This is a genomic window from Hymenobacter sp. BT559, assembly GCF_017571525.1.
Lineage (GTDB): Bacteria > Bacteroidota > Bacteroidia > Cytophagales > Hymenobacteraceae > Hymenobacter > Hymenobacter ginsengisoli.
This window is the reverse complement of record NZ_JAGETY010000015.1, coordinates 1-56,856: the sequence shown is the minus strand read 5'-3', so window position 1 is coordinate 56,856 and position 56,856 is coordinate 1. Positions and strand designations below refer to the sequence as shown.

Sequence of the window (56,856 nt, the reverse complement as noted above, 5' to 3'; positions counted from 1 at the left end):
GGCTTGGCTTGCGCCGACCTCTGGTTTTGCTCGGCGGGCGTTTTGGATACGCCGGGGCACTCGGTAATAAAGGAATTGACAGGCACACCGGCGTCGGTGCCGCTGGCGCAGGGCGAGCGAAACAGCGTGCCCGCGTAAGCTTCCTTGGCTGGCTGGCTAGCCTCACCAAAGGTGAAGAAGCGGTTTTTCACCGTGCCATCGGCGTAGTAGTCGAGCACGGCGTAGCCGTCTTTGTTTTTATTGTAGAGCGAGGAGCTGCTAGCCCCCACGTGCTGGCTCTGGGCAAAGCTGCCGGCTACCAGGTGGTAGCTACCCTGAAAGGGCGTGAGCTGCAGCGAGTAGTCGTGCGCGGCGGCGTACACCACGCCGGGGTTGGTACGCAAGGTATTGCTGAGCAGCTCCTTGCGCAGCTCCTGGTAGCCGGGGCTAGCCAGGTCGCGCGGCGAGCCTACGTTTTGGCGGTAGGCGGCGTAAATGGTGCCTAGCACGGGCGGGGCCAGGTGGCGGCTCAGCGGCTCGTGGCCGCCATACACGCCGTTGGTCACCACCGGGTGGTGGCCCACCAGCAGCAGGTTTTTGCCCTTGGTGTCGTCGATAATATCCTGCAGCTGCTCGCGAAACTCCTCTTTGGTCAGCGTTTTGCAGTCGGTATCGGGCGCTTCGGGGCGGTCGTAGGGGTGCGTAAACCAGGGCGTGTTCAGGGCCACGAGGCGTACCAGCGGGGCCACGTCAACCACCTCGGGGCCGGGGCAGCCGTTGGTAGGCACGAAGGCATTCTGGCCGGGCAGCTGCTTCTCAATATACTTCTCTAGCCGGCGCACAGCTTTCAGGCCCTGGCGGCCCGAGTTGGCCCAGTCCTTGTCGCCGGGCACGAAGAAGATTTTGCCTAGCGGCAGGCCTTTTACTAGGTTGATAAAGGCATCGGCGCGGTTTTTTTCCTGCTCCGACAGCGCCGAGTCTTTCTTCGGGGCTAGGCCCTCGTTGCCCACTATATCACCCAGGTGCACCACCGTGAAGGGCTTTTTTTGCTGTTCCAGCACTTGGCGTAGCTGTTGCAGGCGGGCGGTGGGCAAGTTGCCCTGGGCCGTGTTGCCGAGTAAAAAAACCGTGTGGGCTGGCGGAGCAGTTTGGGCGGCGGCCGTAGTGAGGGCCAGCCAGCAGAAAGACAGAACAGCGAGAACAGGTAAGCGCATACATGAAGGAATGATAAAGCGCTTACGCAAAAACGGCTCTCAGGTATACCTAAGAGCCGTTTGGGCTTATTGTCAAGAGGCTGGGCTAGCGGCTTGCGCGGGCTAATCTTGCTCCAGCACCAGCTTTAGGGTGTGCAGGCCGCTCAGCGCGTGGCGCGCGGTAGTCGTAAAGGCCGGCAGGGGCAACTGCTGATGCTTGCGAAGCGTGAGGCTGAGCTGGCAGCCGCGGAGCGTGGCGCCTATGCGCACCTGCGCCTGGCAGCCGCCGCGGCCAGGCACTACCAGCTCATACAGCAGCTCGTCGGGGCTCGTGACGGGGCAGAGGCGCAGCTTGAGCAGCTTGCGCGAGGTGCGCAGCAGCCACTGGCCGAATGGCAGCGGCTGCACCGACTCCAGCGTGGGCATAGTCCAGGGCAGCCACTGCTGGGTATCGGTCATAAAATCGCGCAGCTTGGCTATTGGGCAGGCTATATCCAGCACGTACTCGATGGTGGTTCGGGCCGGTACACCGCCCAGGGCGGTGGCAGAGCTGGCGGGTGGGAGGCAGTGAGAGAAGGGGTTCTGGCGCATAAGTCCTCAAATGTCCTTCGTCCCTTCTTTCGCTGGTTCAGTGCCTCGTTCAACCCAGGCCGCTACCCGATGAACACGGCTAAATTCACTGTCGCCATGGCTCGGGCTAGGCCCCCGGCGCCGCGATACCTAGCGCCTGCAACTGCTTGGCGTACTTATCATAAATGACACGTAGGTCGGCGTTGTGCTTGGCCGCGTCCACGCCCTGGCTCACGTTGGCCGAGTGGAAGCGGTGCAGGTGGCTGTAGTGCGGGCACACCACGGGCAGGTGCCCGGCCAGCAAAAAGCGCACGTACAGGTCCAGGTCTTCGGCCATGGCCAGCTCGGGGTCGTAGCCGCCTACCTGGTCGAGCAGGGCCTTGCTGTAGCACACGTTGCCCTGGATGAAATGCTCGGCCCGAAAAATAGCCGTGAGCATGGCCGTAGGCGAGTCAAACTTCCAGGCGTAGTAATCCTCATTGGGCAGGTAGCGGGCCTGCTCGTCGACGCGCAGGAAATCGGCCACGAACCAGGGCTGGCCGGGGTTGGCTTCAATCTGGGCGGCGTAGTGGTAGAGGGTGCGCTGCAGCAGCAGGTCGTCGTCGTCGAGGGGCACCACCCAGGCGTCGGCGGGCGTGTGCTGGCTCAGCTCGTTGCGCGCAAAGCCGGGGCGCTTGGGGCTAGGGTGGGCCCAGTGGCGCAGGGGCGGGTAGGGCTGGGCGGCAGCCTCGGTGAGCACGGCGGCGGTGCCGTCGTCGGGGCCATTCTGGTATAGCAGGTGCTCAAACGAGAAATCGAGCGGGGCCGAAATGCTGGCTCGCACGCTGGCAATGGTTTCGGGCAGCAGCGCACGCCGCTGGTGGGTGGGGGTAATGACGGTAAAATGCATGACCCCTTCATTCGGCTGAAGCACGCGAAAAGTTGCGGCTAACGCGAATAATCAGCTGTAATGCCTACCTGAAAACGGCGATAAAAGCTGAACGGAAAGGCGCCCCGTACCTTTAATGCAATGGGTAGCCCGAGTGATGCTTGGTTGCGGGCTCCCAGTTTTATTTCAAGCACTTCTGACCACAACAGCACGTCGCGCAGCGCGCAGCGAAGCCTCTCGCTCACTCCGCTAGGGGTACTAAACCCAGCGATGCGGACAAGATGCGTCCCTGTGGTCTGCCTGACGTTCTTTCTTCTGCGCAAATCTTTATTTCTCCCTGCCATGTTGCTCATTTTCTTAGGGTTTATTGTGCTCATCCTTGGCCTGAATGCCAACCGCTACTCCGAAAACCTAGGGCACTGGCGCGGCGGGCTCCTGGCCCTGGGAGGCGGCATGCTGCTGCTAGGGCTGGCTTTTAGCACCATCGTGCAGGTAGGGGTGGGGCAGGTGGGCGTGCAAACGCTGTTTGGCCAGGTGCAGCCCCGGGTGCTGGCGCCAGGCCTGAGCGTGGTAAACCCACTCGTCGACGTGACGCGCTTCGACACCCGCACCCAGAACTACACCATGTCGGCGGTGCGCACCGAGGGGCAGCAGGCCGGCGACGACGCCATTCGGGTGCTCTCGGCCGATGGGCTCGAGGTCGTGATTGACCTCACCGTGCTCTACCACGTGGTGCCCAGCCAGGCACCCAAAATTCTCTCCACTATCGGCGAAGACTACCAGGATAAAATAGTGCGCGCCATTGCCCGCACCCGCATCCGCGACAATGCCGTGTACTACGACGCGGTGGCGCTGTACTCGACGCGGCGCGAGGAGTTTCAGACCCGCATTCTGGCGGCCATCGAAAAGGATTTTCGCACCAACGGCCTGCAGCTCGACCAGCTCCTGATTCGCAACATCCAGCTGCCCGAGTCAGTGAAGCGCAGCATCGAAAGCAAGATTTCGGCCGAGCAGGACGCCCAGAAAATGCAGTTTGTGGTGCAGAAGGAAAAGCAGGAAGCCGAGCGCAAGCGCGTCGAGGCCCAGGGCATTGCCGACTACCAGCGCATTGTGAACACCGAGCTGAGCGACAAGCTCTTGCAGTACGAAAGCATCAAGGCCCAGCAGGCCATTGCCACCTCGCCCAACGCCAAGGTCATCATCATGGGCAAGGGCAACGGCGCGCAGATGCTGATTGGCGATAACTAGCGTGGGGTATTAATTACTAAGTTTAAAATGAACGACAAGCGCAGCATGACGTTCATTTTTAATTGACGGCTTCCTATCCCCGCCGCCTACTCCGCTAGCCCAGCAGCGCCACCTCCGCCGCCGTGAGGCCGTAGAGGGCGGTCACGGCGGCGGAGGTGGCGCTGCTCCAGGGCCTGGGTGTCGGCGGGGGCTTGTTCGAGTGGGCGGGGTCCGCCCACTCGAACGAAACGCTATTTACGCCACCGCCACTTCCTTGCGCTCGCCAATCTGCTGGCGCCACATGGCGTAGTACAGCCCTTTTTGCGCCAGCAGCTCCTCGTGGCGGCCGGCTTCGGCCACCTTGCCGCGCTCGAGCACGAAAATGCGGTCGGCGTGCAAAATCGTGCTCAGGCGGTGGGCAATGAGCACCGTAATGTGCTGGCGCGAGCCCGAGAGCTCGCGCACCGTGCGGCCGATTTCTTCCTCCGTAAGCGAGTCGAGGGCCGAGGTGGCTTCGTCGAACACCAGCAGGGTGGGGTGGCGCAGCAGGGCCCTGGCAATGCTGAGGCGCTGCTTTTCGCCGCCGCTCACCTTCACGCCGCCCTCGCCGAGCACCGTGTCGAGGCCCTTGGGGGCGCGGGCCAGCAGGGTGTCGGCGGCGGCTTGGTGCAAGGCGCGTAGGCACTCCTCGTCGGTGGCTTCGGGGGCCACAAAGCGCAGGTTTTCGCGGATGGTGCCGGCGAAAAGCTGCGTGTCCTGGGTTACGAAGCCAATTTGCTCGCGCAGCACGTCGAGGTCCACATCTTTGCTCGGGATGCCGTTGTATAATATCTCGCCTACCAGCGGGGGGTACAGGCCCACCAGCAGCTTCACGAGCGTGGTTTTGCCCGAGCCGCTAGGCCCCACGAAGGCGATGGTTTCGCCCACCTTCACCTCAAATGAGATATCCGATAGCGCCGGGGCCGGAGCGGTAAGGTGCTTAAACGTAACGTGCTCGAAGCCAAGGCGCTGGATGCGGCCCACGGCCTGCGGGTGAGCTGGCTTCACGTCGCGCGGCGTGTCGAGAATCGTCTGGAAATTGCCCAGCGAAATCTGCGTTTCGCGGTAAGTTCCGATGATGGTACCCAGCTCCTGCAGCGGCCCGAAAATGGAGAACGAGTAGATAAAGAACGAGAAGAACTCACCCAGGCTGATGTGGTTTTGCACCCGCAAGTACAAGAGCATCAAGATGATGATGTTGCGTAATAAATTCACGAACGTGCCCTGAATAAAGGACAGCGAGCGCAGGTAGCGCACCTTGCGCAGCTCCAGCTTCAGGATTTTGGCCGTGATGCCATTCAGTCGCTCGGTTTCCTGCTGAGCTAGCCCCAGGCTTTTGATGAGCTCGATGTTGCGCAGGCTCTCGGTGGTAGAGCCAGCCAGGGCCGTGGTTTCGCCCACAATGGTCTTCTGGATGACCTTGATGCGCTTGCTGAGCGCAAAGCTCAGAATACCCAGCAGCGGAATGGTAAGGAAATAGCCAATGGCAATAGGCCAGTACACCGTGATGGCGTACCACATCACGAAAATGATGCCCACCACGGCCGTAAACAGCACGTTGACAAAGCTTTGAATAAGCTTCTCGACGTCGATGCGCACCTTCTGGAGCTTGCCCAGGGTTTCGCCCGAGCGCTGGTCCTCAAACACTTGGTAGGGCAGGTCGAGCGAGTGGCGCAGGCCGTCGGAGTACATGCGTGCCCCTAGCCGCTGGGTGATGACGTTGACGTAATAATCCTGGAAGTTTTTGGCGATGCGACTCACCATCGCCACGCCCAGCATGGCGCCGATATAGGGAATGGCCTGCCAGAAAAAGGGCCAGAAAGGAACGTTTATCAGGCCGCTCACCGAGCCGGTGCGGGGCACAAAGTGGTCGACCAGCCGCCGAAACAGGTAGGGGTCAAGTAGCGAAAAGACCTGATTGACAGCGGCTAATACCAAGGCCAGCACCAGCAGCGGCCAATAGCGCCGGAGATAAGAATACAGTAGTTGCATAAAAAAAGCGCCGGGCTACCAACCCGGCGATACTAAATACCTAAAGCGCCAATGGCGCCAGATGTTGCGGTGCGCTAGGCCAACCGGGCCAGCACCGGCCGCCGAAGCAGCAGAATAATCACCAGGCCCAGCAAAAGACCCAGCGCCGGCAAGCCTTTGGGGAGCAGCCCGCCCGGTATTTTGGTCGCGTGAATGAATACGGCCCCTATCATGATGATAATAAGCCCTAGCGCCGCGGGCCGCACAAAGCGCGGCAGCAGCAGCCCAATACCGCCCAGTAGCTCGCCACCCGCCACCAGGTACGTAACAAATGCCGGCATTCCCAGCTTGGCAAACATATCGACCGTATCGGTCAGGTGCAGCAGTTTATTGCCGCCCGAGAAGATAAAGGCCAGCCCGATGAGGACTTGCAGAACCCAGGAAATGATGTTGCGCGCTGCCATAAAGTGGTGAATTGATGAGGCTAGCGCAAACATACAAGCCAGCAGTCATGTACCAACACTATTGCTGCCAGCCGCCGCCCAGCGCCCGCACCAGCGCCACAGCGGCGCGCAGTTGGGTGGTTTGGGTTTGCACCACGAGGCGCGCCGCATCGAGGGTTTGGCGGTCGGCATCGACCACGGCAAAGTAGTCGCTGAGGCCCCGGCGGTAGCGCTCCAGGGTGAGGCGGCCGGCCAGGCGGGCGGCCGTGAGGGCGCGTTGCTGGGCGGCTAGCTGGGCTTCGGCGGCGCGCACGTTGGCCAGGGCCGTTTCGACTTCCTGGTAAGCGGTGAGGGCGGCGCCTTGGTAGTTGGCTTCCTGCTCGCGGCCCTGGGCGCGGGCCAGCTGCTCGGCCCCGCGCAGGCGCCCACCGTCAAAAAGCGGAATATTAACACCGCCGCCCACGTAGTAGGTGAGGGCATTGCCGACCTTGGGCAGCTCGCCAAGGCTCTTGGCCTGCGGCCCGATGAAGCCGTTGAGCAGCAGCGTGGGCAGGCGGTTGAGGCGGGCCTGGTCGGCGCGCAGGTCGGCGGCCGACAGCAGGCGCTCCTGGCGGCGCAGGTCGGGGCGGCGCGCCAGCAGGCTAGCCGGCAGCGTGGCCGGAATGCTGGGCAGCGGTACCAGCAGCGGCGGCACCGCGCTAGCGGGCGCCGGGGCGTGGTCGGCCAGGGGCAGGGCGCTCTGGTAACTCACCGAATCGGGGGCTAGCGAGGGCAGCACAAAGCTGCTGGCCGGCTTGCCCGTAAGCGTGGCCAGCGAGGCCACCAGCCCGGCGCGCTGGCGGCGCAGCTCAATGGCGCTGGCCTCCACAGTAGCAAGCTCGGTCTGGGCACGGCGCACCCCGATTTCGTTATCGACGCCCGCCTGAAAGCGGGCGTTGGTGAGCTGCACGTTGTAGCGCCGGGCCTGGCGGGCGCTGTCGAGCACCAGCAGCTCGGCATCGAGGCCGCGCAGGCTGAAATAGGCATTGCCCACATCGCCCGACACCGAGAGGCGCACGGCTTGCTCGTCGGCCTCGCTGGCCTGCTCGGTGGCGCGGGCGGCTTGCGCCCCGCGCCGCAGCCGGCCCCACAGGTCTACTTCGTAATTGACATTCAGCGGCACATAAAACTGATTTTGCTGCACTGCCACTGCCGGAATCACCGACGACTGCACCGGCCGCAGGGCCGAGAGCTGGGTATTATACACCGAGGGGGCTAGCGCCACCACTGGCGCGCGCAGGGCCTCGGCCACGCGCAGCTGCGCCCGGGCCTGGTCGATGCGGACCACCGCCGCCCGGGTCGTAAAGTTGAGGCTAGCGGCCTGGGTTTCGAGGCGCGTGAGGGTCGTGTCGTTGAATATCGCCCACCAGGCAGGTAGGGCAGGAGCCTGGGCAAGCTGGCGGGGCCGGGCCGTATCAGCCGCTACCGGCGCGGGCACCTCGGCCCGGCCCCGGCCCAGTGAATCGACGGGCGCCGTGTTCTTATACGCCGTGGGCACCGGCACGGCGGGCGGGTTATAAGTATAGTGGCTCACGGCACAGCCGCCCAGTGCCAGGCCTAGCAACGCAACAGAAATACGCATTCTAACTTTCGCTATTAATAAAAGTCGCCTGTCATTGCGAGCCTGCGAAGCAATGACAAGTGATTCTGGACGAACTACCAAGCCGCTAATTACTTCGCTACCGGCGACGACACGCGCGGGGCATCGGGGTCGTTGGGGCGAGGCTTGGCGGGCGGCGGCCCGGCGGGCTTGCTGGGTTTGGGGGCGGCCTTGGTGTCCACGGCCAGGCCCTCGGTCAGCGTTTCGGCGGGGTTGATGACGAGCAGCTCACCGCCTCGCAGGCCCTTGGTTACTTCGATGGTCGAGCCAAAATCGCGGCCTAGCGTGAGGGGCTGAAAGTGGATTTTACCATCCTGCACCACCGCCACTTTGGGGTCGATGCCCGGCACCAGCGCATTGGCCGAGATGAGCACGCTGGGTGAGGTTTGGGGCAGCCGGAAACGCACCTGAGCATATACCCCGGCGCGCAGCTGGCGCTGACCACCCCGGTTGGGCAGTACTACTTCGGTGCGCAGCGTCCGGGTCTGGTCGTCGAGCGAAGCCGCGTCGCGGGCCACCCGGCCTTCGAAGGGCTGATTGGGAAACTCGGGCACCAGCACATCGGCCCGCAGGCCGCGCCGGATGCCGGGCACGAAGTTTTGGGGCACATCCACAAAAGCGCGCAGCGTGTCGGTCTGCTCAATCTTGAAGAGCTGCGTGCCGGTGGCATTGCCGCCCGTCACGAGGGTGCCGACTTCCACATTCCGCTGCGTCACAACGCCATTAAAGGGCGCCACTACCTGGCGAAAGCCACGCTGGGCCTGCAGCTGCCGCACCACCGCCTGCTGAGCCGCATACTGCGCCTTGCCCGCGTCAAGCTCCTGCTTGGAGATAGCGCCCGGCAAGCTGACGCTGGTGAGGCGGTTGTACGAGCTTTGGGCCAGGCTGAGGTTGGCCTGGGCCTGGGCAATCTGCTGGTCGATTTCGGGCGTGGCGATGGTGGCTAGCACCTGGCCCCGGTGCACGCGCTGGCCGATATCGGCCGTCCAGCTTTGCACAAAGCCATTGACACGGGCGAAGGCAAACGTTTCGTGGTTCGAGCGCAGGTCGGCGGGCAGCGTCACGGTGGTGGTGTCGGGCGCGGCCTTGGCGGGCAGCACGGTCACTACGGGCTTGGCGGTGTTTTGCTGTTGGGCTTCGTCGTCCAACTCTTTTTTATGGTGCAGGCGCGGCAGAAACCCCACCAGAAATAAGCCCCCAAATACCAGAAGCAAGATGAGAATAACCAGCCAGAAGCGGCCGGTGCCGCCAGTTTTTTCTTCGGTTGACATAAAGTATTGTAAACGGGAGCAAGTCGCTAACCCGGCGTTGTCATTGCTTCGCGGGGGCGCGCAATGCTAGGCGGTATTTTAGCTAATAGAGTTAGGCCGCCTGCGCTTGTGGCTCAGCTTCGGCTGGTGCTTCCTCTTTCTTTTTGAGGTAAGAGAACATGATGGGCACAAAAAACAGCGTGGTAACCGTGGCCAGCATCAGCCCGCCAATCACGGCGCGGCCGAGCGGGGCGTTTTGCTCGCCGCCTTCGCCCATGCCCAGCGACATCGGCAACAGGCCGATAATCATGGCTAAGGCAGTCATCAGTACCGGGCGCAGGCGGGTGAAGCCGGCGTCGAGGGCCGCGTCGCGCGGGCTCAGGTCGGGCTCTTCTTCGCGGCGCTCGTTGGCGAAGGTGACGAGCAGAATCGAGTTGGCCGTGGCCACGCCGATGCACATAATGGCGCCCATCAGGGCTGGCACGCTTAGCGTGGTTTGGGTCACAAACAGCATCCACAAGATGCCCGCTAGGGCCCCCGGCAGGGCCGTGATGATGATAAGCGGGTCGAGCCAGCTTTGGAAATTTACGGCCATCAGCAAGTACACCAGCAGGATAGCGCCGGCCACCCCGAGCCCGAGCCCGATAAACGAGGTGCGCATTGACTCGGCCTGGCCGCGCAGCACAATGGTCGTGCCCTTGGGCAGGTGTTTTTCGGCCTCGGCAATGATGCGGCGCACGTCCTTGCTCACGCCACCCAGGTCGCGCCCGCTCACGCTCGAGTAGAGGTCTACGGTGCGCTGAATATTATAATCGGAGGCCACGGCCGTGGTTTCGGTGCGGCGCAGCTGGGCAAAGTTGGTGAGCAGCTGCGGCACCGGCTGGCCGGGGCCCGTCACGGTGATATTGCCCAGCTCGTTGATGCTGCCGAGTTGGCTAGGGGGTGTTTGCACCGCTACCGTGTAGTTGACGCCCGTTTGGGTGTTCAGCCACTGGTTGGGGTTGGTTTGGGTGCTGCTGCTCAGGTTCACGAGCACGTTGTTGGCGATGTCGCGCTGGGCCAGGCCCGCCTGCTGGGCCCGCACGCGGTCGATGTCGAGGCGCAGCTGCGGCTGGTCAAAGGCCTGGTAGATAAAGGCATCGACCACGCCTTGCACCTTGCTTATTTTCTTCTTGAGCTCGCCGGCAATGCGCTGATTGGCTGCTTTGTCGCGGCCCGTCACCTGAATATCGATGGGCGCGGGCAGGCCGAAGTTCAAGGTCTGATTGACGATATCGGCCGGCTGGAAGAAGATGATGAGGTCGGGAAACTGCCGGTGAATTTCGTGGCGCAGGCGCTCGATGTACGCGGCCGTTGGCCCGTGGTCCTCCTTCATGCTTACCAGTATCTCGCCGTCGCCAGCCCCGATGGTGGGGTTGTCGCTCAGCAGCAGGTTGATGGGCACTACCGGCAGGCCAATGTTGGCGAGCACCAGGTCCAGCTCCCGGGCCGGAATAACCTGCCGGATAACGCCCTCTACCTGCCGGAAGCGAAGCTCGGTTTCCTCGACGCGCGTGCCGGTGGGCACCCGCACGTGCAGGCGCAGCTGCCCGGCATCTACGGTGGGGAAGAAGTTTTGGCCGATGAACGGGTAAAGGCCCAGCGAACCCACGAATAGCACCACAAAGGCCGTTATCACCATCGGGCGGTGGGCCAGGGCCCAGTCGAGCGCCGAGGTGTAGCTGGCCCTAAACTTCTCAAACCCATGCTCAAAGCCCTCGTGAATGCGCCACACCCAGCTTTGCTTGATGCCTTCGCTGGCCCGGCGCTCGGCGTCGGTGATGGGCGTTTCGGCTTCTTCCTCGGGCGTACCGCTGGGGTGCTCCTTCTCAAACTGCTGGTGGTGCAGGCGCGCCAGGTCGCGCTCTATCTGCGTCACGGCACGGCCGTTGCGGAAGTGCGCGCTCGGTACATCTTCTTCCTCCTGAGCGTGGTAGATGGGCAACTCCTTGCGCAGCAGATACATCACCAGCGTCGGCACCAGCGTCCGGCTGAGGATGTACGAGGCCAGCATGGCAAAAATCACAGCCGTGGCTAGGGGGGCAAAAATGGCCGAAGCCACGCCACCCAGGAAAAACACCGGCACAAACACAATGCAAATGGCCAGCGTGGCCACGAGCGCCGGCGTCGCAATCTGCTGCGCGCCGTCCAGGATGCTGCGCTTCAGGCCCTTCTTCTGGCCCATGTTGCGGTGAATGTTCTCGATTTCCACCGTGGCATCGTCTACCAGGATGCCCACGGCCAGCGAGAGGCCACCCAAGGTCATGATATTCAGGGTCTGGCCCAGAATATTCATCACGATAATGCTGACCAGGATAGAAAGCGGAATGCTGACGGCAATGATGAGCGTAGAGCGCCACGAGCCCAGAAACAGTAGTATCATGAGCGCCGTGAGGGCCGCCGCGATGCTGGCCTCGATAATAACGCCCTTGATGCTGGCCCGCACGAAAAACGACTGGTCAAACAACAGCTTGATATTCAGCGCCGGCGGCGCATTGGCCTGAATATTCGGCAGCGTTTTCTTGATGTTGTCGATGATGGCTAGGGTCGACGCGGCCCCGCTTTTTAGAATAGGAATGATGGCGGTGCGGCGGCCGTTCTGGCGCACAATATTGGTTTGCACCGCCGCGCCCTCGTGCACAAACGCCACATCGCGGATGTAAGTCGTGACGCCGTTCTTGGTTTGAATGGGCAGGTCGTTGAGCGTGGCGATGGCCTCGGGGCTGGAGTTCAGCTTTACGTCGTACTCGCGGTTGCCAATTTTGGCCGAGCCAGCGGGCACGGTCAGGTTCTGGGTCGTGAGGGCGTTTACTACATCATTGGCGCTGAGGCCCTTGCCGGCCAGCTTCTGCGGGTCGAGGTCTACCATCACCTGCTTGGGCTTGCCGCCGTTGGGCAGCAGCACGGAGGCGCCCGGCACCACCGCCAGGCCCGGCCGGATGAACGCATTGGCCGCGTCAAACAAATCGGACTCGCCGAGCGTCTCAGACGAGAGCGAGGTTTGCGCAATCGGCACATTAGAAGCCGAATAGCGAATAATGAGCGGGGGCGTAATGCCGGGCGGCAGCACCCGCAGCAGCGTTTGGGTAATAGCCGTGAGCTGCGCCACGCCCGCATCGGGGCTAGCCCCCGGCTGAAAGAATACCTTGATGAGACCGATGCCCTTCAGGCTCTGGCTTTCCTGGTGCTCCACGTCGCTCACCGTAGTGGTGATAGCCCGCTCCACGGGTATCACCACGCGCTGGTTCATCTCCTCGGGCGAGATGCCTGCGTAGGTCCAGACAATGCCCACCACCGGAATCGGAATGTTGGGGAAAATATCGACCGCCATGCGCTGAATTGTCAGCACGCCCCCAATTAGAATAAGCAGCGCCATCACCACGAAGGTGTAGGGCCGCGCCAAGGCCAACCGTACTATCCACATAAGCTCTTCTCAGGCAGTTGCCCAGCTACTTGTTCGACCAATAAATTCTGTAGCGCACGCCCGAATTATGCACTAAAAACTGCATTTCGCAGGAATAGTTGCACCATGAGGCATATTAACTATCTTGCCAACTGCTTCACTAATAATTCATTAGGAAGTGTGCGCTGGCTAGGGCCGGGTGGGAAGGGAGCGCAGGCTGCACACCAAAGGCTGGCGGCAAGTACTCCACAGACAGGCATTCTGCCCAGATGTTGCAAGGGATAGTGCAGATAGGTGGGCTAGCCACTGAGGAGCAGCCACAAAAAAGCCTCTCCCGGCTGGGAGAGGCTTTTTGAAAGCTAAAAGCAAGACTGCTTAGTAGCGGTAAACTTTATCAGCGTTGTTGTTGCGGAACTGCTCTTCAAAATACTTGGCATCCTCGGCGTTGCGGGGCTTCACGCCCATTACAATACCGCCGTTCTTAATGCCTTCTTCGTACTCAGCAGCGTGCTCCTCGGGGATACCCGAGCCTACAAGGGCGCCTACCAGGCCACCCGTGAGGCCACCGGCACCGGCACCAGCTAGGGCAGCGGCCAGCGGGCCAGCAATGATAAGGCCAAGGCCCGGCAGGGCTACCGACGTACCAATGGCGGCGATAGCACCAATGATAGCGCCAGCCGTGCCACCGATGGCCGAGCCCACGCCAGCACCTTCCATGGCTTTGTCGCCAAGGTCAGTGTGAGCAGTGTTGTCACCAAAGTGCGTCTTGCGGGTTTCATCCGACATCATTAGGTTCACGTCGTCTTTGCCGTAGCCGCGCTCGTGCAGCGACTGGTAAGCTTTCTCAGCGCTACTGCGGTCGCGGAAAATGCCGCTCGTGTGGGTGTAATCACCATCGTAGCTATCGCGGGTGCCGGTAGCGGCATCCTCTACAGCGTGGCCGGCACGCGAGGCCGTGTTCTGTACTGCATCAATGCCACGGCCTACAGCGGCACCAGCCGTGCCAGCTACTGCGGCACCTTTAGCGGTAGCCGAGTAGTCATCGCCGGGGCGCGAAGAGTCTGTACCCATCGAGTTGGTAGTGGTATTATTTTTTGAGTAGTCGCCATCGTAGCTGTCGCGGGTGCCGGTAGCGGCATCCTCTACAGCGTGGCCAGCGCGCGAAGCGGTGTTCTGTACTGCATCGATGCCACGGCCTACAGCGGCACCGGCATCACCGGCAATTTCGCCGCCCTTTTGGGTAGCCGAATAGTCATCGCCAGGACGCGAGGTAGAATCGGTCGAATTGGTCGGGGTGGTGGGCGAAGTCGTTGACATGGGGCTAGTAGAAGTAGAATCTAAAGTGTTAGCGTCCGAAGAAGTGCTGCCGCCAGTGGCGCTGCTGTAGTCGGTGCCAGCGTTGTAGCTGGTGCTTTCGTTGCTGGTAGTGCCGCTATTGCCGAGGCCAGTGCCGGTGTTGCTGGTACCATAGTTGGCGCCAGCGCCGGTACCAGAATTCATCGGGTTGTTTGCATCGTTGGTGTTCATCGGAAAAGGGGTGGGGTGAGTAATAAGCGCCAGGACTATCGTCCGGCTTCCGAGGTTCTAAACGGGGTGAACGAAGCGGGGGTTGCGAAGTGCCACCGACGGCCAGCCAGCCGGCCGCGGCCGGCAAGTAAAAAAGCCTTGGCGCTGGCCAAGGCTTTAAAATGATTTATAATGTTGATAAATATGCTGTTAGCTGGTGGCAGTATTGAGTGCGTACTGCTCGTAGTTAGCTTCCTGCTGCCAAAACTCCCGGCATTCTTTTATTAAACCCTTCAGAAAATTTTCATCCTGCTTCAGGCTGCGCCATTCGCCCATGCCCAGGCGCTCGCATAGCTTGTAGAAATTATCGCCTTGTCCCTTAGAGCCTTGCACCCGCACAAGGCTACTTAATAGGGGCCGGCCGGCCGCATATTCCTCGGTAGAGATTTCGGCCAGCATCTCATTGAGCCGCGATTTTTCGTGCGAGATATCCAAGTTCAGACCTAGTTCGGACTCGTGCACCAGCGTGAGGTAGCTGACCGTGCCGGCCTGCTGCCGGGCATAGCGGATGAGGTAGTGACGAAGACGGTTAATCATGGAAGAAGACGAATGGCCTTACGCTAGCACCAACCAGCCGGGCCAATGCGTTAGCTGGGGGTGAAAGAAAAAACGCGGCAATAATTGTCAGCTAGTAGGCAAGCACTTGTGGGCCGAGCCTGCAAATAAGCCGGAAGAAGATACCAAAAATCAGGCCTACGTTGCAAAAAGCAGCGGCTAGCCCGTAAAAATCCAGTATTTGCCTGGCTGGCTGCTACTAGGGGGCTAGCGGCCCTGACGGCGGCGCAATTCTTTCTGAATCAGCAGAAACTCGCGGCTGCTCTGGCCCGCGATGGCCGTGTTCTCGTTGGCACGCCGCAGCAGGTAAGGCATCACGGCCTCTACGGGGCCGTAGGGCACATACTTGGCGGTGTGGTAGCCGGCGTGGGCCAGGTTATAGCTCAGGTTGTCGCTCATGCCGTAGAGCTGGGCAAACCACACGCGCTCATCCTGGGGGGCTAGCCCCGCTTGCTGCATTAAGTGCGTGAGCAGCAGGGAGCTGGTCTCGTTGTGGGTGCCGGCGCACAGGCTGATGCGGTCAACGTGCTGCACGCAGTAGCGCAGGCTTTCATTATATAGGTCGTCGGTGGCCTGCTTGCTGGGGTTGATAGGATTCTGGTAGCCGCGCTGCTGGGCCACCCGGGCTTCCTTTTCCATGTAAGCGCCGCGTACCAGCTTCACCCCCAGATAGTAACCGCCCTGCACAGCGCGGTCGTGGGCCGCCTTTAGGGCATCGAGCCGGTCGTGGCGGTAGAGCTGGTAGGTGTTCCACACAATGGCGCGCTCCTGGTTGTAGCGGCGCATCATGTCTTCGGCCAGGTCGTCGATGGTTTGCTGAAACCAGCTTTCCTCGGCATCCACAAAGAGGCGCACGCCGTGCTGATGCGCGCTGGCGCACAGCGCATCAAGGCGCTGGCGGCCCCGCTCGAAGGTGGCTTGCTCATCGGGCGTGAGCGCAGCCCCGGCCTGTACTTTTTCGAGCAATACGGTGGGCATGAGGCCCGTTACTTTAAAAACGGAGAACGGAATGTTGGGCGTGGTGGCCGCCAAGGCAATAGTAGCCAGGATTTCGTCGCGGGTGCGGTCGAAGCTGCGGTCGTTGCCGGTGCCCTCCACCGAGTAGTCGAGAATAGTGCCGATGTGGTAGCGGCCCAGCTCGGCAATCACCGGCTTGCATTCCTCGATGGTTTCGCCGCCGCAAAACTGCCGGAAGATGCTGTGCTTGATGAGAAACTTGGTGCCCGGAAAATTAAATTTCAGGGCTGACTGCATCAGCCCACCGCCGGCTTTTACCAGGCTGCCGTTGTTCATGGCCGCAAACAGGGCGTACATCTTGCGCAGGTCAGCATCAGATTTCGATTCGAAGGCAATCCGGGTGTCTTCGAAGGAGATAGGGGCCACGGGCGGCGCGGGCACGGCAGGATTAGCGGGCATGGTAAAAAAGCAAGGCGGGTGAGAGGGAGTGGGGTAGGGTAGTGCAGGTATACGAAGGTACGCCCCCTAGCGAAAACCCTATTTGCCCCGGCCGGGTTACTTTTAGGCTTTCGTACGGGTGCTCGCCCAGCGGGGCGGGGCCTGCATGAGCTACCGCGCGCCGGCTAACAGAGCCGCTGCTATTTTTTGAATGGAAACTACTACCGCCGCCGACACCTACTTTACCCGTCGGCTAGCCCAGAAGGGCCAACCCCTCATCATCGCCGGCCCCTGCTCGGCCGAATCGGAAGAACAGGTGCTCACCGTGGCCCGCGCCCTCAAGGCGGCCGGCCAGGCTGATATGTACCGCGCTGGCATCTGGAAGCCCCGTACCAAGCCCGGCGGCTTTGAAGGCCGGGGCTCGGCCGCCCTGCCCTGGCTGCAAGCTGCCCGCCAGGAAACCGGCCTGCCCATGGCCATTGAGGTAGCCACGCCCAAGCACGTGGAAGATGCGCTGAAGCATGACATCGACGTGCTCTGGATTGGGGCGCGCACCACCGTCAACCCCTTTGCGGTGCAGGAATTGGCCGACGCCCTGGCCGGCACCGGCAAGCCCGTGATGGTGAAAAACCCCGTCAACCCCGACTTGGCGTTGTGGGTGGGCGCGCTGGAACGGCTGGAGCGGGCCGGCATCCGCGACCTGGCGGCTATTCACCGGGGATTCAGCACGTTTGCGCCCTCACGCTACCGCAACGCGCCCACCTGGGCCATTCCGATTGAGCTGAAAACGCGCTTTCCGGAGCTGCCGCTTATTAATGACCCTAGCCACATCGGGGGCTCGCGCGACTTGCTACTGCCCATTGCCCAAAAGGCACTCGACCTCGACTACGATGGCCTCATCATCGAGACGCACCCCGACCCCGACCACGCGCTCAGCGACGCCGCCCAGCAGGTGACGCCCGCCCGCTTGCAGGAAATATTGAGCGAGCTGAAATACCGCTACCGCTCCAGCGACAACGTCGACTACCGCAACAAGGCCGAGGAGCTGCGCCAGAAAATGGACACGGCCGACCACGAAATCCTGGAGATGCTGGCCCGGCGCATGGCCCTCATTCAGGAACTGGCCGAGTATAAGAAGGAGAACAACGTGAAGATTTTGCAGCTGGAGCGCTGGCAGGAAATCTTCAAAACCCGCCCCGAGTGGGGCAAAAAGCTGAATATCGACGAAAAATTTGTGGGTGAGCTCTACAAGCTTATTCACATCGAAAGCATTCGGCAGCAAACGCAGGTGCTCAACGGCCGGCCCATCGACGGGCCCGTAAACCTAGGGCCGGGTCTATAGGGCCCTGGCTACTGCACCCGGCGATAGGTCTTGACGGGCGCATCGCACGGCCCGCCGTGGTCGATGACGAGCGTGCCGTTGTTCAGTGAATAAGTGGCCGGACTGAGCAGCATGCTAGTGGCCGTGTTGGTAAACACCAGCAGCGGCAAACTACCCGTGCCGCCACAAGTGGCCCTGGTGCTAAAGGCGTACGTGCCGGCGGCATCGACCTTGCCGTCGCGCAGCACCGTGAAGTGCTGGTTGGCTTCCAGGGTCAGCGTTTCGCTGGGCAGCGGCGCGGCCGGGCAGTAGCACGTCAGGTCGGTAAGCCGCCAGGAGCCCGCCAGGGTGCCGGGGTCGGGGCTGGGCGAGTCGGCAGCGTGCTTGCAGCCGGCGAGGCTAGCGGCGAGCAGCAGGGAAAAAGCTTCTTCATAGCGGGGTAAGGCTACGTAAATAATCGGCTAATCGGCCACCCAGTGGTAGGTTTCGATGGCGCCGCCATCCACGCACGCATCCTCGCCGACGATGCGTAGCACCTGCTGGCTGTTGCGCTGCTCGATGGTGTAAGTCCTGCGCTCGTTGTTGGGCAGCTTCTCTTCTTGGGTCGAATAGGTGATGATAGGTAGGCTAGCCGGCCCCATACCGCAGCGCGGCAGCGTGCCCATCGAAAGCTGGTACGTAGTGTGGTAGTCGGGCTGGCCTCGGCGCCGCAGCAATAGCTTTCCACCCGCGCCGAATACCAACTGGCGCGTGTAGCCCTCGGTGGCGGGGCTGCGGTTGCCGGCCCAGCCCAGCGTCGACTGGTCCCATTCCCAATGGCCGGCGGCCAGCGCCAACTCGTCGTAGCTAGCTGGCCCGATGTCGACATCCTGCTGGCAGCCAGTGGCCAGTTGCGCCGCGCTCAGCAGCAAGCCATAGAGTAGTAGTTTTCGCATCGCGACGTGGAAAGAAGAGGGCGGATACTACCAGGGAGGCGCCGCGCCGGAGAAGCGTTGCATGCTCTGGCGAATTAGCATGGGCTGGCCCGCCGTTTATTTGCACCCGCGTTACTTCCCCGCTTTGCCATTGAGTACCCCGCCTATCATCGGCCCCGAGGCCCTGCCCGCCCTAGCCGAGCGCCTGCGAATAGCCCCACCGAGCCGCCTCTTTGTGCTGGCCGATGCCAACACCGCCCGCGACTGCTACCCACGCCTGGCGGCGTATCTGCCCGCCCACGAACTGCTAACCATCGCGGCCGGGGAGGAGCATAAAACGCTGGCTACCTGCACAGAAGTATGGCACTGGCTGACTCAGCACGAAGCCGACCGCCACGCGCTGCTAGTATGCCTGGGCGGCGGCGTGGTTACCGACCTGGGCGGCTTTTGCGCGGCTACCTACAAGCGCGGGCTGCGCTGCATCGGGGTGCCTACTACGCTGCTAGCCCAGGTAGATGCGGCAGTAGGCGGCAAGACTGGTGTTGACTTTCAGGGCTTTAAAAACCATATCGGCGTGTTTCAGGAGCCGGAAGCGGTGTTTATGGAGCCCGCTTTTCTGAGTACGCTGCCGGCCGGCGAGCTGCGCTCGGGCTACGCTGAGGTCATCAAGCACGCGCTCATTGCCGATGCGGCGGCTTTTGCCGATTTGCGGGGGCTAGCCGTGGCAGCCGTGCCCGACTGGACGCCCATCATTCGCCACTCGGTGGCTATTAAAGGGCAGATTGTGGCCCAGGACCCGCACGAGAGCGGGCCGCGCAAGCTGCTCAACTTCGGCCATACCGTGGGCCACGCCCTCGAAAGCTACCTGCTGGCCCAGCCCGGCCGCGCCGTGCGCCACGGCGAAGCCGTGGCGGCGGGCCTGGTGTGCGAGAGCTGGCTCGCCGCCCAGCGCGGCTTGCTCTCGGCCGCAGAGCTGACCCAGGTGCGCGAGGTAGTAGCTGCCGCCTTTGAGCCGCTAGGCTTTGCTGAAAATGAAATTGGCGAAATAGCGGCCTACGCCCGGCACGACAAAAAAAACCAGGGCGACGTCATCAAGTGCACTCTATTACAAGGCATTGGCCACGGCATTTTTGACCAGGCCGTGACAGTGGCCGACATAGAAGACTCGCTGCGCGCTTATTTAACCAAGTAAAACGGAGTAATATTCTGTTTTTCTGCATCTTGACATGACCAATCAATCTCTGCGCTGGCCGGGCGGCCCGCTCACCGGCACCGCCCATCTGCCCGCCTCTAAGAGCGAGGCCAACCGCGCCCTACTGCTCCAACGCCTGGCTGGCGGCGGCACCCTCAGCAACCTCTCCGAAGCCAACGATACCGTACTGATGCAGCGCCTGCTAGCCCAGGCCGCCAGCACCGACCACCTCGACGCCGAAGACGCCGGCACCGTGATGCGCTTCATGACGGCCTACCTGGCCGTGACCGGCTGGCGCGGTACCCTCACCGGCGCGGCCCGCATGAAGCAGCGCCCCATTGCCATCTTGGTCGATGCCCTGCGCGCACTAGGGGCCAGCATCGAGTACGTAGAGCAGGAAGGCTACCCACCGCTGCGCTTTGGCGGCCAGCCGGTGGCGGCGCCGGCGGGCCAGCTGGCCGAGCTGGCGGTGCGCGGCGATGTGAGCAGCCAGTACATTTCGGCCCTGCTGATGGTAGGGCCCATGCTGCCCGGCGGCCTGCGCCTGCGCCTCACCGGCGAGGTAGGCTCGCGGCCTTATATCAAAATGACGCTCAAGCTGATGCAGCACTTCGGCGCTGCCGCCACCGAAGTAGGGCGCGATGTGATTGAGGTGCAGCCCGGCGGCTACCGCCCGGCCGACTACACGGTGGAGAGCGATTGGTCGGCGGCCAGCTACTGGTATGCGCTGCTGGCCCTGGCGCCGGCTGGGTCAAGCCTGTTGCTGCCGGGCCTGCGCGAAAAGTCGTGGCAGGGCGACCACGTTATCCAGATTATCATGCAGCCGCTAGGGGTGGTTACTGAGTTCCGGGCCGATGGCAGCGGCGCTAGCCTCACGCAGAGGCCGCTGGCACCGCCGCCGGTGGATGCCCCTACCACCAATTTCTCCGACTGCCCCGACCTGGCCCAGACGGTGGCCGTAGTAGCCGCCGCACTAGGCCGCCCGCGCCGCCTCACCGGCCTCGACAGCCTGCGCATCAAGGAAACTGACCGCATTGCGGCCATTCAGCAGGAACTGCGCAAATTCGGCGCCGATATGCCCGAGGTGGCGCCGGGAGTGTTTGAAGTGCAATCGGCTAATTTTCACGTTGATGGTCAAGCTGTTGATACCTACGACGACCACCGCATGGCCATGGCTTTTGCACCCCTAGCCATGCGCGGGCCGCTGCTGGTGCACGAGCCGCTGGTGGTGCGCAAGTCGTACCCCAGCTTCTGGCGGGCCCTGGCGGCCGTAGGCATGCAGGTGGGCTAGCTTGAACAGGCAAGCAATACTTCGTCTGTCATTGCGAGCTTGCGAAGCAATCTTTCCTTGTTGTTGGAGTAGTATCCCTGGCGTGAAGGAAAGATTGCCGCGTTGCGCTCGCAATGACAGACGAAGTTTGCTTTATACATTAATAAGCCATTCAAAATGAATTACTACGAGTTGAGTGCGGTCGTGCTGGCTAGCGGCCTGCTGCTGGCCAGCTGCCAGTCGAAGTCCGGCACCGGCCAGACGGCCACTGCTACTCCGGCCGGCGCCATCTGGCACTCCGAGGCCTACACCGTGTACCGCGACAGCGTGGTGCAGGGCCCGAACCACGCCCGCGCCGTGTCGGCCACTGAGCTGCACTCGAACTACCGTAGCCCCGCCAACGAAACCCAGAACCCGCAAATCACCTTCAAGTTCTGCCTCAACGGCAAGGACAACGAGCTGCCGCCTGGCCAGGACAATGTGTTTCTGGCCTTGCCCGCCACGCCCGGCGCGGCTATCGAGACGCCCGTTATTCCCTTCGGCCAGCGCTACGTCGATACCCGGCCCGTGCCCAGCGGCCAGTACCTGGCACCTAATACGAAGGTGAAGATTCGGGTTGACCTACGGCCGGTGCTCGATGCCTTCGCCAAGCAGGGCTACTACACCACCTTCAAGGGCGAAAAGATTTATAAGCAAGACTTTAAGAAGGTGCTGGTGGCGGGCACGCCGGCCCCGCTGAGCTGGGATTTTGACAACCTCGTGAACAAGCCCGACCTGGAAATGCACGACCCCGATGGCGACGGCATCTATGAGGTGACGCTGACGCTAAACCAGCCCGAGGCCGCCAAAACCACCGCCCAGCAGTGGAAGAAAACCATTAATACCGACGATTTTCCGCAGTATACCTCCGATTACCCCCTAGCCGACGCGCTCTACAACCTGGCCCTGGAAGAAGCCCGCCGCGCCGTGGAGCCCGACAGCACCTTCCGCACCGGCAAGGAGTGGGCCGGCGTGTGGACGCGCGACATCAGCTACTCTATCATTCTGGCCCAGGCTACGTTGCAGCCCAAGTCGGCCATGAAAAGCCTGCTGCGCAAGGTGAGCCCCGAGGGTCGCATTATTCAGGATACGGGCACCGGCGGGGCCTACCCCTGTTCTACCGACCGCGTTATCTGGGCTGTGGCGGCCTGGGAAATCTACAAGGTGACCGGCGACCAGGCTTGGCTGCGCAAAGTGTACCCGGTCGTTAAAAAGTCCCTCGAAGAAGACGCCCAGAATGCCTACGACCCGGCTACTGGCTTGGTGCGTGGCGAGTCGTCGTTTCTGGACTGGCGTGAGGAAACCTACCCACGCTGGATGCAGCCGGTTGATATTTACCAGAGCGAAAACCTGGGCACCAATGCCGTTCATTTCCAGGCCAATACCGTGCTGGCCCTCATGGCCCACGAGCTTGGCCAAACGGCGGTAGCCAGCACCCACGAGCAGACCGCGGCCACCATTAAGCAGGCCATCAACCAGCACCTGTGGCTCGACAAGGCCGGCTACTACGGCCAGTACCGCTACGGCCGGGTGTTCCCGGTGGTGTCGCCCCGGGCCGAAGCGCTGGGGGAGGCTCTTAGCGTGTTATTCGACGTAGCCGACCCTAGCCGGGCCCGCACGGTGGTGGAAAAAACGCCCACGGTGCCGTTCGGTATTTCGTGCATCTACCCGCAGATTCCGGGTATTCCGCCCTACCACAACGATGCGGTGTGGCCCTTTGTGCAGAGCTTTTGGGCCCTAGCGGCCGCCAAGTCTGGCAATGAAGCCTCCCTCATGGAAAGCATCGCCGCCGTGTATCGGCCGGCCGCGCTGTTCTTGACCAACAAAGAGAATTTTGTGGCCGGCAACGGCGACTTTGCCGGCACCCAGATTAACTCCAGCAACATGCTCTGGAGTTTGTCGGGCAGCCTGGGCCTGGTGTATAAAGTGCTGTTTGGCATGCACTATGAAACCGACCGGCTGGTATTTCGGCCCTTTGTGCCGCAGGCCTTGCAGGGCGAGCGCAAGCTCTTGAACTTCAAGTATCGCCGCGCCGTGCTCAATATCGAGATGCTGGGCTATGGCAATGAGATACAAGAAATTAAGCTCGACGGCAAGCCCCTGGCCGGGGCCGCCGTGCCCGCTAGCCTCAGTGGCGTGCACGCTTTGCGCATCATCCTCAAAAGCCGGGCGCCGGCTACCGCTACGGCCAACCGCGTGGCTAACCTCGTGGCTAACCTCTTCAGCCCCGAAACGCCGCAGGTGACCCTAGCGGGCAACCAGCTCAGCTGGCCCGCCATCAAGGATGCCCAAACCTATCGGGTGCTCAAAAACGGCCAGCCCGTGAATGCCAGCGGTGCCACTACCTACGCCGTGCCGGCCGGTGGCTTCGCTGAGTACCAGGTCATCGCCATCGACAATAAGGGTCTGGAATCGTTCGCCAGCGAGCCGCTGCCGGTAGGGCCGCCCGCCACTGAGGTGCAGCTCGAAACGGTGGCCCCGGCCGCTACCTACGCCTACAAGGGCTTTAGCGGCAAAGGTTTCGTAGAAGTCAGTGTCACAAAGAATACCGACCTGACCATTCCGGTGCAGGTGCCCGAAGCTGGGCTTTATGCCCTCGACTTTCGCTACGCCAACGGCAATGGGCCCATCAACACCAATAACAAGTGCGCCATCCGCACGCTGCGCGATGGGCAGAATAAGCTGCTAGGCACCGTGGTGCTGCCCCAGCGTGGGGTAGATGAATGGAGCAACTGGGGCTTTTCAAACCCCATCCTGGTGCGTCTGGCGAAGGGCAAAAACGTACTCAGCCTCACCTACGAAACGGCCAATACCAACATGAACGGCGCCGTGAACCAAGCCATGCTCGACTACCTGCGGGTGCGCCGGGTGCAGTAGCGCGGATTTTGTAGTCCGCGTTTCGGCCACTCCCGGCGCGGACTACAAAGTCCGCGCTACTACTTTTGCCAGCCATGAACGACGCTGAATTTGACCTCTTAGACGAATTATATTTCGTAACGCCTTTCCGGGTGCTGCGCGAAAAAACCGGGTTGCCCGCGCCCGAGCTGCTAGCCCTGCTCGGCGGTCTGCTCGAGCGCGGCCTGGTACGCTACTACTGGCCCGACCCCGACACCGAGCTGGCCTATGAGCCTACCTCATTTGGCGCCCTGGGCCAGGATGCCAGCTACCTCGCCTCCAAAGAGGGCTTGCTTCAGCACAATACCCGCTAGCCGTGGCTGCCGCGCCTACCTTGCCCGATAGCCTGCCCGCCGCCCCCGATACGGCCGTGGTCGTGCCGCCCCCGGCGCGCACGCCCGGCTACTACGTGCGCCAGCGCCTGTGGGCCAACCGGCCCGCCCTGGCCGGGCTGGTCTTTATCGGGCTGTGCGCGCTAGTGGCGCTGCTGGGCTACTGGATACTGCCCGATAACTCGCCCAACGCCAACAATGGCCTGGTGCAGCTGCAAAAGCAGCCGCCCGGCTTCGTGGCCAGCCTTCGCCAGGTGCCCGACCCCAATGCCGACTCGCCTGGCAATGCCTTGCAAGTGTGGCTGCACGGCCGCCCGCCTCAGGTGAAAGACGAAGTCATTTCAACGAGCCAGCGGCCCGCAACAACCGGCAACACCATAACCCGTCGCTACTGGCTAGGCACCGACAAAGCTGGGCGCGACGAGCTGAGCCGGCTGCTGCTGGGCACGCGTATCTCGCTGGGCATTGGGCTGGTAGCAGTGCTTATCTCGCTCGTTATTGGCGTGGCGGTGGGGGCCGTGGCCGGCTATTTTGGCGGCTGGGTCGATAGCCTGCTGCTGGGGCTGATGACCGTCGTGTGGAGTATTCCGGGCATTATGCTGGTCATTGGTATTTCGCTGGCCCTCGATAGCAAAGGCGTGTGGGTCAGCTTTGTAGCCGTGGGCCTCACGATGTGGGTCGATGTGGCGCGGGTAGTGCGCGGGCAGGTGCTGGGGCTGCGCTCGGCCACGTTTATTGAGGCCGGGCGGGTGCTAGGGCTGCCCACCAGCCGGCTCATTTTTGTGCACTTATTGCCCAATCTGCGCGGGCCACTCATTGTGTTGGCTACCAGCAATTTTGCCGCCGCCATCTTGCTCGAAGCCGGCCTGAGCTTTCTGGGCCTGGGCGTGCAGCCGCCTGCCCCTAGCTGGGGCCTGATGGTGAAAGAAGGCTACGACCTGCTGGGCACCGAGGCCGGCCTGTGGCTAACGCTGCTGCCGGGCCTGGCCATCAGTCTGTTAGTGTTGAGTTTTAACGTGCTGGGCAATGGCCTGCGCGACGCGTTTGACCCTAAAACTCAGCTTACTTAAATGCGAAAGCAGCTGCTTAGGCGGCTGGCCGTATTATTGCAATAGCTTCTCAATTACTTTCATCGCTGCCCGGCTTACAAGCCGCCGGCTTTCTCTCTGCCAATGCTCCCTCACACTGCGTCAGTCGCCAGCCTCGAAAAGCGCCTGTTTTTGAAGGAGCGGGAACTGGGTGCGCTACTGGAAGTTACGCAGGCCATCACCCACGATTCGGCCGAGGCAGACCTGTACAAGATTTACCAGTTCACGCTTATTGGGCAGCTCGGTGTGCGCCGGCTAGCCCTCTACGTGCTCGATGAGGGCGCTTATCGGCTCAAGGTGAATTTTGGAACCTCGCTGGCCGCCGACTCACACTTTTTGCCTGCCGAAGTAGCTGGCTGGTGCCATCAGCCCACCTGCCTGGTGCAAGAGCTGGGCCTGGGCGACGCCTGGGAAAGCTTCGAGCTGATGGTGCCGGTGCGCCAGCTGGATAACGTGCAGGCGCTGGTATTTGTGGGCACCATGCAGGGCGATTATGCCAGCACCGAGGCGCTGTCGTTTCTGGAAACGCTGAGCAATATTCTGCTCGGGGCCGTGGCCAACCTGCGCCTGGCCCGCCAGCGCCAGATGCTGCTGATGAGCGAAGCTGCCACCCGCCGCGAAATCGAGATTGCCCAGCAGGTACAGCAGCTGCTGTTTCCGCAGTATCTGCCCAACACGGCCCATTACGTGCTGCATGCCACCTACCAGCCGCACACCGAGATTGGGGGTGACTACTACGACGTAGTGGAGATTGACGCGCACCGCCTGCTGGTGTGCGTGGCCGACGTGAGCGGCAAAGGCGTGCCAGCGTCCCTACTGATGTCGAATTTTCAGGCTGGGCTGCGTATGCTGCTGCGCCAGGGGGTCGACTTGCCTACGATAGTGCGTGAGCTTAACTACTTGATTTTCCGTAATTCGGGTGGCGAGAAGTTTATTACCGCCTTTCTGGCCCTCTACGACCGCCGCACCCAGGTGCTCGAATACGTGAACGCCGGCCACAACGACCCGCTGCTGCTGCCCGACACCGGCCCCGCGCAGCCTCTGCACGATGGCACCGTGATGCTGGGCATCATGCCCGAGCTGCCGCACTTCAAAGTAGGGCTAGCGGCTATGCCGCCCCACTCGCTCTTGTTTATCTATACCGATGGCCTCACCGAGGTCTTCAACGAGCAGCACCAGGAGTTTGGCGACGTCGGCGTGCTGCGCACCTTGGCGCGCAATCGCTACCTGTCGCTGCCGCGCCTGCACCAGGAGCTGCTAGCCTGCATCCGCGACTTCAACGCCACCGGCGAGCGCTTTGCCGACGACGTAACCATGCTCAGCCTGCGGGTGAAGTAGCCCTCCCGAAGGGCTCAGGACTAGCGTGACGAATGGAAAATTTAGCATGCTGGTCCTGAGCCCTTCGGCACTTTCTCCTCCAGCCACGTGCCGCTGCGGATGAGCACGGCCAGGGAAACGAAAAAGATAGAGCCAATTTTATCGGTTTCTACCAATTCGTTGAGAAGCAAATGGGTGAGGATAATAATAAACGACAGGCTTGCTGCCAGCACCACCCGGTGCAACTCGGGGTAGGGGCGCGTGGCATGGTAGAGGCGCTCGGCCGTGAGCAACGCCGTAGCCACCAGGCTGCAAAAGAGCAGAAACGCGGGTATGCCCTGCTCGGCCAGCTGCATCAGGAAATAATTGTGCACGGTCGAGCCCTCGTGGTTGGCACTTACATAGGTGCGAAAACCCGATACTGTGTAGCGCTTATAGGTGGGGTTAAAGGTAGAGGGGCCGCTCCCGGTAAGGGGCTTATCGGCTATCATGCGGGCGGCGGCCACCCAGCGGTAGACCCGCTCCATGCCCGATACATCCCGCAGCTTGTAGGTCGATTGCAGGTGCGCCGCCAGGTTGTCGCCGTGCCAGATAGTCTTCTCGTAGTCGGGCCGGAAGCGCATAAAGTTCTCATTATGCACAAAGTAAGCAGTGGCTCCCGCCACAGCCACGGCCACTCCTAGCAGCAGCAGGCGCGTGAGCCGCAGCCGCATTACCCAATAAACCAGGCCGGCCACGGGGAGCGACAGCCACGAGGCCCGCGTATACGACATAATCAGCCCAAACAGCAGCAGCAGGCTGGTGCCCAGCCATAGCCGGCGGCGGGCCCGGGTGGGCGCCTGCGCCGCTAGCCCCCCCGCCAGCGGCAGCAGCAGTGCCAGCGTAGTGGCGTAAATAACGTGGTTGGTATAAAAAGGCTGGATGGGCCAGTTGATTTTGGCAAGACTAAAATGGACGCTGGCCTGGCGGGGCAACACCCATGCCAGGCTCAGCACCGCGCCGCTCACGTAGCAGGCGGCCAGCCGCCAGAAGTCGGCCGGGCGCCGCAGCACTAGCAGCGACCCTAGCAGCAGCGGTATAAGGTACCAGCACTTGGCTAGTAGATACTTGATTGACTTGATTTTATCGACCGAAAAATACGTGTCGAGTGCCGCCCAGGCCAGCAGCAGCAGGGGCAGCACCAGCAGCGGGTGGCGCCACTCGTGCGGGGCAAGCTGGCGCACCCCACCGGGGCCTAACAGCAGCGCCAGCGGCACACAAACCAGCAGCGAAAGCAGCAGCGGCTCGGAAGGCACGTCCATCCTGAGTCCGCCCGTCAACCCAAACTCGTGCGAGAACGGTAGCGTCAGAAATAGCCCATAGTATAGCCACTGCCAACGCGTGAGGGCCAGCACCAGCGCCGGCACGGCCAGCGCTGGCAGCAGCAGCGCCGGCTGCTGCTGCCGGGCCGCCAGTACCCCCCCTAGCAGCAGCAGCGCCACAAACCCTACAAATAGCTGCTGGCTGGCATCGGCGGGCCGCAGGCGAAGCAATAGGTGGCGCATGGCTGACAAAACAGGAGTAGAAACGCTAGGCGCTCACCGGCGGCTGCCTCTCAGACCGGCGCAGCTCAAGCAGCACTATCAGGAAAACCGACAGGGCCAGTACCAGCAGCACCGAGCCTACTACAATGGCCAGCCGGAAGGGCTTGCTTTTGTGGGTGGCCGGGTAGGCCTTTTGGATAAGGTAGAGCGAAGATACCCGGCCGCGGAGCGCCGTTTCGGCCTGCTCAAAAGCCGCTTGCGATACCGCGTAGCGCGTGCGCAGGTCGGTGAGGCGTGCTACCAGAAAAGCCACCGAATCGGCACCCTGCGTCCAGCCTTCCAGGTTGATGATGTTGCCGCCCGCGGCCTCGGTCTGGGTGAGGCCGCGCAAGGCGCGGCGCAGGCCCGCCACGTTGCCGGGGCCGCCCGCCTCGGCCAGGCGCAGCTCTTTCTCCGTATCGATAATAGCCTTGGCCAGGTACCGGCTTTGCTCTTCGAGGCCAAATACCCCGTAGTGGCGGCGGGCCGCCAGCAGCTGGCGGCGGGTAGAAGCATAGCTGGCCCCTAGCCGGGCCGAGCGCTGGCGGTAGATTTCGAGCACATTGCGCCGGTTTTCGAGGGTTAGCTGCTGGGTAGCCGAGTCGATGGCCGCCATCAGGGCGTTGGCCACGTTGGCCGCCAGCTGCCGGTCGCGGTCTTCAAAGGTCAGCTCAATAGCATCGCGCTCATTGTGCACAATGCTGAGATTGCTGGCAAACTCATTGAGCACGTAGTTGTCGGCCGCATCGGTACCCGGCTGGCCCGCTTTATAGTGCTCATAGAGGTGAAACTGCCGAATCATGCGCTCGGCCAGCGGCAGCGACTGCCCAATGGTGAGGACCCGGTCGAGGTCGGCCGAAGTGCCATCTACGCCCAGCCGCAGGCCACTGGCCAGGCGGTCGGGGTCGCTGCTTTGGGGCGACGCGGGCAGGAAAATAGCCGTCGAGCTATAAATATTGGGCATGGTCCAGGCAATGCCCGCGCTCACCACGGCCGTAAGAGTCAAGGCCACCGCCAGCTGATATTGCCAGCGCCGAAAAATAACCCACAGGGTAGCAGACGAAAAAGGAGAGGGGGAGGGGTGCACCATACGCACGTAAAAAGACGCTGCCCTGACGCGCAGGCACCCGGCAGCAGCTGGCAAAGATAAACGGCTGGCTGCCCTGGCAGCGGCTTTATCTTTGTGCCTTCATCATCGGCTAGTCTCTTTTGCGCACCAAACGCTTTCTCAGTACCGTTAGCCTAGCCGTGGCCCTCAACCTACTGGTGAAGCCCGGCTGGGTCCTGCTCGAGAATAGCGTGCAAGACCAACTGGGCCACAGCGTGTTTGGGTTGATTGCGGCTTGCTCGGCCCTGGCCGTAGTGGTCGCCACCTTTGCCGACCTGGGCCTCACGCAGTTTACGGTGCAGCGCCTGGCCGCCAAGCCCACCTTCGCCGACCGGCAGTTTCCGACGCTGCTGCCATTGCGTGGGCTGCTCACGGTGGGCTCGCTGCTGGTGCTGCTGGCGCTGGGGTGGGTGCTCGGCTACCGCGGCGGGCAGCTCGGCCTGCTGGCGGCGGTAGGCGCGGGGCTGCTGCTCACGCAGTACGGGCAGTTTTTGAGAGCGCCGGTGCAGGCCCGCCAGCATTTCAATACCGATGCGCTGCTTTCGGTGCTCGAAAAGCTGATGGCCCTGGCCCTGGTGGCCGGCCTGCTGCTAGGCAAGCAGCTCAGCCTGAGTACCTACGTAGGGGCGCGACTGGTGGCAGCTGGCTTCACAGCGGCGCTGTTTCTGGGGTTGCTGCGGCGGCTGTTTGGGCGGCTGCCGCACCGCTGGCCCCGGCGGCGGTCGGCGCGGCAGCTGCTGCGCGGCAGCCTGCCATTTGCCTTCATTGCCCTGCTCTACGGTATCAACGAGCGCGTTGATATGGTGCTGCTCGAGCGGCTTTCTTCGGCCCGCGAGGCAGGCTACTACGCCGGAGCCTATCGCTGGCTCGACGCCGTTATGATGTATGCTTGGACGGTGCTCCCCTTGTTCTTTGCCCGCTTTGCCCACATGGCCTCCCGGCCCCGCGAGCTGCGGCGCCTGCTGTGGGTAGGCCAGCGCGTGGTGGCTGTGCCGCTGCTGCTCGTGGTGGCGTTCGTACTGTTTCGGGGCGAAGTGCTCTTCTGGCAGTTTGGCCATAGCACCGGGCCCGAGCTAGCCCACATGGTGCTGTGTCTTAAGATTTTATTTTTGAACGTGCTGGTTAATGCGTTCTTTGCCATCTACAGCACCCTGCTCACGGGCACGCGCCATCAGCAGCCCGTGAGCTGGCTGGTGGCCTTCAGCATTGGCCTCAACCTTACCCTCAACCTGCTGCTGCTGCCGCGCTTCGGCGCCGTGGCCGCCGCCCTCAACACCCTCATAAGCGGGGTGCTGGTGTCGGGCGGCTACGTCTGGCTCGTGGCGCAGCGCATGCGCATTGCCGTGCCGTGGCACCTGCTGGCGCGGCTGGCGCTGGCTTTCGGGCTGCTGTGCGGGGCCTGGTACCTGGCCCGCACCCAGCTAGCCCTGCCGTGGTGGCTGGAGGCAGGCCTGCTGAGCGTGTTTTTTGCCGGGCTGCTGCCGCTCACCGGGCTGGTGCAGCTGCGCGAATTGCGCCAATTGCGCCCCCGCCACCGGCCGGCCCCAGCTAGCCCGGCCGTTGACGGGAACGCGCAGTAGTTGGCCCGGCGGCCCTAGTTTTGGGGTTTGGAAAGAGCTGGTGGGCTTGTAGTAGTGCCCGACATTTTACGCCCAGCGCTCTTATTCTGGCTCATGCACATTGCCGTCACGACCCGCTTTTTGTTGCCCGGCGGCCACCTCGAAGGACTAGGGCGCTACACCTTCGAGGCCCTGCGCTGCCTGGTGCAGCAGCAGCCCGAGTGTACGTTTCATTTCCTTTTTGACCGCGCCTACGACCCGCGCTACCTGCTAGGCCCCAATGTGGTGCCGCACGTGCTGCTGCCCCCGGCCCGCCACCCGCTGCTGATGATAGCCTGGTATGAAGGCGCGGTGGCCCAGTGGCTGCGGCGCCACCGCCCGGCGGTACTGCTTTCGCCCGAAGGCTTCACGGTGCTAGGCACCACTGTGCCGCGGGTAGTAGTGATGCACGACTTGGCTTACTTACACCGGCCCCGAGATGTTGGTCGGCTGATGGCTCGCTACTACGCCTATTTTTTGCCGCGCTTCGCCCGCGCGGCTGCCCGGCTCGTGGCCGTGTCGGACGCTACCCGGCAGGATATTGCGCAGCAATATGGGCTAGCCGCCGCTAACATATTAATAGCCCACAATGCCCCGGCCCGGCACTTTGCGCCGCAGCCTGCCGCAGTGCAGACGGCCACTCGCCAGCGCTTCAGTCACGGCCAGCCCTATTTTCTGTTTGTAGGGGCCTTGCAGCCGCGCAAAAACCTGCGCAACCTACTGCGGGCCTTCGCTCAGTTTAAGGCCGAAGGCGGCGCCGCGGTAGGCCCGGTGCGCCTGCTGCTGGTGGGCCGCACGGCCTGGAAAGCCGGGCCGGTGTTTGAGGTATTTCGTAGTCTACCGCCCGCCGTGCAGGCCGCTATAGAATTTACCGGCCGCGTGAGCGAGGCCGATTTAGCCAACCTCTACGCGGCAGCACTGGCCACCGTGTATGTTCCTTTCTTTGAAGGCTTTGGGTTGCCAGTGGTAGAAGCGCAGGCTAGCGGATGCCCCGTACTCACTTCCAGTGTTTCCTCATTGCCCGAGGCGGCTGGTGGCCCGGCCGCTGCCATTCTGTGCGACCCGGCCCAGCCGGCGGCCATTGCCGCCGGTCTGCATCAACTCGCCCACGATGAGCCTTTGCGCGCGCGCCTACGGGCCGCGGGCCTGGCCAACGCCGCCCGCTTTACCTGGGAGCGCACGGCCCAGATACTGTGGCAGGCGCTGCAGCAGGCCGTGCATAATGAGGTAGAAAACAGTGAGCCAAGTGAGGACTAGCCCGCCGGGCGGCCTCGCCTGCGTGTTAATTCTATCTTTGCGACGCTCGGCGTAGGCTTTGCCTGCTCCTGACCCACCTACTACTTTATCACTGTACTGCTAAATGGCTCGTCCGCACCCGCACCACTTTGCCTACCTGATGCTGCCGCAGTTGGTGTGGCGCCGGCCTGGCGCCGTGCGCCGCGAGCTTAGCGACCCGCTGCTGGCGCGCGAGCTGCTGCTGTACATGTGGGACAAGGCCGCCGAGAGCCTGCCCCCGCGCGAGCGGGTGGCGCCCCGGGGGCTGCACCTGAGCTGGCACCAGGTAGCGGGCCGGGCTACGGCACTGTTGCAGCTGCCGCCGCCCCAGGCCACCGGCGAAGCCCACCTGGCCGCCATCGTCTACGAGCAGGCCGAGGCCGACCCTGATGACCACTCGCGCATCCCCGACGATGACGAGGAGGCCGAGGACGACGACCTGCCCCCCGACGAAGTCCTGCCGCGCTACTTTCTGCTCGAAGCTACCCTGGGCCGTAGCCCCGAAGAGGCTGGTACGCCCACAATGCTGGGCGAGCTGCGCGGCGAGCACCACCGCCGCCACGCGCCGGGCCCACCAGCCGGCCGGCCCGATACGGCCGGCCGCTTTCTCCAGGCCCTGGCCGACTTACTCGGCCCGCTGCCTGATAGTGTGCCCTTTATGCGCGTGGTGCGGGGCTAGCGCGATGCCGAGCCGCCCACAACGGTGATATCATTCCCTACCTCCGGGAACATGAAGAAGCCACCCACGGCTTTTTTGCCATTCACGCGGCACTCCCAGTGGTAGCGGCCCGGCGTGGGCTGCGCGGCTAGCCCCTGCATGTTCTTGAAATATTCGGGGTCGCTGGGCTCGGTCGGGAAGAATACGTCTACGCCATTTTCGCCCTTGGCTACCTGCTTAGTGAGTAGATATTCCTGGCCGTTCTTCTCGTTAGTGACGATAAATACGGCGGCGAAACCACCTAGGGCGTTGTACTTATCCAGCACCCCAAGCTTGATGTAGGGCGTGGTCGATACCATCCAGGTTTGGGCGTGGGCGCTCGACGCAAAAAAACTTCCGACCAGCAAAGTTGCTAGTACGGCGCCACGCCGCATCCAGCTGCTGTTCAACGGTAAAGTAGTAGAATTGTGTACCATTTAGAGAAAAAAAGTGAGAAAAAAGAGAAGAAGGCTTCGCGGAAAAATAATAAAGCTGGCAATTGCCAATCGGCGGTCAATATAAGCGCTCCGGTTTCACTTTCGCAACTCTCGGCTCGCAAATAGGGTTAAATTGATTACTGGTACTTTACTTATTTCGCTAGCCCCTTGACCCGCCGCCAGCAACTAGCCCAGGCCGCTGCCGAAGCCACCGCCCGCGCCCAGCAGTCGAATGAAATGCGCTGCGGCCTCTGCGAGCGCGCCGTGCAGCATACTACCCGCCACCACCTTGTGCCGCGCGAGGAAGGTGGCCGCTACAGTGCTACCGTCGACCTGTGCCAGCCTTGCCATAGCAGCGTGCACCGCTTTCTCACCAACCGCGCCCTAGCCCGCCAGTACCACACTGTGGATGCCCTGCGCGCCGCCGACGAATTGCAGAGCTATCTGAATTGGATTCGCAAAAACAAGGTAGAGAAGATTCGTAACCGTCGGGCTGGCAATGGGTAGTTGTCGGAATATGCACAGCCACTAGCCCATCTACCATCTGCTTTCACCCGATTTTCTTGACCTGAATGACGCCAGACGAGCAAGCTGCCGAATCCCGCTACTTTGTGCCCTTCAAGCAATTGCGGCGCCAGCCCACCATTGTGGTAGATAGCACCGGGCTGGGTGCGGCACTCACGCTAGCCCACTGGCGCGGGGCTGCCACGCCCCAGGCCCTGCGCGATGATACCAGCGCCGGCTCGTGCCTGCGGGCCTTGCACACACCCGCCATGCAGGGGCTGGAAGCGCGGGCCGTGACGGCCAATCACTTTGATATTGACGGGTTTATCGGGGTGTGGGCGCTGCTGCATCCGGAGCTGGCCCTGGCTCATGAGCCGCTGCTGCGCCTCACGGCCACGCTGGGTGACTTTCGCGAAATTGATTGGCAGCACCCCCTAGCCGACCATGCCCTGCGGCTGGCCTGCTGGCTTAATGCCGAGGAAAAAGCCCACTTCTACGAGCCCTTTGGGGCACCGGCCCGCCGCCGGCGCGAAGACGAAGCGTCGGCCGAAAAGTTTGCCTGGTTCTTGCCGCGCTTTGCCGCGCTGGTGCAAAACCCCGAAGCCGGCCGCGCCGCCTGGGAGCCGGAGTATACGCGCGTGCGGCAAGCCGCCACAGCGCTAGAAGAACCACTTACACAGCGCCTTGCGTATCCGGAAATTGGTTTGGCCGTGGTGCGCACGCCCGCACCGGCGCCATACTACGCCCTCTTCGGCCCTACGGCGGGCCTCGACTGGGTGCTGAGCCTCTATGATGGCCAGCGCTACGAGCTGGAGTGCAAATACACGACTTGGATAGACCTCGAAAGCCGCCCTACGCTGCCGCGCCTGGCGCTGGCCCCGCTCGCCGTTAGGCTCAACGAGCTGGAAAAGAGCAATTATCGCTGGGCTGCCGACCCGCTCACCGACACCGGCCCGCTGCTGCGCCTGGCTGGCCGCCCGCTCTCAAAAGCCGAGCGCTACGCCGACCCCGACGGCCGGCCCATCTACGCATCGAGCCTAGCCGCCAACACAGTAGAAGCCGAAGTAGTGGCTTTTTTACAAAGAGGCTACGCCGGGGTTGAGCCCAAAAAATACTGGACGTGGGCCGAGGTGCGGGCAGTAAGTCAATAGGCCTTCATGCTGACGACGAGAAGCATGAGGGGCTACCTCGTAACCGCCGTTGCTACTCACCCTGCGCACTCAATTTCGGACCCTAGCACATCGACCACGCGCACGGTGCTGTTGCCACCGGCGCCGGGCTGCACCCGTATCTGGGTGCCGATGCGCTCCTTGAGGTCGGCCACGTGCGAGATGATGCCAATCATCTTGCCCGAGTGCTGGAGGCGCTCCAGCGCATCGAGGGCCGTGTTGAGCGAGTCGGGGTCGAGGGTGCCAAAGCCTTCGTCGATAAACAGCGACTCGATGCGCGCCTTGTAGCCGGCCAACTCGCTTAATCCCAGCGCCAGGGCCAGGCTTACCAGGAAGCTCTCGCCACCCGAAAGCGAGGCCATCGGCCGGATGGTATCGGCTTGGTCGTGGTCGATGATTTGCAGCTCCAGGTTGCGGTTGGGCGTTTTGAAGATGGTGTAGCGGCCCGTGAGCTGGCGCAGGCGCAGGTTGGCTAGCCGGGCTAGGTGGCTGAGCGTGAGGCCCTGGGCAAACTGACTGAACTTGTCGCCCTTAGCCGAGCCAATTTGCTCGGCCAGGTCTTGCCAGCGCTGCTCTTCCTGCTGGCGCAGCTGGAGCTCGCGCAGGCCCTCGGCCAGCAGCTGGCGGGCGGCATCATCTTGCACCAGCTGGTTGCTGACGGCCCCTAGTTTCTGCTGCAAAATATCATTGGCGGCAGCCAGGGCGCTGAGCTGGGCTGATAGCGCGGCGGCGCTCAGGGGCGTGAGGCCAGCCTCGGCGTGGTGCTGCTGCTCGGCCGTGAGGTCGGCCAGGCGGCGGTTGGCGGCGGCCGTAGCCGTGAGGTGGTCCTGGCGACGCTGGTGCAGGCGGGCGGCCTCCGGGGCGGGCAGCAACAGCGCCTGGGCTTCGGCCGCGTCGGCAAAGCCGGCGGCGGCCAGCGCGGCAGCTAGCTCGGCCTGGCGCTCGGCGTAGGCCATGCGGTGGGTGGCTAGCTGCGTTTGAATTGAGGCGTAGGCATTTTGCTTGATAGCCAGCTCTTGCTGCTGCTGGGTGTGCTGCTGCTCGGCTTGCTTGGCAGCTTCGGCTAGCTGCTGGGTGTGTCGGCGCAGCTGCTCGGCCTCGGTAGCCGGGTCGGCGCCGGCGTAGTGCGCCAGGCGGGCGGCCTGCTGCTGCTCAAGGGCTAGCTGCTGGGCGGCAAGGTCTTCACTATCGGCAGTTAGCTTCAGCTGCTGGTCTGTTAACTGGTCGCGGCGGGCTTTGTGCTGGGTTGCGCGCTCTAGCTCGTCTTTGCGCCCGGCTTCGAGCCGCGCGCGCTGCCCTTCGTAGTGCGTGGCGCGCTCTTCAAGCGTGGCCAGCAGTCCATCGTAGGGCGGTCGGGGTGGTAGCGCCAATTGGTGCGGGCGCAGGATGTCTTGGATAGTGCTTTGGTAAATCTCTGCCTGCTCGCGCCACTCCGTCAATTCGAGCGACAGCTTGTTTATTTCCAGCGTATTCGCCTCCTGGCGCTGCATCAGCAGGCGAATCTCGCCCTGCGCATCGGTGGCCGACTTACCGGCGGCCAGGTATTTTTCGCGCAGCAGGGCTAGCTTTTCGTCCAGGGTAGCAAGCCGGCGGCGGTTGGCCACGGCAGCGGTGTGGGCGGTAGTAGCTGCAGTTAGCAGCTCGCGCACGGCCGCTGGGTCGGCCGGCTGGGGTGGGGTGGGAGCTAGCAGGGCGGCCACCTCCTGGGCTTGGTGACGGGAGGTGACGGCGGCCTCGGTAGCTTCCTGATGCTGACGCTGGCGCTGGCTTTGCTCGGTTTGGCGGCGCGTCACTTGCTGGGCTAGGGCACGCAGCTCGGCGTCGAGGTCGGCTAAGGCCTGCTGCTGGGCGGCCACGCGTTGCTCCTGCTCATTGGCATCGGCCGCAAAATCAGCGTCGAAAGCGTGTTCCAGGGCCCCGCACAGCGGGCAGGGCTGGCCGGGCTGCAGCTGCTGGCGGTGGGTATTCAGGTCGGCTAGGGCTTGCTGCGTGCGCAGTTCGCGCCGCAGGCTTTCCAGCAGGCGCTGGCCATCGGTCTGGCGCACTTCGAGGTGGCGCACTGCGGTTTCGGCCGTTGCCAATGCTGGCGCTTCTTGCCGAAGCTGGCCGGCTAGCTCGTCGGCGCGGGTCTGGTGCTCGTGTGCCGCCACGGCCAGTGGCAGCAGCTGCTGAAGGCCCTGCAGGTAGCTGGTGAGGTCGTCGGCGCGCTGCGCCAGCTCGGCGGGCGTGGTGTCGTGCAAGAGCGCATCGCGCTCGGTGCGGCACGGTTGCCCCTCGTCCTTAACAGCTTGCTGCTGGGCTAGCGCCTCAGTTTCGAGCTGCCGCTGGCGGTTGAGGTCGGCGGCTAGGGTCTGCTGCAGCTTGAGCAGCTCACTGCGCCGGGCTTCCCGGGTGGCGGCTTCCTTCTGAGCGCCTTGCAAGTCAATAATCTCGCGGCTTAATTCGTTGAGCTGGCTTTTTAAGTCCACCTCGTGGCTGTGCGCAATCAGCCAGCTTTCCAGGGTAGTGTGCTGCTCGGCCAGGCGCTGCAGCTCCTGGGCCTGCTGCTGCCAGGTGGCCTCGGCCTGCTGGTAGGCGGCCTGGTTTTGCGTGTGCGCAACCTGGCTTTTGTGCAGCTGTTGGCGCGTGGTGGCAATGGCAGCGTCCTGTGTCCGGGCAGTTTCCAGCAGCGGGCGCATGTCGTCTTCCCGGCTTTTAGCGGCGAGGTGCGCCGTAGTCGCTTCTTGCAACGCGGTAGCGGCGGTAGTAGTGGCCGTGGCCAAGCTGGGCAGGGCTAGCTGCAGCTGCGCCAGCTGCTCGGTGCTGCGTTGCAGCGCCTGCTGGGCCACTTCGGTGAGAGCCAGGGGCGTGGCCAGCTCCTTGGCGTTGGCGCGCTCGTGGCCCGCCAGCCGGGCAAAGTCGGGCTGCAAGGCAGCGTCGGCCTGGCGCAGGGTTTCTACTTCGCGGGTAGTGTCGCGCAGCTGCTTGTCGAGCTGGTCGAGGATAGTGCGCCAGGTCAGGCACACATTCAGCTCCTGCTCTTCTTCGTGGTGTTGCTCGGCTTGCTCGCTCAGGGCATCGAGCTGGGCTTCCAGGGCAGCGCGCTCTTCCTCGGTGAGTAGGCGGGTGGCGTCGAGGCGGGCAGCCAGCAGCTCGGTTTTTTGCTTTTCCTCCTTGGCTTTCTCAAACGCGGCCACCGATAGCCGCGAGTAGATACCCACGTTGGTCATCTTTTCGAGCAGGGCGCTACGCTCCTTCTCGGGCGCGTGCAGGAAGCGTGCAAACTTGCCCTGGCTCAGCAACACTGCCTGCTCAAACTGCCCAAAATCAAGCCCCGATAGCTCGCCCACCTTGGCCGGCACTGCTTCCTTGCCACTAATCACGGCCTCGCCCGAAGGACTGAAAACCAGGGTCATGGCATCCTGGCCCAGCCCGCCTTTGTCTTCGCCGCGGGTTTTGCGCTTCACCTCCCAGCGCGAGCGGTAGCGCACGCGCTGCGTATGGCCGGTGTCGGGGTTGGTTTCGTGCACCTCAAACTCAACTTCTGAAAACGCGGCTGGCGCGTGGCGACTCACCATCTCGCCCACCTGGCGGTCGTGGCGCGGCACCCGGCCATAGAGGCCCACCGCAATGGCATCGAGCAGCGTGCTCTTGCCGGCGCCGGTAGGGCCCGTAATGGCAAATAAGCCCGTATCGGCCAGCGGCGCCGCGTCGAACCGGATGTGGTATGGCCCCGGCAGCGAGTTGAGGTTGGCAAAGCGCAGGCTGATAATCTTCATACCCAAAAATACGCCCGCCGCGGCGCTGCTGGCCGGGGCAGGCGTATTTTTTAGCGCGGATGGCTAGTCTACTTAGCGGGCGCACTCGGCGCGGCGGCCTGTTGGCGGCGGGCGTCTTCGGCCATATAATAGGCCATTTCCTGCTGGTAGGGGTGCAGGTCGAAGCCCGGCTTGGCGCGGGCCACCCCCATAGCGGCCTGCTGAATGGCGGCGCGCTGCTCGGGGGGGCATACCGGGCCGGTGGGGCTGGCCAGCATGGCCGCGTGGCAGGCGTCGAGCTGCGCTTCGAGGGTGGTAATTTGCTCGGCAGCCTGCTTGGGCAGCTGGGCGGCGGGTGTGCGGTGCATGACCAGTTCGGTGGGAGCTGCCCAGCCGGCAGCGTTGCGCTCGGCGGCTGCCTGGTTGGCCAGGTTCTGAGCCGCTGCTTGCTGCTGCGCGGCTTTTTGCTCGGGCGTGAGCTTCGCCGACCGCGACGCCCCGATGGCCGAGCTGACGCCAATGCCAACCAAGCGCCCTAGCAGCAGTGCGGCCTGCGCCTGGGCGGTTTGCGCGGCGCCTAGCCCTAGCAGCAGGGCAGTAGAGAGTACCAGTTTCTTCATGCTAAAGCACTGAGGGTTGTAAAGTAAAGAAGGTAAGGAATACAAAACTTAAGCAAGATAGAAACAAAGCAGAGCGTGCACGTTACGCTAACCAGTGCCTGGCCCGCAAGGCTAAGCGAAGCCGGCGCCCGTGAAGTACCTGCGGCTCTCTGCTATTCGGCCTCGGCCCAGGCGGCAACCGGTCAGTCGGTTTCCAGTCGTCTTACCGGTTCATTCAACGAAATTTCTACCAAGACTCGCGGCTAGCCTCAGAGCAGATAAGGCTGGGTGAACGAGGCTAGCCAGCAAATTCCTCGCCGCCCCAGGCCAGCGGGTCGGCCTCGGCTAGCAGCTGCCGCAGCTCGCGGAAGGTGGCCGTGAGCTGCGCCGCGCGCTCGGGCGGCAGGCCCGCTACACGGCGGCTAAATACCTCCTCCACCGTGAGTTGGTGCAGGTGCTCAAGGGGTGCCTCGGAGGCCGGGCCGGCCATGTCGGGTGCCTCAGTGAGGCGGTGCTGGCGCACGCCGCGCGGGGCCAGCACTTGGGCACGGCGCTCTTTGAGAGCCGCTTGCACGCGGCGCTGCACCTCGGGCGAGGGCTCATCAGAGCGCACCAGCACATCGGCCCAGGCTACCAGTCTAAAACCTTCGTTATCAAAGGCTAGAATAGCCGCTTCTACCTCATCGAGCTCGCCGTGAAAGCGTTGCAGCCGCCGGGTAACCGGCACGGGCAGCGGCGTAATGGTGGGTACCCCGGCCCCAGCAAAGTCGAGCAGCAGTACCTGCTGCTTATCGTCGGCCTCGGTAAAAGAGAGCGGCACCGGCGAGCCCGAGTAGCGGATGTGGGCCCGGCCACCCACCACCTGGGGGCGGTGCAGGTGCCCTAGCGCTACGTAGTCGAAGGTGGCGGGAAAGTGCTCAGCCGCAATCACCCCCAGCCCGCCGATGTGCACATCACGCTCAGCACCCTCACGGGCTTCGCCGCCGGCCGCGTAGAGGTGGCCGGTAGCCAGCACAGGCACATCTTGCTCGCGCAGGCGGCGTACCAGGTCGTGCTCGCTCAGGGCCAGGTAGTGCCCGGCTATGCTGTCGCGGATGCGCAGCTGGCGCTCATCGGGCGTTTCGCCGGCCACGGCCAAGTGCAGGTCGCGGTCGCGCAAGAAGGGCACGGCGCACACCACCAGCCCCGGCCGGCCGCTAGCCCCAGGCAGTTCAATAAGTTGCTCGCTAGGGTCGGCAGGCACGCCGCCTACCACGTGAATGCGCAGCGCCCGTAGCAGCCGCCGGCTGGCATTGAGTAGGGTAGGCGAGTCGTGGTTGCCGCCCACTATCACCACATCGCGGCAGCCGGTGCCTTGCAGGCGCACCAAAAAATCGTAATACAACTCCTGCGCCGCGTGCGAAGGCGTAGTCGTGTCAAACACGTCGCCGGCCAGCACGAGCGCTTCTACGCCTTCGGCCTGCACGGTGGCCAGCAGCCAGTCGAGAAAAGCCCGCTGCTCGGTAAGGCGCTCCTGGCCGGTAAGAAAATGCTGGCCCAAATGCCAGTCGGCAGTATGCAGTACGCGCAAAACAAAAATCGAAAAGTACCTACCTAAAGATACGGCAAGATGGCTCGGTGGCTACCAGGCCACCGATAGCTTTCAGCGGCTAACCAGCCAGCACGCTGGCTAATAAAAATGAACTAAGCGCCCAGTAAAAGCGCAGCCGATGGCTCGGCAGCCGCGGCCCAACTTTTGGCAAACCGATTGGCAGCGTGTAGCTTAATGCTTTTAGTTGAGTAAAGGGCTGCTACTTTCTGCGAGCGCTTGTGCAGGCAAGGGCTGAGGAGCTGCGTAGGGCTGGGGGCGTGCGCAGTAGCGCTGCCAGCTCAGCACCAGCCAGAACAGCACAATCACGCGAGGCTCCTGCCAGAAGTCCTGGGCCAGGCTGTGCAGAAGAAAGAACGCGAAGTAAGCCAGCAGGCCTAGCTGCAGCAGGGGCATGGGGCGCCGCCGCAGGTGCGGCAGCAGCTGCACCAATGGGTAGCCCAGCACCAGTAGCCCGGAGAGCAGCCCTAGCGCACCGGCCTCAACCAGCCAGTCGAGGTAGAGGTTGTGCGCGTTCATGCGCTGCTGGGTGTCGAGATAAATGGGGTGGCTGGGCGTGTGCCGCACATAGTCGAGGTAGCGGTCGGGGAAGGTGCCCGGGCCAATACCCAATACAGGGGTTTCATGAAACAGCTGCAAGCAAAATTTCCAGCGGTTTAGCCGCTCAGCATTAGAGTCGTTGGCCGGCGAAAAGTCTTGGACCGTGCTCATCTCCTGCAGCAAGGGCGTATTGTGCAGCGAGGCATTATCGTGTATATGGGTCATTATCTGCCATACGCCCGCTATCAGCAGGCCGGCACTTGCCCACACCAGCAGCAGGCGCCGGCTCGCGGCCCACCTGGTGTAGGCCAGCAGCAGCCCCGCCTGTAGCAGCAGCGAGCAAAACGAGGCCCGCGAAAAGGAGAAAGCTACTACGAGCAGCACTACCGTGAGCCCAGCGGCTACCAGCAGGCGCCGGAGGCCGGCCTGCGCCCATCCACACCCTAGCAGCAGCAGGTTTAGGGCTAGGATAAGGGGCTCTAGCTGCACCGTAAGGTTAGTGTGGCCGTTAGCCGAAAACGGCTGGGCAATGGAGTAGGAGATACTGAAGGAAAAACCCGTTTGCAGGTGCCGAATCACCACATAGCCTACTAGCAGGAAGGTGCCCAGTGCCAAGGATGCGCCAGCCCGGCGCCACTCGCGGCCTGTTAGCTCCAGCACCTTAGGTAGGGCATAGCCTGTCAATAGATAAAGTACCAGCGATAAATAATACTTGGTTGATACCAGCTTATTATCAGAAAGCAGGGTAGCCAGCAGCAAAACGGCAAAATGCATCCCTAGCAAAAGGTCGAGCCGGTTATAGCGGGTGGGCCAGCGCAGCCAGCCTACTAAGAGCCCCAGGGCCAGCCCTCCGGCAGTAACGACCATCAGCGGCTCAGAAACGAGGGTCAGGCCTACGTGCCAGTTCGGGGAAAACCACTCTACTGATAAGGGTATACTCACCAGCGTGATATAAAACAGGCTAAGCAGTATTTCCCGGTAGCGAGCTGGATTCATAGGAAAAAGGATAGGGCAGCAGGGGCGAGGCTACTATAGCTAGTGGCTCGTTGCGTGCCTTGGAGCGAGAGAGTAAATTTTAAGACTAGCAAATTTATGTCTACTTATGGGTAAGCGCTCAGCTAATTTGTCAGCCGATTCATGACCATTTTATGAGCATTAGCCGGAAGCTGGGCGGCAAACCGCGAGCTGAACTCCTCAGCTGGCTTGGCCGCAAACAAAATGAGCCAGATGCTGCCGCCACTGCTCGGTTTGATTTGTGGCTCATTGATAGATGAGCATAAATAGCTGAAATATAGGTTTTTAATATGCTATTATTTAGTACGAAAGCCAATGGTTGGCTCAGGTTTATCAACGATTTTTCAGCTCTTTACACTGGTGCCACGTACAGCTAATTGCCCCGGCAGCCATTGGCCGCGAGGGGCTCGCACTCCGGCATCTCCCTTTCCATATCAAATTATGAAATCCAGCTATCTTCTCGCCGCGACCCTTCTGGGGCTAGGCCTCAGCTTTTCGGCTCATGCCCAAACGCCCGTAGTGGGCGCCCCTGGCGCCATGAGCACGCCCGGCGCCCCCGCCACGCCCGCTGCGGGCATTGGCACCATCGTGCCAGGCCAACCGAGTGCGGCTGCGCCCGGCACCGGCGTAGGCTCCGTTATCGGCACTACGACCACGCCGCCTGCTGCCGGCGCGCCTATGGGCACTACCGCCTTTCCTGGCGGTGTGCCTGCTCGCCGGGTCGATGCCGGCGCATTGCGCACCAACCAGCCGGTAGGTAGCCCGGCTGCCGCAGAATCACCGTCTGCGCGGCGCCTCAACAGCCGGGCCCGCACCACTAACACAAATACTTCCACCCCGCGCCCCTAAGCGCGAGGCAGCAGTTAGCGAAATCAAACGAAAAATCCCCGGCTACTGCTTCAAGTAGCCGGGGATTTTTAGGTACTGCACTACCCGTTAGCCTATTTTTTTGCCGCTCATGGCCTGCTTGATGGAGATATTCATCACCCGCTCGGCGAAGGGGCGAGTTAGCTCATCGAGCTCATCCATACGCTTGAGAATGAGGTCGCGGTCGGCGCTGGCCAGGGCTAGCCGCAGCTCGTCGGTTTTGGCCGTGGTAGCGCTCACCTCGGCGGCTTCGAGGTGCTCGGCATTCTTTTTCAAGAAGCGCTCTACCTGATAGAGCAGCTGCTCGGCAGCGGTGCGGGCCTCAATGAGCAAGCGGGCGGCCACGTCCTGCTTTGCATTGGTGAGCGAGTCCATCAGCATCTGCTCTACCTGCTCATCGGTGAGGCCGTATTGGGGCTTTATATCAACCTGCTGGCGGGTGTTCGAGCGCAGCTCAATGGCCTCGACGCGCAAGATGCCGTCGGCGTTGAGGAAGAAATTGACGTCGATTTTGGGCAGGCCGGCCGGCATGGCCGGGATGCCCGTGAGCACAAACTCCCCCAGCTTGCGATTCTCGCCAACCAGGTCGCGCTCACCCTGATACACGCCGATTTTCAGGTTCACCTGCCCATCCACGCTCGTCGTATACTGGCGCCCGGCCTTGGTCGGAATCTTGGAATTGCGCGGAATAATAGCATCCATGAGCCCGCCCAGCGTTTCGATGCCCAGCGTGAGCGGCGTCACGTCGAGCAGCAGCACGTCGCGGCGGTTGCCGGCCAGAATATCGGCCTGAATAGCCGCACCCAGCGCCACTACCTCATCGGGGTTGAGCGAGTTGTTGGCCGGCTGGCCGAAGAACTTCGACACTTCGTCGTACACCAGCGGCACGCGCGTGGAGCCGCCTACCAGCAGCACAGCCTGGATGGCGGCGGGGGCTAGCCCGGCATCGGCCAGCGCCTGGCGGCAGGCCGCCATAGTACGCTCAACCAGCGGGCGAATAAGCCCATCGAACTCGGCGTGGGTGAGCGTGACCACCGTCACGTTTTCGTCGCCGTCGATGAGCTGAGTGGTGAAGTCGTCGTGCTGGCTGAGGTAGCGCTTGGCCATCTCGGCGGCCAGGCGCAGCTGCTGCTGCAGGGCCGGCACTTCCTTGAAAGCCGGGGCTAGCGGGAATTTTTCTAGCCAGTGCTCCACCACGGCGCGGTCCATATCGTCGCCGCCCAGCCAGGTGTCGCCGTGGGTGCTCAGCACCTCAAAGATGCCCTGGTGCAGGCGTAAAATGCTGATATCGAAGGTGCCACCGCCGAGGTCGTACACGGCCACTGTCTTTTCTTCGCTAGGGTCGAGGCCGATGCCATAGGCCAGGGCGGCCGCGGTGGGCTCGTTCACGATGCGCAGCACCTCGAGGCCCGCCAGGCGGCCGGCGTCGCGGGTGGCCTGGCGCTGCGAGTCGTTGAAATAAGCCGGCACCGTAATCACGGCGCGGCGCACCGGCGTTTTGAGGGCGTGCTCGGCGCGGTGGCGCAGCTCGCGCAGGATGTCGGCCGACAGCTCGATGGGGGAGTAGAAGCGCTCACCCACGCGCACTTTCACGAGGCCCTCGGTGTCGTCGTCGATGACTTTATACCCTAGCTGGCCGGCGTGCTGGCCCAGGTCGCGGTAGCTTTTACCCAGCAGGCGCTTCACCGAATAAATGGTGTTTTGCGGGTCGGAGAGCAGAAAGTCTTTGGCCTCGTTGCCGATGAGTGGGGCGCTGCCATCGGCCGGAAAGTGAACGACCGATGGCACGATGGTGCCGCGGCCCAGGTCGTTGATGGCCGCCGGCTGGCGGGTTTCGGGGTGCACGTAGGCCACCAGCGAGTTGGTGGTGCCCAGGTCAATACCCACAATCAGCTCTTCCTGCTGAATGGCGCCGGTGGCGAGGTTGATGGCAACTTTAGCCATAAGTATGAACGAAGGGCCACGCGTGCGCCGCCCCAAAAACAAGTGAAATAAACTGCCGCCCGGCCCGCAAAAGTACGCCCGGCGGCGGAGGCCCGGCCCGGTAGCTGGCCAATAGGTAGTAAGCCCGAACGGCCCAAAAAGTTGCGGCCGGGGGCCAGGTGGTCGTTTGGCTGGTGTCAGCAAGCGCTTTCTCACCCGGCAGCATGCTAAACGCGCCCACTCAAAAAGAAGAGTTTGTGACAGCGCAGCCAATCCGCCCCGTTGCGCGCCCTATTGCTTAAAGGGCAACGGCAGCTTTTTTAAAGTTCAAAGTAGTGGCGCCAGCGCCCGCTAGCTGTATTTTTGAGTGAATGAGCACTCGTATGCAATTACCCAAAGCCGCTGTTTGGATGGGGCTAGCTGCCCTGGGGCTGCCGCTGCTGAGCGGCTGCTCGCGCGCCAGCCACGCTGAAGGCAGCGCCGACCAGCTGGCCAGCCGGCCGGTAGCGGCCCTGGCCCCGGCTCCGGCCGCCCTGCCCGACTCGCTGCGTCCCAGCCCGGTGGCCGCCGTGGCCGGGGTGCCCGATACACTGCACCAGGCTATTGCCCGGTTGCACCAGGCGCTGGGCCCGGCCGCTGCCGACCTGCGCCCCGAGGTGCTGGAGCAGGCCTGCGTGGGCTACCTCATCCTGCACCACACCGGCCGCATCGAGCGGAGCGGCGTGCTGGCTGTGGCCGACATGGACCTGCCCAATACCACTGAGCGCCTGTGGGTGATTGACTTACAAAATGCCAGTGTGCTGCACCGTAGCCTGGTGGCCCACGGCCAGGGTTCGGGCCACCTGCGCGCGCGGCGCTTTTCTAATGTGGAAAGCTCGGCGTGCACGTCACTGGGCTTTTACCGTACCTCGGGCACCTACGATGGTGTGCATGGCTACTCGCGCCGCCTGCAGGGCTACGATAAAGGCGAGAATACCAACGTATTTGACCGCTACATTGTGCTGCACGCCGCCGACTATGCCAGCCCCGACTATGTGCGTCAGCACGGCCACCTGGGCTACAGTCAGGGCTGCCCGGCATTGCCCCCCGCGCAGTACAAAGCCATTATCAGCACCCTGCGCACGGGCAGCATGCTGCTGGTGAGCGGGCCGGGGCTGGCCTCGCGCTGGCTCGATGGGCCGGCCGCCGGGCGGCGCTTTGTGCAGCGCGGCTGGCGCTAGGTAGGGAATTTTTTGCGCTAAGGAAGCGTTAATTATTATCTTAGCTAACGACGCTGCGTATAACAACGCCGGAAGGCTAGCCGAATACCAGAGTAGCTTCCAACGATTCTTTCACGCCGAATTTGTCATGAAAAAGCATCATCATTCCAGCGTCGTTCAACGCCAGCGCGATGGTCGCCGGCGCTCGCAGCGCCTGATGCGGCGCGTGCTGCCGTTTGTGGCTTCGTTGTTTTTGGCAACGCCACTGGCCGGCCCACTGCTCAAGTCGTCGGCCCACGCGCCAACGCACCTGGCTGCTGCGCCTAAAGCTGTAGCTGCCACACCGCTAGCCCGTTTCGATGCCACGCTGCGCGAAACGTATAACCGCCTTGGTGCCGAGCAGCAGGGTCTGCGCTTTGAAGTGTTTCAGAAGGCCATGACCGGCTACCTCAACCTGCGCGAAACCGGCCACCTCGCCGCCGACCAGCAGCACCTCACGGTAGTAGATTTTGACCTGCCCTCGACTGAGAAGCGCCTGTGGGTGCTCGACCTGGCCAACGATAAAATCGTGTTTCATACCCTGGTGGCTCACGGCCACAACTCGGGCGAAAACGGGGCTAGCCAGTTCTCGAACACCAACGAGAGCAACATGAGCAGCCTTGGCTTTTACGTAACCGGGAGCGAGTACGAAGGTAAGCATGGCCACTCGCTGCGCCTCCAGGGCCTCGATGAAGGCTTCAACACCAACGCCTTTGCGCGCTCCATTGTGATGCACGGTGCCGACTACGTAAGCGAAAGCTTCATCAAGCAAAATGGTCGCCTGGGCCGCAGCCTGGGCTGCCCCGCCCTGCCGCTCGACCAATATGCCCAGATTATCGACGCGGTGCAGGGCGGTAGCTGCCTGTTCCTCAACAAGTCAGACGCCGGCTATACGTCGAAGTATCTGAACCAGGACATTGCCCTGGCCGCGCTGTCGCTGAAGCCGGCTAGCAATTCGTAAAAGACGATTCTCTTATCAAAAAAGCCTCTTTCTGCGCGGGAAGAGGCTTTTTTGTTGGCCAGGGCCAGCCGCCGCCAAGTAGCGCGACTGCGCAACGACACCGGCCGCAGTGTTGCAGCAAAGGAGCCAAGCGCAGAAAAAACGGGGTATAAGGGGCACCCTAGCCGGGAGCGGCAGTGCTTTTGGCTAGGGTGCCCGGCTCTTGGCCCAGGCTTTTGTGCGCCGCTAGGCAATTGCGGCCGACCTTTGCCGCACTCGCTCTTTCCATTGTCGCTCACTAGGTTATGTAGTCGCGCGGCGGCCTTCTTATCTACTAATAATGTCTACTTCAACTACTTTCTCGGCGGTGCCATCGGCCACGGCTGTTTCGCCCTATGCCGCCGTGTTTATCGATTTTGAGAACGTTTACTACTTTCTCAAAAACCACTACCTCGACCCGCACGACCCCCACGACTACGCCCTCGACCTGGTACGGGCCCTGCGCGATGCCCTCAAGCGTGAGCACGGCCTCGACTCGCTGGTACTCAATGCCTACGCCGACTTCGACAAGATACCTACCGGCCCGCAGGGCCCACTCTACCTCATGGGCGTGAGCACGCGCAACGTGCTGGGCACCGACCACAAAAATGCGGCCGACATGCAGCTCTGCATCGATGCGCTCGAAGTGCTCTATACCCGTCCCGCCATCGGCACGTTTGTGCTCGTGGCCGGCGACCGCGACTACATTCCGGTGCTGCAGCACCTGCGCCGCCAGGCCCGGCAGGTGAAAGTGGTAGGCTTCCGCGAAAGCGTATCGGGCGACTTGCTGCAGATGCTGGGCCAGGAGCACTTCATCGACGCCCGCCAGTTGCTGCCCGCCGAGCGCCTCCAAGCCCTCGAAGACCACCGCACCGCCCGCCAGCAGCAGGGCGAAGAAATGCGCCGCCTGCGCGAGCAGGGGCTGGCCGGCGCCCGGCAGGCTGCCCATGCTAGTGGTACCTCTGCTGCTGCGGCGCAGGCCGAAAATGGGGCTAGCCCTGCCGCGCCCGTGCGGCCTAGCCAGCCGGCCCGCCCCAGCCTGATGGACCAGCTCTTGCAAGAGCCGCCGGTCACGTTCGCGCCCATCCGGCGCATCACGCGCACCGATGAGCGCCGGGTGCTGGAGTTCTTATTGCAGCAGGCACAAAAATTCAGCAGCCAGCAGGCTACGCCCGAAATCTGGGCTAGCCCATTCCTGCGCCGCCTCACCGATGTGCTGCCCGAGCTGCCCGACTGGGAGCGCCGCCAGCTGCTCAACCAGCTGCGCGACGCTGGGGCCGTGCGCCTCGAAAAGCGCGAGGGCGAGCCGCACCCGTTCTCGGTTATTCTTATCAACTACCAGCACCCCGACGTGCGCGAGCTAAACCCCGGCCCGGTCGAAGAAAAGTAGCTGCTTAACTATTTATGTTGAAATAAGAAAGGCCGTCATGCTGCGCTTGTCGAAGCATGACGGCCTTTCTGAATTTGTTGAAGCAGTTGCCTAGCTGGGGCCGCCGGTGGGCGTGGTAGTCGTGGTTTTATTGCCGCACTTGCTGGGCTTGGGGTCGCATTTTTTATCGTGGTCGAAGCACGAGGTGAGCGCGAAGCTCACGAGCAGGGCTAGCAGCGGCAGGCGCAGATAAGTAAAGCGTTGGGGCATGAGCAGAGGGTTTTGGAAAAAAGTGTCGGGGGCTACGCTGCTTCATCCAGCACCAGGCCGGGCGTGGCAACGGAGCCAAAAGGTACGCATTTTTCGCTAAATCCCAACACCTTCAGCCTATTGGCTCAGCTCGAAGAGCGGCAGCGGCTGCAAGCCGGCATATTTGCCGCCCATTTTTTGCAGCTCTTCGCCGTGCACCTGCAAGTAGTTGTTGTAGGCCTTGGCGGCGGCATCGTAGTGGGCGCGGTAGCTCACCACGTTGGCATCGGCCAGCTGAATGGCCTCCACATAGTCGCGCACGCGCTCGGAGGGCGCGTTGCCATCAGGCGCGGCAATAGGCAGCACTATTTTCAGCACCGAGTCCTGGGCCGCATCGTAGCGGTCGATGAGGGCCGACGAGGCCATGGTGCGGCGGTCGTAGCGCTGCTTGGGCAGGCGGGCGCGAGCGGCGCGCAGGCTGGCCAACTGCGCCTGGTTGGCACCGGGGTACTTGCTCATGTCTTGCAGCAGCTCGCGCAGGTCGTCGTTCTTTTTGTCGTCGCTGGCCATCATGCGTCTCCAGTTCACGTCGGCCGAGTCGCGCAGAATATCAAATTGAGCCCGCACGGCGGCCGGCGAAGCCGGGCTTTCGGCCGTGGCGGTGGCATTTTTGGTAGCGTCGGGCTTGCACATGGGCAGCACCGCGAGCACGAGGAGGCTAGCGCAGAGAAGAGCTTTCATAAAAACCAAACGACAAACCCGGTAGTAATAATGCACGGCCGGGGTGCTCAAATTTACGGCCCCGGCCGGTGGCCCGCCAGGGCCTGTACCTTTGTAGCCCGATTCTTTCGCTCGTTTTCTCGATTTTATGGCTGATTTAACGCCCCTATCCCAGCTCGGCGAGTTTGGCCTCATCCGCCGCTTGCAGCGCGACATTGCGCTTACGCAGCCTAGCACCGTACTTGGTATCGGCGACGACGCCGCCATTCTGGCCCCGCCAGCCGGCCACGAAATCGTGGTTTCTACCGATTTGCTGGTCGAAGGCGTGCATTTCGACCTGTCTTTTTCGCCCCTGCGCCACTTGGGCTACAAGGCCATTGCCGTGAACGTATCGGATGTGGCGGCCATGCTCGCCACCCCTACGCAGGTGGTCGTTGGCCTTAGCCTGCCCAGCCGCTTCACCGTAGAGGCGGTTGAGGAGCTGTACGCGGGTATGCGCCTGGCCTGCGAAGCCTATGGCATCGACCTGGTGGGCGGCGACACCACTGGCAGCCGCACCGGCCTCATTATCAGCGTCACGGCGCTAGGGCAGGTAGAAGCCGGCAAAGCCGTGCGCCGCTCGGGTGGCAAGCCCACCGATATTTTGTGCGTGACGGGCGACCTTGGCGGGGCCTACCTGGGCCTGCAAGTGCTGGAGCGCGAAAAGCAAGCCTTCCTGGCCGACCCCGACACCCAGCCCGAGCTCGACAACTACAACTACGTGGTGCAGCGCCAGCTCAAGCCGGAAGCCCGCCTCGACGTGGTGCACGAGCTGCGCGAACTGGGGGTGCACCCCACCGCCATGATTGACATCTCCGACGGGCTAGCCTCCGAGGTGCTGCACCTGTGCGCCGCCAGCGGCACCGGTGCCCGCGTGTTCAGCGAATACCTGCCCCTAGCCAACCCCACGCTTGAAGCGGCTGCCGAGTTTAACCTCGACCCCATCATGGCCGCCCTCAACGGCGGTGAAGACTACGAGCTGCTATTCACCATTCCCGTCACGGACCACGCCAAGATTAAGAACCACCCCGATATCACCGTCATCGGTCACCTCACCGAGCACCACGACGCTGTGAATTTGATAACGAAGGGCGGCCAGGCCGTGCCGCTGCAAGCGCAGGGCTGGGAGCATTTCTGAACCACGGATTCGGACGGATTTTTCGGATTAGTCGGATTTTGTGGACGATTTTTCCATAACAATTTCTGCTAGTCCTGCTCTAAAGCTAACAGGAAGAAAGGCTACCTAACAGGTAGCCTTTCTCCGTTTTATTGTCCACAAAATCCGACTAATCCGAAAAATCCGTCCGAATCCGTGGTTCAGATTAATCCTCGGGGTAGGGGATGTACACGAAGTTCGTAAACTCCTCATCCACCACCAGCAGGCAGCAAAACTCATCCGGGTTTTTCCAGGTGCCGGTGAAGTCCTCGATTTTCTCGGGGTCCACGATGCCTTGCTGGGCTAGTATTTCGAGGTAGCTGGCGAAGACGTGCCACTGCAATTCCTGCTCGTCGGCGTTGATGAGCAGGCTGCCGAGCTGCACCGCCTGCCGGGCAAAAACGAACACCGGGTACTGCGAAATCTCGCGCTTGCGGATTTGGTAGGAAGCTTCCTTGATGGTGTCGGAGGCGGTAGCAAAATCCTTGGTAATCGTGCCCAGGTATTTGCCGTTTAGCTCGGGGTCGTTGAAGTAGTCCATGTTATAGGGGCATAATTAAGCTGGCGTTGCAATTCTTTCAAGCGAAGCAACAGCGTCAAGGTATCTTTCGGGTACTACAAACATTGTGTAGCACTGCTGACAGACCCAAGTGTGGTCTGCATAATAGCCGCTATTATCTGCCACTTCTGGAGCGCGATTGGCAATAACTCCCCAGCATATTTCACAGTGAACATGTGAGAAGTCATCGTAAATTTCAGAGTAGAGTTTAGGGGAAAAGTTGTCTTTCTCTCGTAACGCTTCCTCAATATTCTTAATGAGGTAGTTTAATTCGAAATCACCGCGATTAGGTACTCGAACCCAAGCCTCATTCTTATTTTGAATAGGCTTCCTCATTGTAGATTAATTGCATATTTCAATTCCAGCAGCACCACGTTCTCCACGTGGTGAGTGTGCGGGAACATATCCACCGGCTGCACGCGGGTCACTTTATACACCTCGTCGAGCAATTCTAAATCGCGGGCCTGAGTGGCGGGGTTGCAACTGATGTAGACGACGCGGGGGGCGCGCAGCTCCACGAGGCGCTTCACTACGTCTTCGTGCATGCCGGCGCGGGGCGGGTCGGTGATGATGACGTCGGGGTGGCCGTGGTGGTTGGTGAAGGCCTCGGTGAGCATGTCCTTCATATCGCCGGCGAAAAACTCGGTGTTGGTCACGCCATTGATATCCGAGTTTACGCGGGCGTCGAGCACGGCCTGCTCCACGTATTCCACGCCGACGACCCTAGCGGCCTGGCGGGCTACGAAGTTGGCGATGGTGCCGGCCCCGGTGTAGAGGTCATACACGAGGTCGGTGGGCTTGATTTCGGCGAACTCGCGAGCCACTTTGTAGAGGTTGTAGGCGCCGGCCGAGTTGGTTTGGTAAAACGACTTGGGGCCGATGCGGAAGCGCAGGCCTTCCATCTCCTCCTCGATGTAGGGCTTGCCTTTGTAGCACACCACGTCGAGGTCGTGGAAGGTCTCGTTGCCCTTATCGTTGAGCACATAGTTGAGCGAGGTAATCTGCGGAAACTTCGCGTACACCGCATCAAGCAGCGGCTCGATGGCCTGGTGCTGGCGGTAGCATTGCAGAATCACCATCGTTTCGCCGGTGCTCTCGGCGGTGCGGATGATGAGGTTGCGCAGCAGCCCGGTTTGCTTGATGATGTTGCCAAAGCGCAGCATGTTCTCCCGCGCATAGTCGCGGATGAAGAGGCGGATTTCGTTGCTCGGCTCGGGCTGCAAGTGGCAGTGTTCCACGTCGATAATCTTATCAAACCGGCCCGGCGTGTGGAAGCCCAGCACGCGGCGGTCGTACTGCGCGGCTTCGTCCTTAATCTGCTCCTCGGTAAGCCAACCCATAAAGCTGAACGTGTATTCGAGCTTATTGCGGTAGTATTTCCGCTCGGGCGAGCCCAGTATCTGGCGCACTTCCGGAATCTCGACCTTGCCGATGCGCTGCAGGGTATCGACCACCTGCTGGTGCTTGGCGCGCAGCTGGGCGTCGTAGCTCAGGTGCTGCCACTTGCAGCCGCCGCAGGTGCCGAAGTGCTGGCAAAAGGGCGTGGTGCGCAGCTCCGAATACTTGTGGTAAACCGTGGGCGTGGCCTCCATAAACCGCTTGTGGGCTTTGCTGATGCGCAAATCCACGATGTCGCCGGGCGCGGCATTATTAACAAAAACAACGAGATTGTTGATTTTGACCATGCACTTGCCCTCGGCCACCATCTCTTGAATCTCAATGTTCTGGAGGGCTTCGGGCGGAATAGAATTGGCGAGTTTAGTAGCTTTGCTAGGCATGTCTTTGGGCAGTAAAAGGCCACAAAGGTACTAGGCGGGCCGGCCGGGTTATCTGCACCACGGATTCGTTCGGATTTTTCGGATTACTCGGTTTTTGTGGACGATTACCCTGCTCGAGAGTCTACGGGCCAGCTGCTGAAGCAGAAAGTTGAGGCCGTTGCGCCGCCAAGGCTAGCCCCGGCTGTAGGTTTGCAGTTCGGGGCCTAGCCATCGAATTACTGACTTTCTGTTTTTGCGCAATGACAACCAGCGTAGTTTTGATTACGGGCGGCACCTCGGGCATTGGCCGGGCCTGCGCCCTGGAGTTTGGCCGGGCCGGGGCTAGCGTGGTCATCACCGGCCGCGACGCAGCCAAGCTGGCCGCTACGGCCGCCGAGCTCACGGCGGCCGGCATCCAGCACCGCACCGTGCAGGGCGATGTAGGCGTACTGGCCGATGCCAACCGCGCCGTGGCCGACACCATAGCCGCCTTCGGCCGCCTCGATGTGCTCATCAACAACGCCGGCCTGAGCATGCGGGCAAAGTTTGCCGATGTAGACGTGAAAGTGCTGGAGCAGCTCATGCAAACCAACTTTTTCGGCACCGTGTACACCACCAAGGCCGCGCTGCCGCACCTGCTGGCCAGCAAGGGCACGATAGTGGGCATCAGCAGCATTGCCGGCTACCGGGGGCTGCCGGGCCGCACTGGCTACTCGGCCTCCAAGTTTGCCATGAACGGCTTTCTTGAAGCGCTGCGCACCGAGCTGCTGCCCCTGGGCGTGAACGTGCTCACGGCCGCGCCCGGCTTCACGGCCTCCAACATCCGCCACACGGCCCTGCTCGCCAACGGGCAGACCCAGAACGACACCCCGCGCGACGAAGGCAAGATGATGACCAGCGAGGAGGTTGCCCAGCACCTGCGCCGCGCCGTGGAGCAGCGTCAGCGCACCCTGGTACTCACCGGCCAAGGCAAATTGACGGTTTTTTTAAATAAGTGGCTACCGGGCCTGACTGATAAGCTGGTACTAAATAATTTCCGCAAGGAAGAGGGCGATTTCTAGTGCGTAGGGGCTAGCGCCTCACACGAGGTTCATTTTTCTGAACGGTCCTTTGCCGGTCTTGCGCTTCCGTTTCGGGTGCGCAGGGCCGGTTTTTTGTATCCCACTTTCCCGTTCAAATGAAGCAATTATTATCCCCCGCCGTCCTCGGCGCGGCTTTTCTAGCGCCGGCGTTGGCCGTGGCCCAGGTTAATCCCTCGCCCGACCAGCAGCCCACCCAAACCCAGGCTGAGCAGGCTACCCAGCAGCCGCAAAACCCGCCGGCGCCCAACTTCTTTCTCAAGGATGGCAAGCTGCCGCTGAACGCTGACGCCAGCCGCTACGTCAAGTTCACCCTGCTCAACCAGGTGTGGATGCGCTACAACGAAAGCAACCCCGGCACCACCGTAGGCGGCTACAACGCGCCCAATACCTACGACATCGGCATCCGGCGCTTCCGCATTCAGTTCTATGGCCAACTCACCGACCGCGTGTTCATCTACTCGCAGATTGGTATTAACAACCTCAGCTACAATGCTGACCGCAAAAGCGGCGGCACGCCGGGGGCTAGCCAGAGCGGCACGGGCGGCTTCTTCCTGCACGATGCTGTGGCCGAATACGCCATCGTCAAAAACAAGCTCTCGTTTGGCGCCGGCCTGGGCGCCTGGAACGGGCTCGCCCGCTACGCCTCCTCGTCGGCGGGCACCATCATGGGCCTCGACTTGCCCACGCTGGAAGAAACCACCAACGACGTAAACGACCAGTTTGGCCGCAAGCTCAGCGTGTACGTCAAGGGCAAGCTCGGTAAGCTCGACTACCGCCTGGCCATTGCCAACCCGCTGCTCTACCAAAAAGCAGCCGGCTACGTGGCTAGCCCCGGCGCCAACGCCCAGTTTTCGAGTATGCCCCCCAAGCCGCAGTATCAGGGCTACTTCTCCTACCAGTTTAAGGACCAGGAAAGCAACCTGACGCCCTACACCGCTGGCACGTACTTCGGCAAGAAAAGCGTGTTTAACATCGGGGCGGGCTTCATTGTGCAACCCGAGGCCATGTGGTACACCCAAGGCAACCCCACCAGCGTGCAAACCAAGGCCATGCAGCAGTACGCCGTCGATGTGTTTTACGACGCGCCGCTGAGCACCGCGCCCGACGCGGCCAGCGTGAGCTTCTACGCCGCTGGCCTGCACTATGACTACGGCCCCGGCTACCTGCGCAACGGCGCGGCCATGAACCCCGCCACCGGCACTTCCAACCTGAGCAGCAACACCATCGGCGGCTTCGGCAACGCCTTTCCCGAATATGGCACCGGCAACTCCATCTATTCGCAGCTAGGGTATAAATTCAAGGATAACCTGGTGGGCACCACTACGTTTATGCCCTACGTGGCCTACCAGTATTCACACTACGCCCGCCTGGCCGACGATGTGAATTTCTACGATGCGGGCGTCAACTGGCTCATCTCCGGCCACACCTCCAAGTTTACGCTTTCTTACCAAAACCGTCCGTACTACATCACCAACGGTGCCGGTGAAAATGTAGTAGACTCGCGCCGCAGCGCCGTCATTCTGCAATACCAGGTGTATTTCAATTAAAGTAGAGCTAGCCCTCGTTTTCTTATTCCTTTATTCAAAAGCACGTCTTGCGTTGGCAAGACGTGCTTTTTTGTGGAGAATGCATCCCCGGTAAAGCCGCTAGGGCCGCTGCTATTCTACTACCAGCGCATCGGTGGCGCGCACATAGGCCACGCGGTCCTGCCAGCGCACGCGCAGCCAAATGTCGTCGTGGCCCAGCACCGGCAGGCGGTCGCCGGGCGCCGCCGTGCTGAGCCAGGTGGCGCCGGCGCCGGGCCCCGCCATGAGGGCTGCCCCGGCGCGCGTCACCACCCCCACTGGCTCGGGGCGTAGCAGCCAGAGGTAAACGCCCGTGCCTAGCAGGTAGACCCCATAGGCCAGCCAGGCGCCCGGCCGGGCGCGCTGCCGCCGCAGCAGTAGCACCACTGCCAGCAGCACGGCGCCGCTCAGCAGCGCCTGCAGGCCGGGGTAGTAGTAGCGCTGGGCTTGCACCCGTAGCTCTTGCTGCCAGGTAGTGGGGTAGCCCACCAGGCGCTGCCGCTGGGCCAGGCTAGCTAGCTGCTGCCAGGTGCCCAGGCGTGGTTGGCGCGCCTGGGCCAGGTTGAGGTAGAGCATTTCGGCCGCGTAGTGGCCTAGCTGGTGCTGGGTGTAGGCCATGCGCAGCAGCACGCGCGGCGATACCTGCTGCTGCCGCCATATCTGGGTGCGGTAGAGGGGAGCAGCCGCAGCATAGTGGCTTTTGGCAAACAGTAAATCGGCCTGCGCCAGGCTGGCAGTGGCTTGTGCCGACGCAGTGCCCGAAAAATTTATTTGCCCGCACGCCGTAGCCAACGCCCACAAAGGCAACTGGATAAGCAGCCACCACCGGCCTGCGCGGGATAAAGCAGCGGTTTCTTTTTGCGCCGGGGTTGTCAGATTCAAAATGTCGCCGTACTTTTGCACCCACAAAAACGGTAACGCACCGCGATTGTAGCACAAAGATATTGGTTCTGTAGCTCAGCTGGTAGAGCAGTACACTTTTAATGTACGGGTCCTGGGTTCGAATCCCAGCGGAGCCAC

At 62.2% G+C, this 56,856-nt stretch carries 47 protein-coding genes and 1 tRNA gene (1 of these 48 only partly in view); 21 read left to right on the top strand and 27 right to left on the bottom strand.

The window, feature by feature from the left end; genetic code table 11:
* The 3 genes from J4D99_RS18170 to J4D99_RS18160 all read right to left on the bottom strand — a co-directional run.
* Nucleotides 1-1,193: the beginning of a hypothetical protein gene (locus J4D99_RS18170; RefSeq protein WP_208133164.1), read on the bottom strand. Its footprint begins 2,560 nt before the window's first position; only the first 1,193 of its 3,753 coding nucleotides appear in the window; its start codon is at nucleotides 1,191-1,193; the stop codon falls past the left edge of the window.
* 102 nt (nucleotides 1,194-1,295) lie between these two features.
* The gene (locus J4D99_RS18165) at nucleotides 1,296-1,763 is read right to left on the bottom strand and encodes a hypothetical protein (protein WP_208133163.1); all 468 of its coding nucleotides are present in this window, start codon (nucleotides 1,761-1,763) and stop codon (nucleotides 1,296-1,298) included.
* Between the two features lie 106 nt (nucleotides 1,764-1,869).
* Complete coding sequence (locus J4D99_RS18160) at nucleotides 1,870-2,631, bottom strand: glycosyltransferase family 2 protein (RefSeq protein ID WP_208133162.1); 762 nt, start codon at nucleotides 2,629-2,631, stop codon at nucleotides 1,870-1,872.
* A gap of 321 nt (nucleotides 2,632-2,952) precedes the next feature.
* Here J4D99_RS18160 and J4D99_RS18155 point away from each other — a divergent pair, with 321 nt between their 5' ends.
* Entirely contained in the window at nucleotides 2,953-3,858 is a 906-nt protein-coding gene (locus tag J4D99_RS18155; protein WP_208133161.1) for a prohibitin family protein, read from the top strand.
* A 234-nt stretch (nucleotides 3,859-4,092) separates the two neighbouring features.
* On the opposite strand, the gene J4D99_RS18150 is transcribed toward J4D99_RS18155, so the two are convergent.
* The 8 genes from J4D99_RS18150 to J4D99_RS18115 form a co-directional block, all read right to left on the bottom strand.
* Nucleotides 4,093-5,868: an ABC transporter ATP-binding protein gene (locus J4D99_RS18150; RefSeq protein WP_208133160.1), complete on the bottom strand. Its 1,776-nt coding sequence runs from the start codon at nucleotides 5,866-5,868 to the stop codon at nucleotides 4,093-4,095.
* Between the two features lie 74 nt (nucleotides 5,869-5,942).
* Complete coding sequence (locus tag J4D99_RS18145) at nucleotides 5,943-6,344, bottom strand: DoxX family protein (protein ID WP_208133159.1); 402 nt, start codon at nucleotides 6,342-6,344, stop codon at nucleotides 5,943-5,945.
* A 25-nt stretch (nucleotides 6,345-6,369) separates the two neighbouring features.
* Entirely contained in the window at nucleotides 6,370-7,911 is a 1,542-nt protein-coding gene (locus J4D99_RS18140; RefSeq protein ID WP_208133158.1) for an efflux transporter outer membrane subunit, read from the bottom strand.
* A gap of 89 nt (nucleotides 7,912-8,000) precedes the next feature.
* Complete coding sequence (locus J4D99_RS18135) at nucleotides 8,001-9,200, bottom strand: efflux RND transporter periplasmic adaptor subunit (RefSeq protein ID WP_208133157.1); 1,200 nt, start codon at nucleotides 9,198-9,200, stop codon at nucleotides 8,001-8,003.
* Nucleotides 9,201-9,291: 91 nt separating this feature from the next.
* Nucleotides 9,292-12,642: an efflux RND transporter permease subunit gene (locus J4D99_RS18130; RefSeq protein ID WP_208133156.1), complete on the bottom strand. Its 3,351-nt coding sequence runs from the start codon at nucleotides 12,640-12,642 to the stop codon at nucleotides 9,292-9,294.
* Between the two features lie 354 nt (nucleotides 12,643-12,996).
* Complete coding sequence (locus J4D99_RS22245) at nucleotides 12,997-14,148, bottom strand: hypothetical protein (RefSeq protein WP_345229248.1); 1,152 nt, start codon at nucleotides 14,146-14,148, stop codon at nucleotides 12,997-12,999.
* 189 nt (nucleotides 14,149-14,337) lie between these two features.
* On the bottom strand, nucleotides 14,338-14,724 hold the full coding sequence (locus J4D99_RS18120; RefSeq protein ID WP_208133155.1) for a hypothetical protein: 387 nt from the start codon (nucleotides 14,722-14,724) through the stop codon (nucleotides 14,338-14,340).
* Nucleotides 14,725-14,949: 225 nt separating this feature from the next.
* Nucleotides 14,950-16,158 (bottom strand): proline dehydrogenase family protein, encoded by a 1,209-nt coding sequence (locus J4D99_RS18115; protein ID WP_208133154.1) that lies wholly within the window; start codon nucleotides 16,156-16,158, stop codon nucleotides 14,950-14,952.
* Between the two features lie 190 nt (nucleotides 16,159-16,348).
* On the opposite strand from J4D99_RS18115, the gene J4D99_RS18110 reads away from it, so the two are divergent.
* Nucleotides 16,349-17,479, top strand: a complete 1,131-nt coding sequence (locus tag J4D99_RS18110; protein WP_208133153.1) for a chorismate mutase — start codon at nucleotides 16,349-16,351, stop codon at nucleotides 17,477-17,479.
* Between the two features lie 8 nt (nucleotides 17,480-17,487).
* Here J4D99_RS18110 and J4D99_RS18105 read toward each other — a convergent pair whose 3' ends face one another.
* Both J4D99_RS18105 and J4D99_RS18100 read right to left on the bottom strand, forming a co-directional pair.
* A complete protein-coding gene (locus J4D99_RS18105) occupies nucleotides 17,488-17,706 on the bottom strand; it encodes a hypothetical protein (RefSeq protein WP_208133152.1) in 219 nt (72 codons plus the stop codon).
* Nucleotides 17,707-17,919: 213 nt separating this feature from the next.
* On the bottom strand, nucleotides 17,920-18,393 hold the full coding sequence (locus J4D99_RS18100; RefSeq protein ID WP_208133151.1) for a hypothetical protein: 474 nt from the start codon (nucleotides 18,391-18,393) through the stop codon (nucleotides 17,920-17,922).
* Between the two features lie 130 nt (nucleotides 18,394-18,523).
* Here J4D99_RS18100 and aroB point away from each other — a divergent pair, with 130 nt between their 5' ends.
* The 6 genes from aroB (at nucleotide 18,524) to J4D99_RS18070 (ending at nucleotide 26,526) form a co-directional block, all read left to right on the top strand.
* Nucleotides 18,524-19,564, top strand: coding sequence for a 3-dehydroquinate synthase (gene aroB, locus J4D99_RS18095; protein WP_208133150.1), 1,041 nt, complete (start codon nucleotides 18,524-18,526; stop codon nucleotides 19,562-19,564).
* Nucleotides 19,565-19,598: 34 nt separating this feature from the next.
* On the top strand, nucleotides 19,599-20,855 hold the full coding sequence (locus J4D99_RS18090) for a 3-phosphoshikimate 1-carboxyvinyltransferase (RefSeq protein ID WP_208133149.1): 1,257 nt from the start codon (nucleotides 19,599-19,601) through the stop codon (nucleotides 20,853-20,855).
* 156 nt (nucleotides 20,856-21,011) lie between these two features.
* Nucleotides 21,012-23,750, top strand: coding sequence for an alpha-L-rhamnosidase-related protein (locus tag J4D99_RS18085; protein WP_208133148.1), 2,739 nt, complete (start codon nucleotides 21,012-21,014; stop codon nucleotides 23,748-23,750).
* Nucleotides 23,751-23,824: 74 nt separating this feature from the next.
* A complete protein-coding gene (locus J4D99_RS18080; protein WP_208133147.1) occupies nucleotides 23,825-24,082 on the top strand; it encodes a hypothetical protein in 258 nt (85 codons plus the stop codon).
* Nucleotides 24,083-24,084: 2 nt separating this feature from the next.
* Entirely contained in the window at nucleotides 24,085-25,170 is a 1,086-nt protein-coding gene (locus J4D99_RS18075; RefSeq protein ID WP_309509635.1) for an ABC transporter permease, read from the top strand.
* Between the two features lie 102 nt (nucleotides 25,171-25,272).
* A complete protein-coding gene (locus J4D99_RS18070; RefSeq protein ID WP_208133146.1) occupies nucleotides 25,273-26,526 on the top strand; it encodes a PP2C family protein-serine/threonine phosphatase in 1,254 nt (417 codons plus the stop codon).
* 41 nt (nucleotides 26,527-26,567) lie between these two features.
* Here J4D99_RS18070 and J4D99_RS18065 read toward each other — a convergent pair whose 3' ends face one another.
* Together J4D99_RS18065 and J4D99_RS18060 are read right to left on the bottom strand one after the other, a co-directional pair.
* On the bottom strand, nucleotides 26,568-28,049 hold the full coding sequence (locus tag J4D99_RS18065) for an O-antigen ligase family protein (protein WP_208133145.1): 1,482 nt from the start codon (nucleotides 28,047-28,049) through the stop codon (nucleotides 26,568-26,570).
* Nucleotides 28,050-28,074: 25 nt separating this feature from the next.
* On the bottom strand, nucleotides 28,075-29,157 hold the full coding sequence (locus tag J4D99_RS18060) for a GumC domain-containing protein (RefSeq protein ID WP_208133144.1): 1,083 nt from the start codon (nucleotides 29,155-29,157) through the stop codon (nucleotides 28,075-28,077).
* Between the two features lie 119 nt (nucleotides 29,158-29,276).
* Between J4D99_RS18060 and J4D99_RS18055 the strand changes: the two genes are divergently transcribed.
* The 3 genes from J4D99_RS18055 (at nucleotide 29,277) to J4D99_RS18045 (ending at nucleotide 32,727) form a co-directional block, all read left to right on the top strand.
* Nucleotides 29,277-30,755, top strand: coding sequence for an oligosaccharide flippase family protein (locus J4D99_RS18055; RefSeq protein ID WP_208133143.1), 1,479 nt, complete (start codon nucleotides 29,277-29,279; stop codon nucleotides 30,753-30,755).
* A 93-nt stretch (nucleotides 30,756-30,848) separates the two neighbouring features.
* A complete protein-coding gene (locus J4D99_RS18050) occupies nucleotides 30,849-32,030 on the top strand; it encodes a glycosyltransferase family 4 protein (RefSeq protein ID WP_208133142.1) in 1,182 nt (393 codons plus the stop codon).
* A gap of 103 nt (nucleotides 32,031-32,133) precedes the next feature.
* Nucleotides 32,134-32,727, top strand: a complete 594-nt coding sequence (locus J4D99_RS18045) for a hypothetical protein (protein WP_208133141.1) — start codon at nucleotides 32,134-32,136, stop codon at nucleotides 32,725-32,727.
* Here J4D99_RS18045 and J4D99_RS18040 read toward each other — a convergent pair.
* Entirely contained in the window at nucleotides 32,724-33,182 is a 459-nt protein-coding gene (locus J4D99_RS18040) for a hypothetical protein (protein WP_208133140.1), read from the bottom strand. The genes J4D99_RS18045 and J4D99_RS18040 overlap by 4 nt on opposite strands.
* A 168-nt stretch (nucleotides 33,183-33,350) precedes the next feature.
* On the opposite strand from J4D99_RS18040, the gene J4D99_RS18035 reads away from it, so the two are divergent.
* Nucleotides 33,351-33,689: an HNH endonuclease gene (locus J4D99_RS18035; protein ID WP_236018733.1), complete on the top strand. Its 339-nt coding sequence runs from the start codon at nucleotides 33,351-33,353 to the stop codon at nucleotides 33,687-33,689.
* 65 nt (nucleotides 33,690-33,754) lie between these two features.
* A complete protein-coding gene (locus J4D99_RS18030) occupies nucleotides 33,755-34,837 on the top strand; it encodes a DUF6687 family protein (protein ID WP_208133139.1) in 1,083 nt (360 codons plus the stop codon).
* Between the two features lie 56 nt (nucleotides 34,838-34,893).
* On the opposite strand, the gene J4D99_RS18025 is transcribed toward J4D99_RS18030, so the two are convergent.
* The 4 genes from J4D99_RS18025 to J4D99_RS18010 form a co-directional block, all read right to left on the bottom strand.
* The gene (locus tag J4D99_RS18025) at nucleotides 34,894-38,613 is read right to left on the bottom strand and encodes an AAA family ATPase (RefSeq protein ID WP_208133138.1); all 3,720 of its coding nucleotides are present in this window, start codon (nucleotides 38,611-38,613) and stop codon (nucleotides 34,894-34,896) included.
* 68 nt (nucleotides 38,614-38,681) lie between these two features.
* Nucleotides 38,682-39,212, bottom strand: a complete 531-nt coding sequence (locus tag J4D99_RS18020) for a hypothetical protein (RefSeq protein WP_208133137.1) — start codon at nucleotides 39,210-39,212, stop codon at nucleotides 38,682-38,684.
* Nucleotides 39,213-39,489: 277 nt separating this feature from the next.
* Complete coding sequence (locus J4D99_RS18015) at nucleotides 39,490-40,761, bottom strand: exonuclease SbcCD subunit D C-terminal domain-containing protein (RefSeq protein WP_208133136.1); 1,272 nt, start codon at nucleotides 40,759-40,761, stop codon at nucleotides 39,490-39,492.
* 201 nt (nucleotides 40,762-40,962) lie between these two features.
* A complete protein-coding gene (locus J4D99_RS18010) occupies nucleotides 40,963-42,315 on the bottom strand; it encodes an O-antigen ligase family protein (RefSeq protein ID WP_208133135.1) in 1,353 nt (450 codons plus the stop codon).
* A 459-nt stretch (nucleotides 42,316-42,774) separates the two neighbouring features.
* Between J4D99_RS18010 and J4D99_RS18005 the strand changes: the two genes are divergently transcribed.
* Complete coding sequence (locus J4D99_RS18005; RefSeq protein WP_208133134.1) at nucleotides 42,775-43,182, top strand: hypothetical protein; 408 nt, start codon at nucleotides 42,775-42,777, stop codon at nucleotides 43,180-43,182.
* Between the two features lie 87 nt (nucleotides 43,183-43,269).
* Here J4D99_RS18005 and hscA read toward each other — a convergent pair whose 3' ends face one another.
* Complete coding sequence (gene hscA, locus J4D99_RS18000; protein ID WP_208133133.1) at nucleotides 43,270-45,144, bottom strand: Fe-S protein assembly chaperone HscA; 1,875 nt, start codon at nucleotides 45,142-45,144, stop codon at nucleotides 43,270-43,272.
* A 362-nt stretch (nucleotides 45,145-45,506) separates the two neighbouring features.
* Between hscA and J4D99_RS17995 the strand changes: the two genes are divergently transcribed.
* The 3 genes from J4D99_RS17995 (at nucleotide 45,507) to J4D99_RS17985 (ending at nucleotide 48,730) form a co-directional block, all read left to right on the top strand.
* On the top strand, nucleotides 45,507-46,343 hold the full coding sequence (locus J4D99_RS17995; RefSeq protein WP_208133132.1) for a murein L,D-transpeptidase catalytic domain family protein: 837 nt from the start codon (nucleotides 45,507-45,509) through the stop codon (nucleotides 46,341-46,343).
* Between the two features lie 127 nt (nucleotides 46,344-46,470).
* Complete coding sequence (locus J4D99_RS17990; RefSeq protein ID WP_208133131.1) at nucleotides 46,471-47,322, top strand: murein L,D-transpeptidase catalytic domain family protein; 852 nt, start codon at nucleotides 46,471-46,473, stop codon at nucleotides 47,320-47,322.
* 319 nt (nucleotides 47,323-47,641) lie between these two features.
* The gene (locus J4D99_RS17985) at nucleotides 47,642-48,730 is read left to right on the top strand and encodes an NYN domain-containing protein (protein ID WP_208133130.1); all 1,089 of its coding nucleotides are present in this window, start codon (nucleotides 47,642-47,644) and stop codon (nucleotides 48,728-48,730) included.
* A 90-nt stretch (nucleotides 48,731-48,820) separates the two neighbouring features.
* On the opposite strand, the gene J4D99_RS17980 is transcribed toward J4D99_RS17985, so the two are convergent.
* Together J4D99_RS17980 and J4D99_RS17975 are read right to left on the bottom strand one after the other, a co-directional pair.
* A complete protein-coding gene (locus J4D99_RS17980) occupies nucleotides 48,821-48,979 on the bottom strand; it encodes a hypothetical protein (RefSeq protein ID WP_208133129.1) in 159 nt (52 codons plus the stop codon).
* Nucleotides 48,980-49,096: 117 nt separating this feature from the next.
* Nucleotides 49,097-49,699 carry a hypothetical protein gene (locus J4D99_RS17975; RefSeq protein ID WP_208133128.1) on the bottom strand — a complete coding sequence of 201 codons (603 nt, stop codon included), beginning with the start codon at nucleotides 49,697-49,699 and terminating at the stop codon, nucleotides 49,097-49,099.
* Between the two features lie 127 nt (nucleotides 49,700-49,826).
* On the opposite strand from J4D99_RS17975, the gene thiL reads away from it, so the two are divergent.
* A complete protein-coding gene (gene thiL / locus J4D99_RS17970) occupies nucleotides 49,827-50,855 on the top strand; it encodes a thiamine-phosphate kinase (protein ID WP_208133127.1) in 1,029 nt (342 codons plus the stop codon).
* Between the two features lie 184 nt (nucleotides 50,856-51,039).
* Here thiL and J4D99_RS17965 read toward each other — a convergent pair whose 3' ends face one another.
* Genes J4D99_RS17965 through rlmD form a run of 3 tightly spaced genes read right to left on the bottom strand, consistent with a single transcriptional unit; the run spans nucleotide 51,040 to nucleotide 53,210 of the window.
* Nucleotides 51,040-51,414: a hypothetical protein gene (locus J4D99_RS17965; protein WP_208133126.1), complete on the bottom strand. Its 375-nt coding sequence runs from the start codon at nucleotides 51,412-51,414 to the stop codon at nucleotides 51,040-51,042.
* 15 nt (nucleotides 51,415-51,429) lie between these two features.
* A complete protein-coding gene (locus J4D99_RS17960) occupies nucleotides 51,430-51,768 on the bottom strand; it encodes a hypothetical protein (protein WP_208133125.1) in 339 nt (112 codons plus the stop codon).
* Nucleotides 51,765-53,210 carry a 23S rRNA (uracil(1939)-C(5))-methyltransferase RlmD gene (gene rlmD, locus J4D99_RS17955; protein WP_208133124.1) on the bottom strand — a complete coding sequence of 482 codons (1,446 nt, stop codon included), beginning with the start codon at nucleotides 53,208-53,210 and terminating at the stop codon, nucleotides 51,765-51,767. The genes J4D99_RS17960 and rlmD overlap by 4 nt, the downstream gene beginning before the upstream one ends.
* 239 nt (nucleotides 53,211-53,449) lie before the next feature.
* Here rlmD and J4D99_RS17950 point away from each other — a divergent pair, with 239 nt between their 5' ends.
* Both J4D99_RS17950 and J4D99_RS17945 read left to right on the top strand, forming a co-directional pair.
* Nucleotides 53,450-54,250: an SDR family oxidoreductase gene (locus J4D99_RS17950; protein ID WP_208133123.1), complete on the top strand. Its 801-nt coding sequence runs from the start codon at nucleotides 53,450-53,452 to the stop codon at nucleotides 54,248-54,250.
* A 116-nt stretch (nucleotides 54,251-54,366) separates the two neighbouring features.
* Entirely contained in the window at nucleotides 54,367-55,818 is a 1,452-nt protein-coding gene (locus J4D99_RS17945) for a hypothetical protein (RefSeq protein WP_208133122.1), read from the top strand.
* Nucleotides 55,819-55,929: 111 nt separating this feature from the next.
* Here J4D99_RS17945 and J4D99_RS17940 read toward each other — a convergent pair whose 3' ends face one another.
* Nucleotides 55,930-56,637, bottom strand: coding sequence for a hypothetical protein (locus tag J4D99_RS17940; RefSeq protein WP_208133121.1), 708 nt, complete (start codon nucleotides 56,635-56,637; stop codon nucleotides 55,930-55,932).
* 145 nt (nucleotides 56,638-56,782) lie between these two features.
* On the opposite strand from J4D99_RS17940, the gene J4D99_RS17935 reads away from it, so the two are divergent.
* A tRNA-Lys gene (locus J4D99_RS17935) sits at nucleotides 56,783-56,855 on the top strand.
* Nucleotide 56,856: the final 1 nt, after the last annotated feature.

What these genes read in the sequence shown, in the direction of transcription:
- J4D99_RS18165 (WP_208133163.1), bottom strand. Translation starts at nt 1,763, where the DNA reads ATGCGCCAGAACCCCTTCTCTCACTGCCTCCCACCCGCCAGCTCTGCC.
- J4D99_RS17945 (WP_208133122.1), top strand. Translation starts at nt 54,367, where the DNA reads ATGAAGCAATTATTATCCCCCGCCGTCCTCGGCGCGGCTTTTCTAGCG.
- J4D99_RS18010 (WP_208133135.1), bottom strand. Translation starts at nt 42,315, where the DNA reads ATGAATCCAGCTCGCTACCGGGAAATACTGCTTAGCCTGTTTTATATC.
- J4D99_RS17950 (WP_208133123.1), top strand. Translation starts at nt 53,450, where the DNA reads ATGACAACCAGCGTAGTTTTGATTACGGGCGGCACCTCGGGCATTGGC.
- J4D99_RS18160 (WP_208133162.1), bottom strand. Translation starts at nt 2,631, where the DNA reads ATGCATTTTACCGTCATTACCCCCACCCACCAGCGGCGTGCGCTGCTG.
- J4D99_RS18050 (WP_208133142.1), top strand. Translation starts at nt 30,849, where the DNA reads ATGCACATTGCCGTCACGACCCGCTTTTTGTTGCCCGGCGGCCACCTC.
- J4D99_RS18110 (WP_208133153.1), top strand. Translation starts at nt 16,349, where the DNA reads ATGGAAACTACTACCGCCGCCGACACCTACTTTACCCGTCGGCTAGCC.
- J4D99_RS18005 (WP_208133134.1), top strand. Translation starts at nt 42,775, where the DNA reads ATGAAATCCAGCTATCTTCTCGCCGCGACCCTTCTGGGGCTAGGCCTC.
- J4D99_RS18030 (WP_208133139.1), top strand. Translation starts at nt 33,755, where the DNA reads ATGACGCCAGACGAGCAAGCTGCCGAATCCCGCTACTTTGTGCCCTTC.
- rlmD (WP_208133124.1), bottom strand. Translation starts at nt 53,210, where the DNA reads ATGCCTAGCAAAGCTACTAAACTCGCCAATTCTATTCCGCCCGAAGCC.
- J4D99_RS18070 (WP_208133146.1), top strand. Translation starts at nt 25,273, where the DNA reads ATGCTCCCTCACACTGCGTCAGTCGCCAGCCTCGAAAAGCGCCTGTTT.
- J4D99_RS17980 (WP_208133129.1), bottom strand. Translation starts at nt 48,979, where the DNA reads ATGCCCCAACGCTTTACTTATCTGCGCCTGCCGCTGCTAGCCCTGCTC.
- J4D99_RS17990 (WP_208133131.1), top strand. Translation starts at nt 46,471, where the DNA reads ATGAAAAAGCATCATCATTCCAGCGTCGTTCAACGCCAGCGCGATGGT.
- hscA (WP_208133133.1), bottom strand. Translation starts at nt 45,144, where the DNA reads ATGGCTAAAGTTGCCATCAACCTCGCCACCGGCGCCATTCAGCAGGAA.
- J4D99_RS18045 (WP_208133141.1), top strand. Translation starts at nt 32,134, where the DNA reads ATGGCTCGTCCGCACCCGCACCACTTTGCCTACCTGATGCTGCCGCAG.
- J4D99_RS17995 (WP_208133132.1), top strand. Translation starts at nt 45,507, where the DNA reads ATGCAATTACCCAAAGCCGCTGTTTGGATGGGGCTAGCTGCCCTGGGG.
- J4D99_RS17960 (WP_208133125.1), bottom strand. Translation starts at nt 51,768, where the DNA reads ATGAGGAAGCCTATTCAAAATAAGAATGAGGCTTGGGTTCGAGTACCT.
- J4D99_RS18065 (WP_208133145.1), bottom strand. Translation starts at nt 28,049, where the DNA reads ATGCGCCACCTATTGCTTCGCCTGCGGCCCGCCGATGCCAGCCAGCAG.
- J4D99_RS18040 (WP_208133140.1), bottom strand. Translation starts at nt 33,182, where the DNA reads ATGGTACACAATTCTACTACTTTACCGTTGAACAGCAGCTGGATGCGG.
- J4D99_RS18060 (WP_208133144.1), bottom strand. Translation starts at nt 29,157, where the DNA reads ATGGTGCACCCCTCCCCCTCTCCTTTTTCGTCTGCTACCCTGTGGGTT.
- J4D99_RS18025 (WP_208133138.1), bottom strand. Translation starts at nt 38,613, where the DNA reads ATGAAGATTATCAGCCTGCGCTTTGCCAACCTCAACTCGCTGCCGGGG.
- J4D99_RS18140 (WP_208133158.1), bottom strand. Translation starts at nt 7,911, where the DNA reads ATGCGTATTTCTGTTGCGTTGCTAGGCCTGGCACTGGGCGGCTGTGCC.
- J4D99_RS18145 (WP_208133159.1), bottom strand. Translation starts at nt 6,344, where the DNA reads ATGTTTGCGCTAGCCTCATCAATTCACCACTTTATGGCAGCGCGCAAC.
- J4D99_RS22245 (WP_345229248.1), bottom strand. Translation starts at nt 14,148, where the DNA reads ATGAACACCAACGATGCAAACAACCCGATGAATTCTGGTACCGGCGCT.
- J4D99_RS18135 (WP_208133157.1), bottom strand. Translation starts at nt 9,200, where the DNA reads ATGTCAACCGAAGAAAAAACTGGCGGCACCGGCCGCTTCTGGCTGGTT.
- J4D99_RS17975 (WP_208133128.1), bottom strand. Translation starts at nt 49,699, where the DNA reads ATGAAAGCTCTTCTCTGCGCTAGCCTCCTCGTGCTCGCGGTGCTGCCC.
- J4D99_RS18120 (WP_208133155.1), bottom strand. Translation starts at nt 14,724, where the DNA reads ATGATTAACCGTCTTCGTCACTACCTCATCCGCTATGCCCGGCAGCAG.
- J4D99_RS18130 (WP_208133156.1), bottom strand. Translation starts at nt 12,642, where the DNA reads ATGTGGATAGTACGGTTGGCCTTGGCGCGGCCCTACACCTTCGTGGTG.
- J4D99_RS18020 (WP_208133137.1), bottom strand. Translation starts at nt 39,212, where the DNA reads ATGAAGAAACTGGTACTCTCTACTGCCCTGCTGCTAGGGCTAGGCGCC.
- J4D99_RS18115 (WP_208133154.1), bottom strand. Translation starts at nt 16,158, where the DNA reads ATGCCCGCTAATCCTGCCGTGCCCGCGCCGCCCGTGGCCCCTATCTCC.
- thiL (WP_208133127.1), top strand. Translation starts at nt 49,827, where the DNA reads ATGGCTGATTTAACGCCCCTATCCCAGCTCGGCGAGTTTGGCCTCATC.
- J4D99_RS18150 (WP_208133160.1), bottom strand. Translation starts at nt 5,868, where the DNA reads ATGCAACTACTGTATTCTTATCTCCGGCGCTATTGGCCGCTGCTGGTG.
- J4D99_RS18155 (WP_208133161.1), top strand. Translation starts at nt 2,953, where the DNA reads ATGTTGCTCATTTTCTTAGGGTTTATTGTGCTCATCCTTGGCCTGAAT.
- J4D99_RS17965 (WP_208133126.1), bottom strand. Translation starts at nt 51,414, where the DNA reads ATGGACTACTTCAACGACCCCGAGCTAAACGGCAAATACCTGGGCACG.
- J4D99_RS18085 (WP_208133148.1), top strand. Translation starts at nt 21,012, where the DNA reads ATGAATTACTACGAGTTGAGTGCGGTCGTGCTGGCTAGCGGCCTGCTG.
- J4D99_RS18080 (WP_208133147.1), top strand. Translation starts at nt 23,825, where the DNA reads ATGAACGACGCTGAATTTGACCTCTTAGACGAATTATATTTCGTAACG.
- J4D99_RS17985 (WP_208133130.1), top strand. Translation starts at nt 47,642, where the DNA reads ATGTCTACTTCAACTACTTTCTCGGCGGTGCCATCGGCCACGGCTGTT.
- J4D99_RS18090 (WP_208133149.1), top strand. Translation starts at nt 19,599, where the DNA reads ATGACCAATCAATCTCTGCGCTGGCCGGGCGGCCCGCTCACCGGCACC.
- J4D99_RS18100 (WP_208133151.1), bottom strand. Translation starts at nt 18,393, where the DNA reads ATGCGAAAACTACTACTCTATGGCTTGCTGCTGAGCGCGGCGCAACTG.